The following is a 57,671-nucleotide window of genomic DNA, read 5'->3' as shown; positions in this document are numbered from 1 at the left end:
CAGCACACCGTCCCGGCTGGTCACAAACGTAAAGTTGCCCATGTTGTCATAGCGGTCCGCACTGACTGCCGTCATGTCCGGAAAGCCTTTTTGCTCCAGAAACTGCTCCGCCTTCGAAGTCGCCTGCTTCATTGACACTTGAGCCGGGCCGACTTCACGGTTGTCGTTGTAGGAGATGAGCAGACCGCCCTCTACCGTAAAGTCCATACTGACCGCCGGCTTGCCGCCGGAAGGGTTGACCACTGCCGTATATGAGGCCCACTCGGTATTTTTCCCGTTCTCGATGATTTCTACCTCCGCATCTCCGCCGGCATCGGCGAACTTCAATGCTTTGGCCCGGATTTCTTCCGCCGTCACCGGCTTGCCGCCGAGCTTCTTGACAGAACGTTTATCGTAGATGCTGGCGACCGAAGGGCCCCAATCCAGCTCGGGATAAGCCGCGACCCGTTTGTCCACCGTCTTGAACCCGTCGATAATGGTATTGTCCTCGGCCTTCTCTTCGGTGGCCAGCGCCGTTTCCACATCCATCCAGCGCAGCTTGTTGCTAATGACCTTGTTCTGCACATCCTGCAGGTCTTTGGAGATTTCTCCCGAGTCCTTATACAGCACCTTCAGGTTATTCATTTCGGCTTCTGTCAGCGGCTTCTTCGTGAAATCGCGCACGGCCGCCTTATACGAGAAGTTGGCGATTTTGGAGAGGAATTCCTCCGTATCACTGAAAGGCAGCAGAGTGAGCGGCAGCTGATTGATTTCGTTCTGGGCTTCGCTGGTCAGCCGCCATACATTAACAAGCCCTTTGCGGTGTACCCCCGTGGATGCGGAACTTACCGCAAGCGTGTTGCCGAGCTCCCCATGGAGCCGTTCCACATGATAGGACAAATCGTGAAAAGCCCGCTGATACTGGTTCTCCGCCTTAAGCAGAATCGAGTTTTTTTCCTGGTTCTCCTGATAACCCCATACCAACGCTCCGATCAGCAGCAGCGCGGTCAAGGGGAACATTATTGCGCTCAATCTTTTGTACATAGGGCTGCAAGACTCCTTCCATAGCTTATTGCCGTTAGTTTGACAATAACCTTGATGACTTATGCACCCGTTCCGCTGAAATCGTCAAGCCCTCGAAAGGAGGCTCGGGTCCTCTTCAACCCCGTTCCTCAATTAAGAATCCGCTGCTGCTGTTGCACAGACATTGTTTGAAGCCGGTCTGAATAACCCCTTGCTCCTTGTTGCCCCGTAATATGAAGCTTTCACCGCATTCTTTACAGACAATCCGTACTTTTACACGCAAAAAAGACACCTCGCTCCATTCAGGGATTCCCGCCTCGGCGGTATTGCCTTCAGGTACAAGTGTGTCCATTTGAGTTACAGGTTAACCTCTTCCTCACGCTTGAGCAGCTTGAACGGCGAGCGGTTGTTGGCCTGCGCCACCTTGCCCATGCCTCCGTACCACAGCAGAGCCATCAGCGGCACGATATACCAAATCCAGTAATTTGGTGAGGTGCTCAGGATAAAATCATAGATTCCGTGCCACAGCCACGGCAGAAGCAGGGATATGGCGAGACTCCCCTTCTTCCTGCCGGAGATGGAGAATTTGGCCCTGCCCATGTGGTAGCCCATAATGACGCCGAACATGGCATGCCCCGAGACCGGGAGCAAGGCCCGCATGATCATCGAGCCGATGGAAGCGTGGCTGTACCAGGCATACATGACGTTCTCCAGTGTTGCAAAACCGAGCGAAATCGCTACGGCGTATAGTATTCCATCATATGGCTCGTCAAATTCGGTATGATTGTAGATCATATGGTACAGCACAAACCATTTGAGCGCTTCCTCCACACCGGCGGAGACCAGAAAGGAATCGGTGAAGACGCCCCCGCCCAAGCCCAGAGTCAGGCCTCTCTGGATAATCACAACCGGAAACACGATTAAGAGGCCGAGTAAAAATACCTTGACCACCATATGCAGCGGCTCCTGATCGTACTTGTCTTTTAAATAGAAGAAGATCAGCAGCGCAAGTCCCGGTGCCACTGCCGATGTAATAACCGATAACAAAAGCACCGAATAACCTCCCTGACTGATGGTGAAGCGTGAACGACTAAGGCGGCCTTCCGTTTCAGGATGACCGCCCGTCAATTCCCTTCTTGAAGGAAGCGGAAATCACTTCCCTGCTCCCGGTATTATTGCTGGCGTTTAAAATGAGTGCATAATGTCTCTACCGCATCCGCCGGCATGACCGTCTTCCCGTATTCATCCAGCACAGCTTCCGTAACCGGCGAAGACTCCCCGTATTCGGCCAGGACTGCGACCAGACCGGCAAGTGCCGCGTCGTCATATTCCTTGGGATCGAAGTAGAGGTACCATTTATTATTATAAGAATACAGCTTCCCTTGGGAAGTAATGCTGCCGTTCAGAACATGGGCTGCTTCAACCAGAACCTCGAAATCGTGAAAAGCATACACGACAGAGTCACTTTGTTCCAGAGTAACTTCCATTTCGTAAATTTCTTCAGGCAGCTCTTCTTCCCCGGATGCACCGTACTGTTGGTGATCATATTTCCCCCGGGTCACAATTACGACCATACCTTGCGCGGGCAATGCGAACACTTCCACGGCAAGCGGACCAGTAGCGTCAAAACCGAGTTCACTGTATGCCTGGTCCATCATTTCCGTAAAGAGGTCATGCACCTTGGGAACTTCCTGCCACATGTCTTCCTTCTGGATGCCCCGCTCGCTCAGGTCGTCAAAAGTGAGGAAAATCCGTATCTTATCTTGACTTAATCGCTCTATTCTCATGACAGGATCCTCCTTTTGCAAGCTCATTTAATATTAATGTATGATGAGTCCCGAGTAATGAGCCAAAAATGGTTACTATGTATGTATGTTATCATTTTGGCGCTGCAATTGCACGTAAATAAATATAATTCGTCACCCATTTATTACACCCTTCAGATAAAAAAAGAATCATTTTGCGGACAGAACATCCACAAAATGATTCTGCGGCTGCATTTTGCGGTTACAAACCCGGTATCGTGGTATGGGTTTCTTTGAGAATTTTCTCCACCTCATGCTTTACATCGGGGTTGCTTCGGATGAAATCCTTCAGCATGCGGAGGTTGGATTCTTTGGACTGAAGCGTAGATTCAGACTTATGCTCGGTTTCCGCTGACGCTGTCGTGCTGTGTGACCCGGAGCTGCCTGTCGCCGTGCTGCCAAATCCGGTGCCGGCCATGCCGAGAATCTTGTCTTTCGCTTTCTCGCCGGCACCCTGGCCTGCTCCATTTGGTGAAAGCAGTGCCGACATCATCGAGCCGCGTTTTCTGGAAATCATCGTGCTTGCGACTGCGCCCAGCACTACGCCGCACAGAAATGACGAAGTGTTCATAACTCTAACCTCCTTGTATGGTAAAATCATGCTTAGTGTTGGCGGAAAGATTCCGGCTCATACCAAAAGACAACAAGAAAGCGGGATGAAAAAGTTGGGTAAAGTTGCAACATTACTGCTCCTGTCCGCTGTCATGCTAACGGCCTGCAGCGGGAACAATAACGGGCCGGCTGCACCGGCCGGGGCTTCTCAGCCGGCCGTACAATCAGCAAGTCCGGCGCCGGATACGCAGGCTGCCGCCTCCGCTCCGCCGGCCAGCCCGGCAGCCACTGCTGCAGCCGCAGCCGGGGACGCCGTTGTAACGGCTACGCCAGCTGCACAGGGCGAAGCTTCTTCCGCAGCGCCAAGCACGGAAGCCACTGTAAGCACAGCGCCAGATACGGCTGAAGTACCTGTGCTTTACCGCATGAACAAGAACTATGATATTGTACCGATTGCGGAAGGTACGAACAAGAAAGTAGTCCTTCTTACCTTCGACGATGGCCCGAAGGATGCGGCAATGATCAATTCCCTGTTCGATACGCTCGATAAACACCAGGCCAAGGCCATTTTCTTCGTCAACGGCTACCGGGTGAAGGAGAATCCGGATCTGCTCAAGCTGATTCATACCCGCGGCGGTATTATCGGCAACCACAGCTGGGATCACATCGTGCTGAAGGACAAGTCTTATGAAGAAGTGAAGCAGCAGATTGAGGATGTTCAGGCAATCGTTAAAGAAGTGACCGGCGAGACCGTAGCCTTCTTCCGTCCCCCGCACGGCACGGGCGGCGATGTCGGCAAGAAGGTATCGGCAGAGAACAAGCTGCTCTACATGACCTGGTCTGTGGGATCGCTGGACTGGGAAATGAAGGAGTCGGAAAGCGGCAAGACCGAGAAGCTGATCGCCAACGTCACCGATCAGCTCCATTCCGGCAGTAACATTCTGATGCACGAGCTTCCTTGGACTGTCGAGGCGCTCGATCAGCTGTTAACCACGCTGGAAGGCAAAGGATATTCCTTCGTCGATCCGCGCAGCATTGAGATTCCAGCACCTTGAGCTTGACCGGACAAAACATAAAGCAGCGATTCTCCTGTAGAGGCAGAATCGCTGCTTTTTACTTGCTTCTTCTGAACTTGTTCCGGCCGACTTCGTTCTAGCACTGCACTTCAGCAGGCCTGCGGAGGGTTAGCACATGCAGCTCCGGAGGGCTGCCCCAGCGCAGCGGGAGATGCGAGGTGCCGAAGCCGCGGCTGATCAGCAGCCGAACCTGCGGCTCCCCTCCTTCGGAGCGGGGAATAAAGTATGTACCCGCGCTGTATTCGCGGTAAAACGGCTCTACATGTCTTCGTCCAAGCAGCGGCAGAACGACCTGGCCGCCATGCGTATGGCCTGCAAGCACCAGATCGGCAGGAATGTCAGACCGCTGCGACAACCACAGCGGATCATGCACCAGAATGATCCGGAATATATCCGCAGGCAGCTCCGGCAAAGGAGCATACGCCTTGACTCCTCCTGTCCGGGGAAAGTCGACGCCGGTCAAGGCGAGCTGATCGCCGCCACGCTGCAATATCCGGTTCTCATCCAGCAGCAGATCGATTCCATGGCCGCGCAGTACATTATCGACCAGTGCAATACCGGCTTTATAATCATGGTTGCCGTGAACAGCGTAAACCGGCGCCAGCGAGGATACAAGGGCTACATTGCCGATGAGCCGTGTTACAGGATTGCCTCTTTCCGTCATGTCTCCGCCCAGAAAGACAGTATCAACACTGCCTTTCAAAGCCATGAGCTGCCCCTGCGGGAGCTTCCGGCTGTGGATATCGGTAATCAGCAGAATGCGAAATCCGTCAAAACCGGCCGGCAAGCCGGGCAAGGATATTTCCTCGGCAATAATGCGGGTCGAAAACGCTTGTTTCACCATCGCCAGCAGTATCACGGCAAGTATTAACACGACCAAAAGCATGGTATATAAAACCGGGCTCACCATAATGTATCCAGCGCCGGAGCGCCTTTCCAGCCCCACCAGAACAGCGAAGCGAGCAGCGCCACGAACATAACGATCAGTGTGTTAACGAAAATTTTGCTAAGCCGGACCCGCTCCATCCGGTGTATTTTGGTGCGCGAAGGCGTATCTGCCCCTTCCTCCGTGCCTTTCGTCATACGCTTGCCACCGGTGCCGGAATGTCGGTCTTTTCTGGACAAGGTGACCTGCGTCCGGTGACTGACTCCCTCCGTTCCTTCAGAGGCGGACATCTTAACTGCAGGCGCTCCGGCTTCGCGCTGCGCGGTGTCCGGCTTGCTTCTGCGCCGGGATTTGACCCGGCTTAGCTCCTCACTCATGTCTCCCTCCTGTAGCGGATCACCAGACCTGAGAACAGGTCGATGAAGAAATGGCATAATATCGGAGCCCAAAGCGTTCCGGAATGAATGTATATATACCCCAGCCCGTAGCTGCTCAGGAAAACCCAGCCTGTAGGAATCCAGTGCCGTAAGTAACGGACATGAATGACAGCGAAGAGGATGCTGGTCCAATAGGGGCCGATGGAGTGCTGAATCGCACCGCGGAACAGCAGTTCCTCGCAGACGGCAACCACAGCGGCAATCAGCAGGATATGCCAGAAAGGCCGGCGCTTAAACAGCATCTCATTAATTCCGCCGTCATCCATGCTTTCCTCAGGTATAATATGGGTCAGAATAAAATCAACGAGGAGCATTACAGCGGCTAATCCAAGGCCCCAGTACAAAAAATTTGTGTTGTGTGGAAATTTTAATACTTCGAATGGGTTTCTATTCTGAAATAATATCCATATCAAACCGATAATTAAAGTAAGGCCCTGCGTAATGTAGAGATTCAGCAGAAGCAGCTTGTCTGTCAACTGCTGCGGATCAGCCTTTTTTACTTTAATGTTGCCTAATTTGAATTTTTTCATCGCAACCTGCCTGTTCTATAATGTATTTACAACATTAATACATAGATTATTTCACTTGAAGAAGGAGCACGAATGATGAGCAGCCGCAACTCCCGCACACAAATGTTGTACACATTAGGTTTTCTGTTTTTTCTCATTTCGGCGTTTGCCGCATTCTTTACAGGCGTAAAGGTTGGGGCAGATAAGACGGAGGCCAAGTATGCTCATCTGACCGCCAAGGAGACCACCGAAGAATTCTCCGGTTCATATCAGCAGCAGGACCTCGTTACATTCTATCATAACGTATTTTTGCCGTATCGGGAATTCAAGCTCAGCTGGAACGAAGAGGTGGACAAGCTCTCCCGCAGCACCGATTCGCGCGAGAATGCGGCAACGCTGAAGAATCTGGGCATCCTGGCCGACAAGCAGTACGAGAAGGTCACACAGGACTCCGTCTTCAGCGGCTCGCCGCTGCTGCATGAAGCCCAGCTCAATATTCTCAAGAGCCTCACTCTATTCTCACAGGCTTCGGGCAAAGTTTCGTCAGGAGGGGCCGGATCGCAGATCGCTAAGCAGCTAAACGGTGACAAGTTCACGGTCAGTGCAGCGAAATTCGGCCTGCTCGCCCAGAAGAATTTCTATGATTCCATGCTGAAATGGGGATCAAAGGTCAACGGCAAAATTCCGGCACAGCTGGGTGAGCTGAAGACACTGAGCTTTGTGCAATGGAAGAAGATGCCTTTGCTGCAGAAGAATGCGGCAGTCTCAGACATTATGCTCAACCGCAGTATATTTGCCGGCTATGATCCCCAGGATATTACGGCCAAGATTGACGATATGATCTATTCGGGAACGGCGAGCTCGCTTTCGCTGAAGGATGTACAATCCTGCCTGAATTTGTTGACCTCGACCGATGCGGTCCAGGAGGCGGATTTCATGAAATGGCGCGAGCAATATTACGCCAAGGAAACCCTGCCGGAGCTGCCGTTCTTCAACGAGTAGAGCCGGTTATTCATCATAACGAATATTGCAGCCGACTTCAAGGCGGGACGGGATGAATAATCCTATTGACACATCTGGCACCGCCATGTTACATTATGAAAAATTAATCAAGCAAAACATTAAAAACCGATGATGGAACAAAGATACTGGAAGCCTTCAGAGAGCCGGTGGATGGTGCAAACCGGCGGTTGAAAGTTGTCTTTAGCGCTCCTGAGGTGTTGTATCGAACTTGTAGTAGATACATTCGGTTCACTCCGTTACCAGTGTGGCCCATTTGCTGGGTCAATGAGGCTGCATCTTTACAGATGCAGTGAATTAGGGTGGTACCACGACAACTCTCGTCCCTTACTACGGCAGTAGTATGGGGTTCGGGAGTTTTTTTGTTGCCCTGGTACAGCCGCCCGGCGGGCATGAACCCAGCGCAGGCGTATTTGCGTATCGTCTTTCTTTTATGCGACACCGCGTTGCAACGTTATTTCAGTCTAATGCAGGTACTGCGGACGCCCTTTCCAGGCATCCTTTCAATAATCAGCTTTCCAATCATAAGGAGGAATTGAAATCATGTTCAAAGTTTTAGTATCGGATCCAATCAGCGATATGGGCATTCAGCAGTTAGTGGACGCCAGCGACGTTACTGTGGACAAGAAAACCGGACTCAGCGAAGAAGAACTGATTGCCATCATTGGAGAATATGACGCCCTGCTCGTCCGCAGTCAGACTACGGTTACGGAGAAAATTATCGCGGCCGGCACCAACTTGAAGGTCATCGGCCGAGCAGGTGTCGGTGTCGACAATATCAAGCTGGAAGCCGCCACACAGCGCGGGGTCGTTGTCATCAATGCCCCGGACGGCAACACGATTACCACCTGTGAGCATGCTTTTGCCATGATGATGGCGCTTGCCCGTCATATCCCGCAGGCTTATGCCAAGACGATTGCAGGGGTTTGGGATAAGAAATCCTTCTTGGGTGTGGAATTGCGCGGCAAAACCCTCGGCGTACTGGGAATGGGCCGGATCGGCAGCGAGGTGGCCAAACGGGCCAAGGCCTTCGGTATGGATATCCTGGCCTATGACCCGTTCCTGACGGAGGATCGTGCCGGAAAGCTCGAAGTGAAGCTCGCTTCGGTAGACGATATTGTACGCGGCGCCGACTTCATTACCGTTCATACACCGCTCACGGCTGAGACGCGCCATATGATTTCCCGCCCGCAATTCGAAGTAATGAAAAAAGGCATGCGCATCGTCAACTGTGCACGCGGCGGCGTTATCGACGAAATGGCACTGGTTGAAGCGATTGACAGCGGCATTGTTGCCGGAGCAGCCTTCGACGTATTCGAGAAAGAGCCGCCGCAGGCGGATCACCCGTTCCTCTCCCATCCGAAAATTATCGTCACCCCGCATCTGGGTGCTTCTACTGTGGAAGCCCAGGAGAATGTCGCGATCGACGTATCGGAGCAGGTGCTGCATATCCTGCGCAACGAACCGTTCATCAATGCCGTCAACATCCCGCCGGTTGCAGCAAGTGTAATGAATAAGCTTCAGCCATACTTCACGCTCGGCGAGAAGCTGGGAAGCTTCGCAACGCAGCTGACGCATGGCGCGTTCACCGAGATTTTCGTGGAATATGCCGGCGATCTGTCCGATGTGGACACCCAGCCGCTCACCCGTTACATCGTTAAGGGTGTTCTCTCCCGCCATTTCGGCGGCGATGTCAACATTGTCAATTCGATGCATCTGGCCAAGACGCGCGACATCAATGTCGTGGTAACGAAATCGCCGAAGACCAAGGGCTTTACCAACCTGATTACAGTGACACTGAAGAGCGACAACCAGGAATACCTCGTGGCAGGAACCTTGCTGCAGGGCTATGGCGAACGGATTGTGCAGGTTAACAAATTCCCGGTTGATATTGCTCCGGAAGGCCACCAAATTCTGATTTCCCATAACGATAAACCGGGGATCATCGGGTTCGTGGGCACATTGTTCGGCGAGAACGGCGTCAATATCGCTTCGATGCAGGTAGGACGTAAGATTGTGGGCGGCGCCGCCATTATGCTGCTGACCGTCGACAAGGAAGTTCCGCAGGACGTCCTGGTGAAGCTGGCAGGACTGCCGGAAATCAACTCCGCCGAAGAGATTGTGCTTCTGTAAGTAACCGAAACAGCATTACTGCAAATCAAAAAAATGTATCCCAAACAACAAGCAACGCTCATTTGGAAGCCGGCCCGGGGCCGGCTTTCTGAATGAGCGTTCTTCTTGTACCTTGAATCATCAATGGTCCTGAACCTCGAAGACCGGCACTCTGCGCCCGTCTACATCGGTGAAGCCGTAATGTTCTGCCAGCCGGGCTACCTGCTGGGGAACACCGGTCATCTCCATGATTCCCGGATCAGCTGCCAGATGGACAACTGCCTTGCCGATATAGGCGGTCGATTCACTGTTCTTCAGCTCGGCCACCTCCTGCCAATGTTCCTCGTCAGTCTGCAGACTCTCCAGCACCAATTCGGTGCGCATCCAGCCGGGCGAGAGCGCAATGACGGCAATGCCGTCCGCGGCCAGCTCCACGGACAATCCGTAGGCCATTCGCACCAGAGCATTTTTGGACAGATCATAGAAGAAATTGCCGATATATTTGTAATGATCCCAGTAGGTGGTGTGAATAATGACACCTCCGGAGCCGCTCCTAAGCAGTAAGGGGATCGCGTAATAATTGGTCATGAGCTGCGCCCTGACTCCGCCCTGAAACATATAATCCCAATGCTGCGGCGGCTGTTCCCACATAGGCTTAAGGTCTATAGGCAGAGTATTGCCTCCCCAGGCATTGTTTACCAGAATGTCAAGCTGCCCATGCTCCGCTTCAATAATGGCTACTGCCTTCTGCGTATCCTCGTCGACGTTGTGGTCGCAGCGGATGGCTCGCCCCTTGCCGCCCAACTGGCGAATTACTTCCACTACGGTATCAACCGTCTCGGGACGCTGTCCCGCTTCCGGGATTCCGCTGCTTCTTCCGGTAATGTAGACGTACGCTCCGGCTTTGGCCAATTCAAGCGCAATTCCCCGCCCTGCCCCCCGGCTCCCGCCTGTAACCAGCGCAACTTTACCTTGCAGACTATTCATCAACACAGCTCCTCTCTACTGATAGATGGGTTTGTTTCTTTTCTCATTGTAAACATTAAATAAGACATCCATTGACATATATTTAAGGTAAACTGAAATAAACTGTCTATTCATCAGAAACCGGGAGGAATATTTGTGCGTGCAGACCGCTTGATCACGATAATGCTGCTACTGCAAAAGCGGGGCAGGATGACTACAAGAGAATTGGCTGTGTCCCTGGAGGTATCCGGGCGGACAGTTGTCCGCGATATGGAGGCGCTGAGCGCCGCCGGCATTCCGGTCTTCGCGGAAAGAGGCCGCGCCGGCGGCTGGAGCTTCAGCGAGGGGTACCGCAACTCCCTGACAGGCATGAAGCCGAAGGAACTGGGCTCCCTGCTGCTTTCGGCCGATCCGGCCATTTTAAAGGCACTAGGTATGGAAGAAGACTTCTCCGCTGCAGCACGGAAAGTGGAGGCGGCCGCTTCCAGACTCGGCGGGCATTCCATTGAAAATTTCAGCCAGCGCATCCACATTGACGGGGAAGGGTGGCATCCGACAGGCGAGGCTTTCCCCTGCCTCTCCCTGCTTCAACAGGCCATGTGGCAGAACCGCAAAGTTGAGATGATCTATAAGAGCGGTGAACAAAGCGAGCCCCGCCTGATTGCTCCCCTTGGCCTGATTGCCAAGCGGGGCGTCTGGTATGCCGCCGCTGAGCATGCCGGTACGGTTAAATCATTCCGTGTCTCGAGAATTTCGGAGGCTTGGCTGAGTGATGAATATTTCGAGCGCCCCGGGCATTTCGATCTTGCAGCCTATTGGCAGGAATCGAACCGGGCCTTTCGCGCCACCCTCCCGCGCTATTCTGCGGAACTGCTCGTTGCGGACAGTGCCTGGAAGCAGCTTCAGCAAGAACGCTATGTAAAACTGCTGGACCACAGCCCTTCCTCCCGGCAAGGATGGCAGCAGGTTCAGGCCGAGTTCAACACCCCGGAGTCCGCCCTCCGTATTATTCTCTCCCTGGGTTCCGGCATCCGTGCTACCGGGCCCCGGGAGCTTGTGGAGCAGGTCATATCAGCAGTCAGAGAAATGACGCTATTATATGAAGAAAAATGATACAAAACGTTCACTCTTAGAAGGCAAATAAGAATTATGTCAGTTCTTGCAATAGACCAAATTCCCTATATAACCTATAATATTACCAGATACAACCACATAATTTTTAGGGGGAACCTACCATGGACTGGATGAGCAAACTTCCGTTGAAGCAAAGAATTATTACGGGATGTTACCTGGTCGCCGCTTTATTCTTTATCCCTGCATTGATTGCCTTCATCATTATGGGCAAATTTATCGTCGGGGTTATTCTGATGGTGGTACTGGCGGCGCTGACTTACCCACTGGCGCGCTTTATTGAGAGAACGCTTACATCTTCATTTGACGACATCTCTAACGTTACCCACACGATTGCCAAAGGCGATTTCACTGCCCGCGCCGACGAATCCGGCTCCATGGGTGATATCAGCCGCTCCTTCAACACTATGATTGACAAATTGAAAAAGATTCTGACCGAGGCCTCGCAGATCACCCGCCAGGTCATGGACGCGAGCCGGGGCATTGAAGACAAGAATCAGAACCTGAAGATCGTGATGGCGCAGGTCTCTTCCTCCTCCAATGAGCTGGCACTGGGTGCCAACGAAATTTCGGTGGATATCGCCGGTATGACCGACTCCATTAAAGACATTGAAACCAAGGTGAGCAATTATACCAGCTCCACCAAAGAAATGGACAAGCGGTCCAAGCACATGCTGGAGCTGGTGGAGAAGGGCCGGCAATCAGTCGATACACAGGCCGAAGGCATGCGCAAGAACATTGAAGCCACACAGAAGGTAGCCGATACCATTGAGGCCTTATCGCAAAATGCGCGCGGCATTACAATGATCGCCAAGACGATCACGGAAATCGCCGAGCAGACAAATCTGCTCTCGCTGAATGCCTCCATTGAAGCGGCGCGTGCCGGAGAGCATGGCCGGGGGTTTGCAGTGGTAGCCCAGGAAGTGCGCAAGCTCGCCGAAGAATCTACCGCTTCAGTCAAAGAAGTGTTCACTCTCGTGCGCAGTATCGAAACCGACATCAAACAAGCCATTTCCAATATTGCAATCAATGAAGAAGTGGTTCAGCTGCAAAATCAGATGATCATTGAGAATGCCCATATTTTCTCGCAAATTGTGCACAGCGTTCAATACATAACCGAGCAAATCGCTTCCTTCTCTTCCGAAAGCGACCTGATGCTGGAAAGTGCCCTCAAGATCTCCAGCGCGATCGAGAACATCTCGGCGATTACGCAGGAGACGGCGGCCGGGACAGAACAGGTATCTGCAGCGATGAATGAGCAAATCCACGCGCTCCAATCGGTTGCTGAAGAGACGGAGAAGATGACCAGCGCTGTATTCCAGCTGCAAAAGACGATTCATATCTTCAAATTCTGATGTCACTGCTTACGCTACAGCTGCAGCCCCTTCCCGCTTTAGGTGACCACCTTGCGGAGAGGGGTTGTTTTGTGACAAATTCATACAGCTTTCGACCAGCCGATTGCCAACAAAAGGAGAAGCGGGTTATACTGGACTTGAATATACATCCTTTTTGTGTAATTATATGGTGAAATATGCTTTAAAAGGATAAATATAAGAGGCAGAGCCCTTGCTCTGTCCAGCGAAGCGTAAGGAGTGTGTTTTGAGCGTGGGAAATTTTATCTTGCACACCGATGATATACATAAGCAAATCCGTATTGAGCTTGTAGGAACATTCTCCGAAGAGGAAGGACTTCTATCCATGCAGAGCTATCAGCAGGTCATAAATCCGCTGGATCCCGCTGAATACGAGCTGCAAATCGATTGCACGAAGCTGAATGTGACGGCGCCTGATGTAGTGCATTTGCTGGAAAGCTGCTTTCTCATGTTCAAGAATGACGGCTTCACCAGGATCGTTCTTACCTTGGAGCATAACCCGATTCTGAAAATGCAGCTTTCCCGTCTCGGACGAAAGGCAGGATTGGAGAACTTGACTATCCAATCCACGGTACAAGCCTAGCCATAAATGCAGCGGCGGAAGCTATACCGATGAGGCTTCCGCCGTACAAGTTCACTCCTGCTGTCTCCCTATAGTTGTGTTCCCCGTTCATGCTTTTCCCAACCCATCGTGCGTTCCACCGCGTCTTTCCATACCCCGTAGCGCTGTTCCCGTTCAGCTTCGGCCATTTGCGGAAGGAAGCTTGTCTCAGCCTGATTGATATTCCGCAGCTCCGCTCTGCTCCACAGGCCTATATTAAGGCCGGCCAGCAGCGCAGCACCAAGCGCCGTGGTTTCGGCATAGGCTGTCCGCGTCACCTCACTGCCCAGAATATCCGCCTGAAATTGCATCAGCAGGTCGTTGCGCACAGCGCCCCCGTCTACGCGCAAATCCTTCAGCGGCATGCCGGCATCCTTCTCCATCGCTCCGATAACATCGCGGGACTGAAAAGCAAGGGACTCCAGCGTCGCCCGGGCCAGATGGCCGGCCGTCGTCCCCCGGGTCAGTCCGAACACCGCTCCACGGGCATACATATCCCAGTACGGCGCCCCAAGGCCGGTGAAGGCCGGAACGACAACAACGCCGTCGCTGTCCTCCACTTCGCGCGCCTTCAGTTCCGATTCCGCCGGGCTACCGATGAGCCCCAGGCCTTCCTCCAGCCACTGTACTGCGGCTCCGGCAACAAATACGCTGCCTTCCAGCGCATAGTAGAGCTCTTCGCCCATTCCCCAAGCGATTGTCGTCAGCAGCCCGTGGCTGGAAGCCACCGCTTCGGAACCGGTGTTCATCAGAATGAAGCAGCCTGTTCCATAGGTATTCTTCGCGCTGCCCGGTTCCAGGCAGGTATGGCCGAAGAGCGCAGCCTGCTGATCGCCGAGTACCGAGCGAATGGGGATTTCCGCGCCGAACCACTGTGCCTCGGCCACACCGAAATCGCTGCCGGACATCTGCACTTCCGGCAGAATACAGCGGGGAATGTTGAGCTCACGGATCAATTCCTCATCCCACCGGTGCTCATAGAGGTTATACAGCATCGTACGCGAAGCATTCGTTACGTCTGTGGCGTGTACCTTGCCTCCGGTCAGCTTCCAGATCAGCCAGCTGTCAACTGTTCCGGCCAGCAGCTCGCCCTGCTCCGCCCGTGTACGTGCGCCCGGCACATGATCCAGTATCCAGGCCAGCTTGGTAGCGGAGAAGTACGCATCCACAACCAGTCCCGTCCTTGCGGCTATCTCCTTGTCCCAGCCGCTACGCTTGAGTTCTTCGCAATGCTCCGCTGTACGGCGATCCTGCCATACGATGGCGGGGTAGATCGGCTCTCCGCTTACACGGTCCCAGATTAACGCCGTTTCCCGCTGGTTCGTAATTCCGATGGCCGCAATCGCCTCCGGCACGATGCAGCTCCTGCCGACTGCGTCCCGGGCAGCAGACAGCTGGGTCTGCCAGATCTGCTCCGGATCATGCTCCACCCAGCCCGGCCGGGGGAAGGATTGCCTGATCTCGTATTGCCCCTGTGCGATGATCCGGGCTTCGCTATCAAACAATATAGCCCGCGAACTGGTGGTGCCTTGGTCCAAAGATAAAATCATAGTGAGCTCCTCCCAGGTAGATGTTCCACGGTGAACAAGATTAATGTGGTCCTTTCAACAAAAAGCACCTCTGCTCTCAGAGGCGCTGTCAATCCTTGAAATCTGTTTTACTGTTTTTCGACAGGAAGCCGCAGAATGAAGGTTGTCCCCTCTCCAAGCTTGCTGGCCGCCGAAATCTGGCCGTGATGGGCCTCGACGATATTCTTGACGATGGCCAGGCCGAGTCCGGTTCCTCCGGACTCTCCCCGTACCCGGGCTTTATCCGCCTTGTAGAACCGTTCGAAGATAAACGGCAAATCCTCCGGCGCGATACCCGCCCCTTCATCGCGGATCTTAATCTCCAGATAACGCCGGCCTTCCAGCACGGTAAAGCCGGTAAGAATGGAGATATGCTTGTCCGCGGCGGTGTGACGGAAGGCGTTGTCCAGCAGATTGGTCAGCACCTGTTCAAGCTTGTCCTGGTCTGCAGCCTTCAGCACAAGCGGACCGCTGGACTTATCCAGCTCCAGCAGAATCCCCCGCTCCTTGGCCCGCACGGAGAATTTGCGGTACATCCGCTCCAGCAGCTCCTCCATGTCGACCTGCTCCTGCTTCATATCGGTATGTCCTGCTTCCATACGGGCCAGATCCAGGAGATCCTTGACCAGCCGGCCCATACGCAGCGACTCGTCATGAATGACCTGCACCAGTTCGGCACTTTCTTCCGGAGAAGAAGCCATCCCGTCCAGCAGCGCTTCGCTGTAGCCTTGCATCATGGACAGCGGTGTACGGATCTCATGCGAGACATTCGCCACGAAGTCGGTGCGCATCTTCTCCAGCCGTACCTCCTCTGTCACATCGCGCAGCACCGCCACGGCGCCGCGGATGCTGTCTTCGGCAAGTAGCGGTGCCATATGCACTGACCAGACACCCTGCCGTACATGGACGTTGGAGCGCTGGTCGCCGCCCTGGCTCAGGGTGCTGTAAAAGACCGGCCGCAGCGGCGGCGGCACCTCACTGGCGAGCTGCCCCTGCGGCAGAAGCTCCGCTTCGCTGGCCTCCTCAAGTGCAACATCGCTCCACGCCTTAAGCAAGGTCTGTCCGTGCGGATTCGTCAGAATGACACGCCCGGCGGTATCGAAGGTGATTACGGCGTCACTCATGCTGCGCAGAACACTGGAGAGATGGGCCTTCTCATGGTTCAGGCTGCGGATATTCTCCTCCAGCTCAGCAGCCATATGGTTGAAGGAGGTCGCCAATTGGCCAATTTCATCGCTGGTCTTCAGGTTCAGTCTTGTTCCATATTGACCCCTGCGGATATTGTTGGCCGCTTCAATAAGACGCTGCATAGGCTGGGTAATCTTGGTGATTAGGAACAACGCAAAGAACGTTGTCAAAGAGAAACCGATCATACAAGCATACAAGAACAATCGTTTGATTTCTGCGGAATTGGCGAAATTGCTGTCGATAAAGGGGAGCAGGAACAGCCCGACCGTCATGATCACAAAGCCAACGAGGCAAAAGATCGTAAGCCACAGCTTGCCGACAAGACTTCTCCAGAAGCTCACTTATTTAGGCACCTCTAGCTTATAGCCGACGCCCCAGACCGTAGTAATCATCGCCGCCGACTCCGGCGAGACCTTGTTCAGCTTCTCGCGCAGCCGTTTGACATGGGTATCGACCGTACGCAAATCGCCGAAGAATTCATAATTCCAGACATCCTTAAGCAGCTCTTCCCGCGAAAATACCTTGTCCGGTGAAATCGCCAGATAATGCAGCAGCTCATATTCCTTCGGAGTCAGGCTGACTTCCTGTCCGCCGGCGGTTACACGGTGGGCATCATGCTCAATCACCAGATGCGGGAACACAATATTGTTGCTGGAATTGCTCTCTTTGGACAAAAAGGCTGTCGCCGAAGAGCGGCGCAGGATCGCCTTAACCCGGTAGATCACCTCACGCGGGCTGAACGGTTTCACGACATAATCGTCCGCACCCATCTCAAAGCCCTGAACCCGGTTGATTTCCTCACCTTTGGCCGTCAGCATCAGCACCGGCGTGGACTTCACGCCCCGCAGCCGGGTAAGCACCTCAATGCCGTCGATTCCCGGCAGCATAACATCCAGCAGAATAAGACCATAATCATTGGCCGTTGCTTTGCGCAGAGCGATTTCGCCGTCTTCCGCTTCGTCGATTTCGTAGCCTTCTTTTTCAAGATACATTTTCAGCAGGCGGCGAATGCGCTCCTCGTCATCCACCACCAGAATTCTGTTCAAATGCTCTGCCATTTCACAACAACCCCTTCATCAAATACAGTAGAACGTTACCCATAATCCTTTGCCGCGTTAAAAAATATAGATTTGCTTAGTCCGTCACCGCATTCTAATGAAGCCCGGAGATAATCAACTTAAGGCGCGGGCCAAGGTGAATTTCACGCAAGAAAGCCGAGTACGGCGAGCCATGCAGTACCTGGCGCTCCCCTTCCGGGAATCGACGAAAACCGCCCTGATTCGCTATGGTAAGTTGCCTCATCCGGCCGTATTTTATAACTCACTTTCCCTATTGTACTATCTTCCCGCCCGGGGCTGTCAACGGTTACGTTACCGGAGGTGAGTCGGAACTCCTAATACCTATATACCCATTGGCGGCATACGTAAAAAAGGTATCACAGGCCCATCAGCTGCAGGCCTGCCCTCAGTCTCCAACCAGCTTCCTGATCTGCGTATCGAGTACATTTGCATCCAGCTGGCCGATATGGATGTTGGCTACTTTCCCATTTTTATTAATGAAGAAAGTCGTAGGCAGCGGCGAAACACCGTAACTCTGCACCGCATCGCGGTCTTTGTCCATAATAACCGGAAAATCGATGCCGACCTGTTTCACGAAGTTCTCGACTGTAGCCCGGTCTTCGGCAACATTTACACCGACAACCGCTACACCACGTTCACGGTATTTCTCCCAGCCAGCCTGCAGCACAGGCATTTCTTTGACACAGGGGGCACACCAGGAGCCCCAAAAGTTGAGCACGACAGCCTTGTCCTTGTAGTCTTCCAGCGTATGCAGCGTACCGTCCAGCCCGTACAGCTTGAAGCCGGGAGCCTTGACGCCTTCCCGGGCAGGACCAGCGCCTCCGAACGCCGAGGAAGCGATTGCATATCCTCCGAGCACCAGGAGCAGCACCAGAATAACAACCTGTAACGGCTTTTTCGCTGTGCCCAACAGAAATCCTCCTTCTGTGACGCAATTCATTACTTCAGTTTTTAGGTGTGAACATCCTATGAACATTATAACGAATATGGCCACAGATTTAGGAGGAGTAAATGTGAACATTATGTGTCTTTACGGGTTTGATTTGCTTTCAGCAGGCCTGCCTTGGCAGTTTGCTTCAGATGGTTAATCTCATCCTTGGTCAGATGGCGGAAGCTGCCGCGCTTCAGGTTCTGCAGCAGAATATCCCCGAAGGAAATCCGCTTGAGCCGGATCACCGGGTGGTTGATCGCTTCAAACATCCTGCGCACCTGACGGTTGCGTCCTTCATGAATGGTAATGCTGATGACGGATTCCTTACTGGCTTCATCGATATCCTTATATTCGACTTCCGCCGGAGCGGTCATCCCGTCCTCCAGCTTGATGCCGGCCTTCAGCTTGTCCAGCGAGGTGCCATGGGGCACCCCTTTGACCGTAGCCAGATACGTCTTCGGCACATGGTGCTTCGGATGCGTGAGCAGATTGGCGAACTCGCCGTCATTGGTCAACAGCAAAAGTCCCTCCGTATCATAATCCAGCCGGCCGATCGGGTAGACCCGCTCCGTGATTCCCTTCAGATAATCCGTCACCACTTTACGGCCCTTGGGGTCCGATGCGCTGGTGATCACACCTTTAGGCTTATTGAACATCAAGTAGATTTTATTCTCGCTGCGGATCGGTTTGCCTGATACTTTGATGACATCCTGTTCAGGATCCACCTTGGTACCGAGTTCGGTCACGGTCTCACCGTTGACCTCAACCTTCCCGGCCAAAATCAATTCTTCGCATTTGCGTCTGGACGCAATACCTGCCTGCGCCAAAACTTTCTGTAATCTTTCCATTTTCGACTAGTCACCTCAGACTAATGATAACCATCAGCGGGATAAATCACAAGCTCCTTCCATGGAAAATACGCTCCGGGACATGAATCGTCATGCCCTTCCACCAAGAGCGGCGAAATCCGGTAACGCGCTGCCAGCTCCAGGATCAGCTTGCCTGCCGCAAACAGCTGCTGACCTCGCCCTGCAGGCTCCGGCACCGTGTCTGGTGAACTGTAATCTCCTTCCAGGCAAATGTGGATATATTCGGGATCCGTCAGCAACGGGGCGGCATAAATCCCCCCTTCCTTCGCGATCCAGAAGTCAAAGCCTTTGCCGTTGATCGATGAGCAGCGGGAATGATGCAGAATAAAGCCCTTGTAGTCCAACCCTATCGGCCTCCTCCGTTATGCTGCAATAGCATATGACGGATAGAAGTTCAGGGTGCCAGGAAGGATTTGTCTGCGGGAGCCCGGATTGAATGACCTGTTCATAGCAAAAATCCCCGCCAAATCACGGACAGCCCCCGGAGGCTGAAGCGCGTTGACGGGGATTCGGACAGCAGGCGGGCATTCAGCCGCCTTAAATGCTAACCGCTTCGTGCAATTACAGTTCTTCGCTGCTGATCAGGTAGGTTGGCCCGAGTTGCCAGGAACCGTCTTCGCCCTTGACCAGCATCATTACGGAAGCGGCGCGGTTATTCTTGAATTCCGGACCCTTCAGCTTCTTCGTTGTCTGAATGACGTATACGGCAGCCTGGCTGTCCGTGTAATCGATGATCTTGGCCGATTCCAGCGTATAGGAAAGATCATAGGTCTGGAATATCTGGCTGTACAACTGCTTGGCCTGTTCATATTCCGCTGTTCCCGCCGTGAGATCAGCCAGCAGGCCGTCTATATTTTCCTCATTGGAATATTTATAGTTCAACTCCAGCTCAGCCAGAATCGCGCTCTCGGCCTCCTTCGGTACAGCAGGTGTGGCACTAAGCACATTCTGGGGCACGCTATACTGCGCTGCATTGATCTGGACACCGCTGATCTTCCAACCGGCATCCGTGTTAACCAGTGAGTAGATATACTCGGATGTACTATCCGGCATGAACAGTCCGCCCACCCGGCGGGAAGTCTCCACAGTCCGGACTACAGCTTCCTTCTGATCTGCACTTACAATGTCCAGCTGGTCGACGGATACACTGAGATCATACAGCTCCATTTGGGCCTTAATGCTCTCTTCTGCGGCGGCCAGCGGCGAGGAAGGATCAAGCAAGGCCATGAATCCGGCGGCATCCTCCTGATTGGAGACAGTGACATACCGTTCGAATAATTCGGCAATCCCGGCCGTATCCGCTGCAGGCTTGGAAGTCACCGAGATGAGCGATGCCTTGGGGTTCCAGCCTACCTCAACGCCGGCCGCTTCGCTGACAAAACGGAGCGGCACATAAACCGCGCCGCGGATCAGCTGCGGAGCCACAATCAGCTTCTTCGTCTGACCGTTGACCACGGCTGTATTCTTGCCGATCTGCAGCTGAATGCTGAACCCTTCCTTTGTACCGGTAATTTGGCCGGTTTTGGGATTCCAGCCGATCTTCAGGCCAAGGCCTTCAAATAATGGACGAAGCGGGACGAGAATTGTATTATTTTGCTGGACCGGATGGTTCCCTTTGAGGTCGATTTTCTTCTGGTCAATCTGCACGGTGATCGGTTTGTCGGCTGCGGAAGCAGGGGCCACCAGCGTGACGGACAGGATCAGGCTTGCAATAAAAGCAGGCAATATTCTCATGGATGCAGTCTCCTTTGGACGGTTATGTACAATCCTACCCATTCTAGCGGGTATACCGGGCAAAGGCGATATCCAGCAGTGCCTATTTACCTATAGCTGCAATTCCGGTATAATATAACACCGAAATTCGCTATTTCAGATGCGCAATGGATTCTCAGCCAAAAACAAGCATACACACAGCAATCGCCGCGATGAAGCCGATCAGATCAGAGAAGAGACCGACCTTCAGCGCATATCGGCCATTGCGTATCCCTACTGCGCCGAAATAGACGGTCAATACATATAAAGTTGTATCCGTACTGCCCTGGATGGTGGAAGCGATCATTCCGATCAGGGAGTCCGGGCCGTGGACACGGATCAGGTCGGTCGTGTAGGCCAGTGAACCGGTGCCGGTGAGCGGACGGAGCAAGCCGAGCGGCAACACTTCCGCCGGTACGCCGAGCCGGCCCAGCAGCGGAGCGATAAAGCCCATCAGGAAGTCGAGCGCCCCGGAAGCGCGGAAGACGCTGATGGCGACCAGCATGCCGACCAGATGCGGGATTACGGCAATCGCCGTGCCGAAGCCTTCCTTGGCTCCGCCGACAAAGGAATCGTATACCGGCACCTTCCGGTAATAGGCATACAGCGGAATAAAGGTTATCATCACCGGGATCGCCCAGGCCGAGATCAGGCTAATGAGCTGTAGCACGGAAGACTCACCCTTTCATGGAGGAATGCGGTACGGCCGGACCGCCGCCGGCGCTGCCTGTCCGCACTGCGGGCGGCCTCGGCGGCCTGCGCAGCAGCGTTAGCCTGCGGTAGAAACGGTCGGCCGCGATGGCGGCGATGGTTGCCACCGCCGTTGCCGCCAGTGTCGTGCCGACAATGCCGGCAGGCTCCGCCGAGCCGTAGTTCAGCCTCACAGCAATCAAGGTTGCCGGAATGAGCGTAATGCTCGCGGTATTGAGCGCAAGCAGTGTGCACATGGCCGGAGTCGCCGTCTCCTTATCGGGGTTCAGCGTCTGCAGCTCCTGCATCGCCTTGATGCCCATAGGCGTTGCGGCGTTGCCCAGCCCCAGCAGATTCGCGCTCATGTTGGAGAGGATGTAACCGATAGCCGGATGGCCTTTCGGCACATCGGGGAACAGAAAAGACACTACAGGGCCCAGCACTCTGGCGATGATCTTCATCAGTCCCCCGTCCTCCGCTACCCGCATCATTCCCATCCAGAAGACCAGCACACTGATCAGCCCGAAGCTGACCGTCACCCCGTTCTTGGCTCCGTCAAATATCGCCGCCGTAAATTCATCCATCCGCCCGTTGACCGCAGCGAATACAAAGCCGATCAGAATCATGCCCAGCCAGATTCCGTTAATCATTGCCGAACCTCCCCCTTTGCCGCCCTGCTATGTCCGGAGTCACGTGTGGCCACCTGCCTCCTTACCCTAACCGGAACAGTGCCCGCAGTGCGCTGCCCAGCGCCTGCAGCCAGTTATCCGCCGGGTACGGCGCGGCTCCGGCGTCGCTGTATTTCTTCATATATGCCGACTGCTCCGGCGGCAGCCGCTGCGGGTCATACACCGGAATCCGTCCGATGACCCTGCCGCCAAGCTCCACAATCAATGCCCCTTTAAGCCCAAAGCTGGTTGGCGCCTCCGCACGGACCTGATCGTCGAGCACAAGCCTGGTGTTCAGCCGGGCCTCCTCCCCCTGCCCCAGCGGATAGGCGAAGCTCTTGCCGGTAACCAGCGGGTAACCTTCGATGCTTTCTCCGCGCTGCACCAGATTCTTGAGCGGATAATGGTTGAAGCCGTAGTCCAGCAGGGCGGCATGATCATTCCAGTCATTGCCGTCGTTCAGCGTTACTGCCACCAGCTGCTGCCCGCCCCGGGTCGCCGAGCTGACCAGACAGCGCAGCGCTTTTTTGGTGTAACCGGTCTTCACACCGTCCGCACCCTCATACAGGCGCAGCATTTTATTTTTATTGGCCCATTTATAGTCCCATTTCTCATAGGGGTTATCCGCTGTCTTCACCGGAGTGCCGACAATCTCCTTGAAGACCGGATTATGCATTGCGTAAGCGGTCAGCACCGCCAGATCATTCGCAGTGGAGTAATGCCCGTCGGCATCCAGACCATGCGGGTTGGCAAAATGCGTATGGGTGAGGCCAAGCTCCTCCGCTTTAGCGTTCATCAGGTACACGAAGCCCTGCTCCGTGCCGCCGACATGCTCGGCAATCGCCGTAGCCGCATCGTTCCCCGAACGCAGCATCAGCCCGTACAGCATATCCTCCAGGGACATTTCTTCGCCCAGCTTCAGATAGAGCGAGGAGCCTTCCTTGGCGAAGGCGTTCTTGCCCACCTTGACCTTGGAGGTCAGATCGCCGTTCTCGATGGCGACCAGCGCAGTCATGATTTTGGTCAGACTGGCGATCAGCATCGGCTCGTCTCCGCGGCTGCTGTATAGCATTCTCCCTGACTCTACATCAATCAGCGCAGCGGCCCTGGCATGGGTACTGACCGTGCTGTTCTCGGCCCGTACCGCAGCCAGCGGTATGCACAGCGTCAACAGCAGGGCAAATGGCAATATCAACGCGCGTCTCATCGTTAATGTGTTCATGTTCATCCTCCGGCTCTTTATCGGTTCTCGAACTGGCTCAGGTCGCTCCGAAACATCCTTGTGTTGTACAAGTGTATGCGGCCGAGCCTGCAGGTATGTCCGGCACGCCCAAACACAAAAAAGGGACACCGCCTGTATCAGGGCGATCTCCCTCTTATCCCCACATATTCACCTGCCCAGTCTACGCCGTGTACAGCGCAATACCGTTGTCTTAATGTGTTGACGGATTGCTGGTGACAGCCGGCTCGGACTTCACTGAAGGCTTGGGCGGCGTGTTGACCACTTCTGCGCCTACAGGCGTACCGTTTGGAAACATCCCCTGGATTTTGTCGATCAGATTGGGTGCGGCGTCGATCATTTTCTCGAACAGATGTGTCTGATTGTCCAGCGGCACAATATGCACCCCTTCTTTGCCTACAACGAGAAAAGCAATCGGACGAATGGATACCCCGCCGCCGCTGCCGCCGCCGAAGGGCAGCATTTTGACGCCGCCGTTTGCAGAGCCGTTGACACCCGGCGCATCATCCTCCACCCGGTAATCGCTCCCGCCGGCCGCAAAGCCGAAGGCCACCTTGCTGATCGGCAGAATGACGCTGCCATCCGGTGTCTCAACAGGATCACCGACAATCGTATTTACATCTACCATGCCTTTAATATTTTCCATCGCCGTCTGCATCAGACCTTGAATCGGATGATCGCTCATGATTATTCTCCTCCTGTGATGTGCTAAATGTTCCTAACGCTTTCTGTATTATGCACAGCAGGAGAAAGGAGTATGTATGAAGGAAGCGCAGAGCAGGGGCATGATCATTTATCCGGCATCGCGCTTTATTTGGCGGAGTAAACCAATCCACCGGGCCAGCCCGCCCTTAACCTTAAACACCCGTCTGATGAGCAGAAATACAGCATACAGCATATAAGACAGCGACAGCTTTCCGGTTCCTTCCATCAGAGTTGAAAAGAGCAGTTCATCCTGGAATACTGGTACAACAAACAGCCGCGGCTTACGCTGCAGGCGCACCCTCCCGGACAGCCAGCCGGCAGCGCTCCACTTCAGCCCCCACAAAGCCCCCGCCGCTGTCGCCGTATATGCCGCATCTCCGAGCGAGAAGTCGGTTGACCAGTCCAGCTTCGATATCCGGACATGGGATAAGAGATCGTTGATCCATTTCCGCAGACCCTTGGTTGCCTGAAGGGCCAGCTTGAACTCATCCATCCATTTCACAACGGCGTCTTTATCAATGTTCCCTTCTTTATCGGGCGTCTGCTTAAGCGGCCCCGCTCCGGTTTCCTCCAGCTTGACCTTTATCCCTTCCTGAAGTCCCTTGAACACCAGCTTGGGAACCTCATAATGGATTTTGACCAGTCCAAACAAAGCCCGGATATCGAATTCGATCCGGTCGTCTTTACCCTGACGGCGCAAGCGGAAATGAAAATGTATGGAAGAGCTTAGAATCAGTACCAGGACGATCAGCAGCAAGGCCAAAGGTATAACAAGCCATAAACTCACGGGATAACCTCCACGCAGCTAGGGAATGGGACATCTCTTGGATTAGTATGGCATTTAGGGCTGGAAAAAATTCGGCATATCGCATTATACGACAAAAAACCGCTGTTCCCGGTGGAACAGCGGTTTATAGCAGTATACTAGCTGAGGATAACAAATGATTACTGTTAAAGTTGCAATTTACTGCGGATCGACATCATCGAAGGTCATCTGGTTATCCAGCTTGCTGAACAGCAGCTGGGTTTCTTCTTCCAGATTATCGGTGATATCGGAAGCGGAAGGCTCCGGCAGCTCTTTCAGATTGGCCAGTCCGAAGCTGTCCAGAAAGGTCTTGGTCGTGCCATAGAGAATAGGGCGCCCGATAGCCTCGGCCCGGCCGACCTCCACAATCAAATCCTTGTTCACCAGCGTGTGCAGCGCCCGTTCGGATTTTACACCGCGGATCTCCTCAATCTCGACACGGGTAATCGGCTGGCGGTAGGCGATAATGGCCAGGGTCTCCAGCGCAGCCTGCGACAAGGAAGCGCGGGCCGGAGAATAAGCAAGCCGCTCGAAATACGGCGCGTGCTCGGGAAGTGTCGCCAGCCGGTAATTCCCGGCAATCTGCACCACCTGCAGCCCGCGTCCCTGGGATACGAACTCTTCCTTCAATTCTTCCAGAGCCCGTTCGGCAAGCTCCGCCCGCTGTTCAGTAATCTCCGCAATCTGGCGGGCGGAGAGGCCTTCATCTCCCGACAGGAACAGCAGCCCCTCAATAATCGATTTCAACATTTTGTAATCCACTGAAGTCTTCTCCCCCTCTCCATTCCATCACGATGTCTTCAAACAATTTCTCCTGGTAGCATACAATCGCCTTCATCTTCATCAATTCCAGAATGGCGAGAAAGGTCGTCACGATTTCATGGCGGGCCATTTCTTCATGCAGCAGTGCCGAGAAGCGGAGCCTGCCGCCCCTGCCCTTCTTCATCAGCGCATCGGAGACTTCGCGGATACGGTCCTTGACGGAGATCTCATCACGCGTAATCCGCTGGTAGGAGGTCCTTCTGGCCGCCTTGCTAAGCGCCTTGCGGAAAGCGGCAATCAGGTCGGAGGTATGCAGGCCCTTCAGCGTATTATCCAGCTGCACCGGCACAAAGGGGCCCAGATCCTCCGGCTCCTTCGTGAAGATCAGGCTGCGTTCACCCTCCATATCCAGCAGCTGCACGGCGATGCTCTTGATCTTGCGGTATTCGATCAGCCTCTGCACGAGTTCGGCCCGCGGATCGTAATCTTCGTCGTCATAATACTCGAAATCCTCAAACTCGATGACCGGCGGCTTTGGCAGCAGCATCTTGCTCTTGATTGACAACAGCGTCGCCGCCATGACCAGGAACTCGCTGGTCACTTCCAGCTCAAGCTCCTGCATATTCTGCAGATACTCCATGTACTGTTCGGTAATCTCGCTGACCGGAATGTCCTGGATGTCAATTTCCGCTTTATCTATCAAGTGCAAGAGCAGATCGAGCGGTCCTTCGAACGTCTCCAGCTTGTACAATACAGTCACGAGGGTGCCTCCCAATAAAAAAATGAAAGTGCAGCGCCGCAAAGAAATGGGACGCTACACAAGCAGAAAGAGTGCTTATAATCCATGCTTTCTTCTAATACCTTAGTTTAATTCTTTCGGACTCTTCCCGTCAACCTCATTGCACCTTCACCTCTGTATTGACACAGTTGCAATTTATAGCTTTTAGCCAGGCTACAAGCCTGATTTTAATATTCGAAATTAAGTAGACCCAGAAATGTTGTTAGTTATTTAACATCCAGAATTCTCCATTTGCGCTAACCTATTTTCTATCGGAACTTTTAGTGATAAAAATATCTTTCTTAATTAAGATTTTATGGAGATGATGGTATGAAGTCTAAGAAAGTTTTTATTCCGGATATACTTGTTGTTATTTCGTTAGTTTTATGGTTTTGGGGTTCTGAACTGGTAAAAAAGTTTTCAGAGGAGACATGGTTTAACCCTGTTACCCGATGGATGACGGAGCATTTGCAATTCCCTGTCCCTTTTTGGGCTGCTTTATTTATTGGTGGCACCATTATTTCTATTATGGTACGTATCTATAATGGAAGCATTGCAAACTTACAGGAGCAGGTTGAAGATGAAAAAAGATTGCTGGCAATTTTAAACGAGGAGCAGAAGCCGTTACAATTAAGATATTTATTGAGCAGAACTGCCCAAACCTTTGTTGAAACAAACCCATATGCTATAGCAGTTCAACTATTTCACTATGAAATTATAATTAGAAAAAATGAAACACGCATAATGGTTAAAAATATTGGTGAATACTCTAGAGAGGGTGAGAACGTCAATATTTTTTCCCAGCATTATTATTATGTTCCTACCAAGCTATATCGAATGTTGCTTACCGCCCAAAACGCGTTAAAAAATGGTAACACTATACCCACTATACAACTTGCTAACCGGATGAAAACATCATTACAGGACAAGTCAGTAAGTAGATATAAAGAATCAGATGCTATAAACTTTGCATTTTATAAAATCGCCCTTGCGATGTGGGGAATTCATCTTGGTGTCGAAATTGATTTGGATTTACCGGATAACAAAGTGCAGAGACTTGAAAGTTTGTTGCGTTCAGGAATCTTGATTGCCATACTTATTAATTTCACCTACTATGTTTTTTCTAATCATGGGTTTGATGAAAAGAAAGACCGAGTGTATTATGCTACTGATATTGAAACACCTCGTGACAAGCTTTTAGCGCTTATAATCTTTAGCCCTAGCCTAAATGATGAATTAAATGAATTAATAAGTTCCACCATGAGTGATGCAGACCAAGTTCTTCGTGCCCTATTAAAAAAAATATATTATAATATTAATGCTCAGCAGAATTAGCGTTATTAAGGAGGAGATAAAATGAAAATCACTGTACTCAGGGGAGAAGAAAAGCAAGAAGCGCTTCGTGAACTTCAAGCTTACGGTTATAAAACTAAACCTGCAAATACAATGAATAAATCAAAAACTAAAGCCTCCAATCCCTTATCCTTTTTCGGAAACCGCACAGAACGGATGAATGTACAAAATTAAATAGTTTGTTTATAATCCCTCTCCTCGCCACATACTATTTAGATAGGAGGGGAGGGATAACAATTAAACAAATCGATCATAATGAGCTGAAACTCCTCAAACAATATGGCTTTAAAATATCCACTTCGAGTCTGACACGAAAAAATGAATTGTACACTAAAATCTGTCCATCAGTGGAACACCCTATGAAGAAAAAAGAGAATGCTTCAGCTGTGCTTTGAGGGTATCCCGTTTGCGCGATATAGATTAAAACACCATACGAGTTATGCAGCCAGTCTTCTGAATTCAATCAGGGACTGGCTTTTTAATATCGTTTGAACGCAACCTGCGTTTTAATTATCTTCAACAGCATTCATTTTAAAGCAAAAACACCTCCAAGAGAAGTTCCTTTTCTTCCGAAAAAAGCTCCATTCTCTTGAAGGTATATGATTCGTTAAGAATTTCCTTATTTGAACAGCTTGTTCAGGTTCGCCATTTCGATGGCGGCGGTGGCGGCATCCCAGCCCTTGTTGCCGGCTTTGGTTCCGGAGCGCTCAATGGCCTGTTCAATGTTCTCGGTCGTCACTACACCGAAGATTGTCGGCACACCAGTCTTGAGGTTAATCTGGGCCACGCCTTTGGCTACCTCATTGCATACATAGTCATAATGCGTCGTCGATCCGCGGATGACAGTGCCCAAAGCGATAACAGCGTCATATTTGCCGCTTTCGGCCATCTTCTGGCAGATCAGCGGAATTTCGAATACGCCGGGAACCCAGGCCACATCCACTTCATCGTCAGCTACGCCGTGCCGTTTGAATGCATCCAAGGCGCCGGAGAGCAGCTTGCTCGTAATAAACTCATTGAAACGCCCAACCACAACACCGTATTTCAGTCCTTCGGAAACTAAATGTCCTTCATAGTAATTCGGCATATTCATTCATCAACCCTTCATTTATATAGTAAAAAATGTTGTTAAAGCTTGGAATTCTCGTTCTGCTCGATATTGTCGAACTTCAGCAGGTGGCCCAGCTTGGCCTGCTTGGTATGCAGATAATTCGTGTTGTCCTTGTTCTCCGGCATCTGGATCGGCACCCGTTCCACCACTTCCAGACCGTAGCCTTCCAGGCCTTTGATCTTACGCGGATTGTTGGTGAGCAGGCGGATCTGGCGTACACCGAGGTCCTTGAGAATCTGGGCGCCGATGCCGTAATCGCGCAGGTCTGCCGGGAAGCCCAGCTTCAGGTTGGCATCCACCGTGTCCAGCCCTTCCTCCTGCAGCTTATAGGCGCGCAGCTTGTTGATCAGGCCAATCCCCCGGCCCTCCTGGCGCATATAGAGCAGCACACCGCGACCGGCTTCTTCGATCTGGCGCAGCGCCGCTTCGAACTGCGGGCCGCAGTCGCAGCGGTGGGAGTGAAACACATCACCGGTCAGGCATTCGGAATGGACGCGGACCAGCACCGGTTCGTCGCCGGAGATGTCGCCCTTCACCAGTGCGACATGTTCCTTGTCGTCCACTTCGTTGGTGTAGGCCACCGTCTGGAATACGCCGAAATCGGTCGGCAGGTTAACCGCCACTTCCCGGTGCACCAGATGCTCCTTCTCGTTGCGGTAATGGATCAGATCCTTGATGCTGATCAGCTTAAGGTCATGCTTCTGCGCAATCTCAATCAGATCCGGCAGGCGGGCCATCGTGCCGTCGGTCTTGACAACCTCGCAGATGACGCCGGCCGGATAGGCGCCGCACATGCGGGCCAGGTCTACTGCGGCCTCCGTATGGCCGGAGCGGCGCAGCACGCCGCCTTTCTTGGCGATCAGAGGGAACATGTGGCCCGGCCGGCGGAAATCGGACGGCTTGGCGTTCGGGTCCATAATCGCTTTAATGGTCATGGAGCGCTCACCGGCGGAAATGCCGGTGGTGGTGTCTTTATGGTCGATGGATACGGTAAATGCGGTGCCGTGGTTATCGGTGTTCTGGACCACCATAGGCTGCAGGTCCAGCTCCTCCGCCCGTTCGGGCGTAATCGGCAGACAGACCAGACCGCGGCCTTCTGTAATCATAAAATTAATAACTTCCGGTGTCGCGCGTTCAGCCAGTGCGACGAAGTCGCCTTCATTCTCGCGGTCCTCATCGTCGACTACGATAATGACCTTGCCGCGCATCAAATCATAAATCGCATCCTCGATCCGGTCGAGAACGCTGTCTTGCCCTTGCTGCTCACTCATGGTACTTCCTCCTGTCGGCCCGGCGCAGCCTGCTTAGACTGGCGCAGAAGCCTGATCTTAATTATACGAACCCGTTGGCCGCCAGAAACTCATGGCTGATCCTGGAACTGCGCGCTTCCTCTTCTTCGCCCGTCCCCCTGCTGTAGTGGAGAAGATGATCCACATATTTGCCAAGGACATCGCATTCAATATTGACGCTGTCACCCGTGCGTTTATGAGCCAGTACCGTCTCCCCGAGCGTGTGCGGAATGATCGAGACGGTAAAAGCAGAAGCCGTCGTATTTACGACGGTGAGGCTGATGCCGTCAATGGTAATGGAGCCCTTGGGAATAATATATTTGAACAGCGAGCTGCGGTCCGGCGCAATTTCGAACACGATGGCGTTCTGGTCGCGCTTCAGGGAGCGGATCTCGGCAGTGCCGTCAACATGCCCCTGCACAATATGGCCGCCGAACCGCCCGCCGGCGGCCATAGCCCGTTCCAGATTCATACGGCTGCCGGTCCGCAGGTCCTTCAAGGTGCTGTTCCGGTAGGTTTGCGGCATCACATCGACTGTAAATGAATGCTCGCTGACCGAAGTCGCCGTCAGGCAGACCCCATTGACAGCTACGCTGTCACCAATCTTGAGATCGCTCATGATGACGGCAGCGCCGATATTCAGCACCATCATCTCGCCGCTGCCGCTTACGCCCCGCAGGACGCCTACCTCCTCAACCAATCCGGTGAACATGCAATCCCTCCTAACGATACAAAATCCGCACTCAGAAAATGTTAACCTGCTGATCGCCTAAACTACAGATCACATAAACCTACAGATCGCGTTAACACTCATGGGACTGTTATCCCAATACTACCGGCTTCCCGGTCATATAGACATTATCTCCGAGCACCTCTGCTTCCAGTCCCTCCAGCGTAATCGCCTCACGCATCAGCTCTACGCCCGGGAAATCGAAGGTACCCGGGGCAGCAGCGCCGCCGCCGACAATCTTCGGGGCAAAGAATAACGCTACCCGGTCCACATGTCCGCCTTGCAGCATTGCTCCGTTCAGCGTCCCGCCGCCCTCAAGCAATATGGAGCCGATCTCCAGCTCGCCCAGGCGGGCCATTGCAGCATCGAGGTCCACACGCGGACCTGCGCCGCAGGTCTCAACCTGAACGCCGGCAGCGGTCAGCGCCTCCTTCTTGACAGGATCGGATGCCTCGGTGGTAACGACCAGCGTCTTGGCCAGGCCGTCCGTAACGACAGCCGACTCCAGCGGAATCCGCAGAGAAGAGTCGATGACAATCCGGATCGGGCTGAGCGCCGGAACCTCCAGCCGGGTCGTCAGTGAAGGATTGTCGGCCAGGACCGTATTCACGCCAACCATAATTCCCTGATGCCGGTGCCGCAGCGTATGGACCAGCTCGCGTGACTGCGCATTCGAGATCCATTTGCTGTCGCCGGTGCGCGTTGCGATCTTCCCGTCCAGCGTACTGGCGCTCTTCAGGGTCACAAACGGCCGCTTCGTCAGGATGTACTTGATGAACTTCTCGTTCAGGCGGAGCGCCCGCTCCCGAAGCAGCCCGACCTCAACCTCTACGCCGTGCTCACGCAGCAGCGCAACGCCTCTTCCGGCCACCTGCGGATTGGGGTCCTCGCAGGCAACCACCACCCGCGCCACGCCTTCGTCGATCAGCCGCTGGCTGCAGGGCGGCGTCTTGCCGTAATGGCTGCACGGCTCCAGCGTCACATATGCGGTGCTGCCCTGCGCTTGACCGGCCGCCATGTTAAGCGCATGTACCTCGGCATGTCCACCCCCGCGCTGCAGATGCGTGCCCAGCCCGATCATTACACCATCCTTGACGACCACACAGCCGACGACGGGATTGATGCCGGTCTGGCCTTGCGCCCGTTCCGCCATATCCAGCGCCAGTGACATGTAGAATTCATCATTCATTTTATCCACGTAGCCTGCCTCCATTCTTGCCGGAATTTCTGTTGTATACCTGTGTGCAAATCAAAAACCCGCCATTGTCTCCGGGCTGGAGCCTTAGGGCGGGTTATACGAGAGGATTAGGGCAGTCCAAAAAAGATTCTGGGCAATCAGCCACAATGAACAACATTGTGAAAGTTAGCACAAATATTCCGGACGTACCGTTATTTCGGCGCTTCAGTCGAAAGTATACCTGAGGCTGCCGTTCTCTCCTTCTTCCATCCAGACTATACTGTCGGTCCCGGATTTGCACCAGGTCCACCGCTGACGGCTTCGCGCCGTAAGACGGGTCGCGGACTGATCGTAATCTCTGACGTGCCAGCAAAATAGCAGTCTGAGTTATGAATCACCGCCGGTAGGGAATTGCACCCTGCCCCGAAGGATTGCATCATGCAGTTGTAGTCATACCAAGTGTTGCCTACAACAAAATTATCACTTCACTGCCTGAAATGCAAGTGCAATTCCAAAAGTTACTTTATTTTTGTAACTTAAGAACCATTAACAACCTGCATCAGCCGCTCAGCGGTCGCAGGTCACACAAAACAGAAAGAAGCACCCGGACTCTAAAGTCCGGGTGCTTCCAGCCGAGAGGCTACTCTTGTTTGCGGCTGCGTCTATATACTCTGCTGAGGATGACACCGGCCAGAATCAGGCCGAGTCCGGTCAGATAGATTGGCAGCGGGCTGTTCTCACCGGTCTGCGGCAGTTGGCCGCCGGAATCGGTGACGGTGCCTTGCGGTACCTCATCATCGATCACAACTTCATCCGGTGTGGCGCCGCCTTGCGGTACCTCGTCGTCGATGATGATCTCATCGGGTGTACCGCCGCCTGTCACAGGCGGTGTCGGCGACACTGCCGGCGTCGTTACGCCGCCAGCCGGCACCTCTTCGTCATCGATGGTTACCCCTGGTACCGTCGTGCCGCCTGGTGTCGGCGCCGCTGTCGGCACCGGCGAGGCCGTTGCACTCGCCGTCGGTACCGGCGAGGTCGTTGCACTCGCCGTAGGTACCGGCGAGGCCGTTGCGCTCGCCGTCGGTACCGGCGAGGCCGTTGCACTCGCCGTCGGCACCGGCGAGGCCGTTGCGCTCGCCGTCGGCACCGGCGAGGTCGTTGCACTCGCCGTTGGTACCGGCGAGGTCGTTGCACTCGCCGTCGGCTCCGGCGAGGTCGATGCCGTTGGCACCGGCGTAGCCGTTGCTGTCGGCGCGACAGCGGTATTGTAGACCGCCAGATTCACGGCGGCAGAAGAACCGATGGTTACCGGGTATTCGGCGGAATCCCGGATGTATCCGGCAGGGGCTGCTGTCTCAATCAGGACATAGCTGCCCAGCCACAGGTTCCGGAAGACAGCGCCGCCTGCGGCATCCGTCGTCAGAGTATTCACCAGCACCCGGTCCGTCCCGTTCAGGCGGTATAGCTCGAAGGTCGCTCCGGCGAGCGGCGTGGTCCGGTCCGCGCCGTCCAGCTTGGCGACGATGAGGCTGCCTCTGACACCGCTGCCGGTGCCGGAGCCGCTCGAAACGCCGACAATGACTTCCTTGGTCGTGTCCTTCTCGACCAGAACTTCATTGCTTCCGCTGAAGGCGGCGGTATTGACCAGTTTGTCGCCTGTATTGGCATTGATCAGAGATTCATATTCCAGGATATACGCCGTATCAATGTCATGCAGGAAGCTCAATTCAAAGCTTTGCTTGCCTTCGCTGTCTGTCAGCACCTGCAAGGCATAATCGGTGCCCTTGGCCAGCTCCGGTCCGCTCTTGGTAACCTTGCCGTCAGGAGCTACAACCGTCGGATACAGGTGGAATGAATCCGGCAGCAGAAGCTGGTTATTGCTCGGCGTGTCGATGATTTTGGCATCCTTGACATGGGACTGTGAACGGTTGATCATCACGCTCCAGCCCACTTTATCGCCGCTTTGCACCCCATCCTTGACGATGTATTCCCCGCCGTATGGAATGGTCACCGAAGCGCGCAGCTCTTTGGACACACGCTTCGTCCCGTCCAGCAGTCTGGCGGCGTTGTCTACCTTCCCGGCGATCAGTTTGCCGTCCAGGCTGGTCTTGAACTCGATCACGTAAGGAGAATGGATCTCCGAGGCAAATTCAATCTTCAGTTCACCTCCGGCTACGGAATAGCTGTAGGCTGTTTCGCCCAGCACGGTGCCCCGTGAATAGTTGCCGTTCGCCTCAACGTTCAGGTTGTAAACCTTCAGGGAACCGGGAACCAGACTCTGTCCGGCAGTCAGCGTGTCGGAAACCACCGGGTCGGCTACGGTTTTGGCGTTATAGTTAACGCCGATGTTCCAGGTGATTTCTTTGGCAGCGGCGTTATAGCTGCCGTTCTTGAAGCCGTTGTTCTTGGATTCCGCACGCGGGATGAACAAGCCCTCAGCTGATGCCTCCCGCTTTCCTTCAATGTCCTTCCACTCCACTCTGGCCAAATTCTTGAAATCCTCCGTGCTGGCTACAATCCAGTCACTGTTGAAATAAGTCGTATAGGAGATGACATAAGGCCCGGATATCGGCGATTTGAATTTGACCTTGAAGCTGGCATTCGGCTGAACCGGAGAGGCATACTCCAGCGTATAGGCCGAGCCCGGCAGTACCGCTCCGCTAAGGCTCTTGACCGCTACAGATTCCGGAATAAGCTTCTGGCCGCCCTGCGGGAAGCCGTCGGTAACGACCACTTCCTTCATTGGCTGGCTGTCACCGTTAATGGTGACCTTCCACTCCGTCGTCTGATTCTTATAATTCACTCCGGACAAGGTCTTGTAAATGATCGCCGGCCGGATGACCTGCCGGGCCTCGTCGGTATACACGCTGTCCGTAACTGTGTTCGTAATGGTAGTGTCCTTGTAGACACGTCCGTCCGCCTTCGTCTTGTACTCGATAAGGTACGGGGAAGTGACATCGTGTTTGAAGGACAGCTCAAAGCCTTTCCGGTCCTCTTTGGTAACTACTTTGACGGTATAATCCGTATCCGGTACCAGCGGAGTCCCCTTCGTTACCTTTCCTGCCGCATCCAGTGTGACCGGGTACACGAGCAGCGAGTCCGGCACCAGGCTCACCAGATCATCGAAGAGATCGGTCAGCACGGCGTACTGCTGTGGAACCGTTCCGTTATTGTAGTTGTATTCGATGTTCCAGACGATGATCTGACTGCCCCACTGATAGTCGAAGACTTTCTTGTGCAGGCTGGGGCCGCGTTCGATGGTCACCGTCGCCGAAGCACTTGCCGGATCGCGGCCGTCTCCCGTCAGCGTTGCCGTATTGGTATAGCTGCTGTCATTACCGGTTACGTCTGTAGTATAGGCTATCCGGTATGCGCCCGTAATGACCGGTTCCGTGAAACGTACTACCAGCGCTCCGCCGGAGATTTCAGCCGTATATTTACCCGGGTCTACCAGCCCTCCTTGCACCGCAGTTCCATCCAGGCTTACATTCAGGCTGTATACGGCAACTGTAGCCGTACTAGGCAAAGCCAAGCCCGCAGGAACGGGATCGGTCACGATGGCGCCTGCGATGCTTTGGAGCCGCTTGTTGACATCAACCGTCCAATGGATCTCCCTGGCGTTGAAGCCGCTGGAAACCCCGGATTTCTCAATCACCGAGCCGGTCTGCGGCTGGAAGAGCACGACTATGGTTTCCGTTCCGCCATTGATCGGAAACAGGATCGGCACAGTGATGCTGCCGCCAATGACCGCCTTATCAAATTGCGTGTTGATACGCAGCGTGCCATGGACATTGTCGTGACTTTCTATGTAGCTGTTGAAGGTCAATGTCACCTGGTGGGTCGAATGACTTACGCTGAAGACACCCACATCGCCGTCATCCGAGGCGAGTGATCCGTTAATATCATTGAACAACTGGAATTGCTCAGGGAGCTGGAAGGTGAAAGTGTCGCCTGCGCTGTAGCCGTGTTCGTTCGGCAGCGCCCAGGTATAATCCAGCGTTACTGTGGAGTCGACATCATACACCGCTCCGGTAACCGTCTGTCCGTCCGGACCGTATACGGCCATGGATACACTGGTAATAATGTCTCGCTCTCCCTCGATCCCCGCCGCCGTTGCCTGCGGAGCCAGGCCTATGCCGGTTACAGTTTGCACAAACAGCATGAAGAGCACTACCGCCAAACTTATTCTTTTCTTCGCCATTCCCCGGAATCCCCCATTTCTGATTTGATTGTCAAGCCGTTTCATCCTCTCTTTGCAGCATATTCCCGGAACTGGCTTTCATGCTGTCTTTCTGCAAGTTACGGTTGAACATGGAAAAATGGTCATGCGGTCTTTCATTTAGCGCACACACGAAACGCACACACGGTGACTACACCGCCACAAGCTGCCTATATGTATGTATTCGAGGTTCCCGTGCCCTGTTATATGTAAGAAGCCGCAATTCTTCCTTTCCCGGTCAGCTTGAGCATTATATACTTATATCACCTATCCATAAGACTTTAGAATCAGAGAAACCGAGAATTTCATATTTTATTTTTGAAATGTTTCCGCTCCATCCCCGATCAGAAAGGCTGTGAGTCCTATCCGTCTGTTCGACCGTCACCGTGAAGCTGATTTTGTCATGTTCTCCCCGTCCCACTGGATCCTATTGGCGGTCATCGCCGGCCTGTGCCTGCTGCTGTATAAATCACGGTTTGCGCTACAGGCTTCACCTTCCCGCCGGCGCTTTTTTCGCATCCTGCTTGCCGCTTCTCTGCTCCTTTGTGAAGCAGGCCTGCATATTTGGTATGTCTCCCAGGGCATATGGAGAACATCGTCCTCCCTGCCCCTGGAGCTATGCGGGATCACGCTGCTGCTGTCAGCCGTCATGCTGCTGACCCGCAGCCGTCTGCTGTACTCCTTTCTGTTTTTTGCCGGTATCGGGGGAGCACTTATTGCGCTGCTGACGCCGAATCTGCTCTACCCTTTCCCGCATTTCCGCTTTCTGCTGTTCTTTATGGCCCACGGCGCGATTATCTGGGCCTCGCTGTACATGACCTGGGTGGAAGGCTTCCGCCCTTCCTGGAAGGGGATCGCTTTTACCATGCTGGTACTGAACCTTGTGGCTGCGCTGGTATACGGCTCCAATTCGCTGCTGGGCTCCAACTATATGTTCCTGATGCATAAACCCAGTACCGCGTCCGTCCTGGACTTCTTCGGGCCGTATCCCTATTATCTGCTGGTGGAGGAAGGGTTCGCGCTGCTGATCTTTGTGCTGATGTATGCCTGCTTTTTTGCGCTGCCTGAGCTTGCCGGCAGAAGACGGCGCAAGGATTCAATCAGGCGGAGGTGACCGGGATATGGACAAAACTACATTTAGAACAAGTGATTTGTTGGGCATTCTCGGGGTGTCCAGAGATACACTGCGGTATTATGAGGAACAAGGAATTGTCAAGCCGTACCAGAATGAATCCAATCTCTACAGGCAATACGACGATTATGATATTTACACCCTGATGGTCGCGGATTTCTACAGAAAAAGAAATTTATCGCTGAAAGAGGTCAGAACGCTGCAGAGTGGCGCCGGAATCGCCGAGCTCGGCAATGTATTGGACAGCAAAGCCCGACAGTTGGAGGAAAGCATCCGCAATCATCAATACATGCTCCGAATCATCAGAGAAACCAAGGCCTTCTGCAAGCAATTGGACAAGCATCTTAACAGATACAGCATCCGCAAGCTTCCCGCCCATCGGGTATTAGGCGAGTTTTCTGACTTCAATGCCTTTCTGGAGTATCCTAATATTTTGCAAAATATAGATTTAACCAAGCGGGATATTCTGAGCAGTATCATGAGAAGCTACACGTTTGACCACAACGGGTTTACAGATTCAAAAATGTTAATTGTGCAGAAGCACAAGGCCATCCCGGCGGAAACAGACGAGGCGTACATCTCCTATCCAAAATGCATGTATACCGTCGTTGAAGACGGCAGACACCGTAGTGGAAACAGTGATATTAAACACACGGTTTTCGAAGCCGCGATAAATTGGGGGCAGGAACGAGGGTACAAGCCTTTGGGAGTTGCCTTTATCAATACCCGGCTCGTTGCATATCACGAGCATCAGGAGCGCGTATTCTTGGAAATTTTTATTCCGGTCGAAGAAGCATAGCTACTATCCGGGCCTTGACCCGGGGGTAAGCCCATAGTTTATATTTGAAAGCCAATGGACCATCCCGGATGGATGCATTGGTTTTTTATTTTTTTGGGGAGGCGACCGAAATGGCTGGAATGATCAAAAGGTTTGTTGTATTTAGCTATGTTTTGTTTTATGTTCTTCTTCTGCTCATCGGCGGGAGCATGATTATCTTCGATTCCCCCGTTGTCAAGACCCCTTTAATAGTGCTGTCCTCATGGACATCCACATGTATCTTCATCCTCATGTTCCGTAAAATCTATCCCGGAAAGAGTCTCTGGCAGTTTATCAAAAGCCGCTTCACCGAAAGGATCAGCATTCCCGTTATCCTATATGCTCTTCTTCTTCAATCCGCCATACTGGCCGGAACCCTGATTATAACAAGCTTGTTGCCCAATGTGCCCATACATAAGCAAGTCACGTCTTCGTGGACTACTCTGATTCTGCTGTTCGGCTATCATCTCATTCAGGGTCCGTTGGGCGAAGAGTTAGGCTGGAGAGGGTTTGTGTTAAACGAATTGCAAATGAGGTTCAGTCCGTTAAAATCAGCCATCCTTGTGGGTCTGGCGTGGGGATTGTGGCATGCGCCTTTGTGGTTAATGTCAGGTTATTCAGGTTTGCCATTGTTGCAATATGTCATCTGCTTCCTGAGTTGTATTGTTGCCTTATCCATCATTATCACTGCATGCTATAACCTGAATCATAATCTGGTGATTCCGATACTTATACATCAGCTCTTTAATTATTTCATAGCCATTCAGGCAGGCGACCTGCTTCAAATACTCACCGTTACCGCCGTATTATACATATTTGCTGCTGGAATTGTAGTATGGATGAATCCTGATGTTCTCTCCAAACAAAACCCCCGAACGGAATTCTCCGCCGGGGGCAATGGAACTTAAGCTTCGTATACTTTAACTTCCTTCATCTTGTCGCGTCCCTGGAACGCATCGACATATTCCATGCCACTGGTGATCTTGCCGAATACGGTATGCACACCGTCCAGATGCGGCTGTGGAGCGTAAGTAATGTAGAACTGGCTGCCGCCGGTGTTCTTGCCTGCATGGGCCATGGCGAGCACGCCGCGTTCATGCTTGTTCGGGTTGATTTCGCAGTTGATGGTATATCCGGGACCGCCTGTGCCAGTTCCGTTCGGGCAACCGCCTTGAGCGACGAAGCCCGGGATGACGCGGTGGAATACCAGTCCGTTATAAAAGCCTTCATTGGCCAGCTTCTCAAAGTTGGCTACGGTGTTGGGAGCATCCTGGTCGAAAAATTCAATTTCAATAACTCCGCCGTTTTCCAGCTCGATGGTTCCTTTTTTCATTGTGCACATTCCTTTCCCGATTCCATAATCATGTATTCTTACACACTTGTCTTAGTTTACTAGAAAATGGCGCACAAAGCAAAGCAGGAGGCTGATGCCCCCTGCTTTACCTGTGCTCCGGCCGTAAGCTATTTCGTCACCGGCTGCTTCGCGATCCGCTGTGGCACCACATCGTTGGCAATGATGTCCTGATGGGATTCACGGCGCACCACCAGGTCGCTCTGGCCGTTCTGAACAAACACGACGGCCGGACGGCGGATCCGGTTATAGTTGCTGGCCATGGAATAGTTGTAGGCGCCGGTGCAGGCTACGGCAAGCAGATCGCCGCTGTTCACCTTCGGCAGCTCTACATCCCAGATCAGCATATCGCCGCTTTCACAGCATTTGCCGGCGATGGATACCGTCTCTTCCCCGGCTTCATTCGCTCTGTTGGCCAGGATGGCTTCATACTTCGATTCGTACAGCGCAGGACGCGGGTTGTCGGTCATGCCGCCGTCTACGGCGACATATTTGCGCACGCCCGGAATTTCTTTGCTGGTGCCTACCGTGTACAGCGTCGTGCCGGCATCGCCGACAATGCTGCGGCCCGGCTCTACCCAGATTTCCGGCAGGTGATCGCTGATTCCCGCGAAATGCGTCTTCACAGCGTCGGTAATCGCCGCCACATAGTCGGATACGGCCAGCGGCGTATCGCCTTCCACATACCGGATGCCGAAGCCGCCGCCCAGGTTAACGACCGGGAAGTCAATGCCCAGCTCTTCCTTCACCTTGCGGGTGAATTCGGCAATCCGCTCCACCGCAAGCTGGAAGCCCTCCGTCTCGAAAATCTGGGAGCCGATATGCGAATGCACGCCAAGCAGCTGCAGATTGGCTTGATCAGAAGCAAGTCGTACGGCTTCCAATGCAGACCCGTTCCCGATATCAAAGCCGAACTTCGAATCGGTCTGGCCGGTGGAGGCATAGGCATGATGAGCATGCGCTTCAACACCCGGAGTCACGCGCAGCAGGATCTTGACGTTCGCTCCCTTGCTGGCGGCAATGGCCTGCAGCAGACGCAGCTCGACGAGATTGTCGACGACGAAGCAGCCGATTCCTGCCTCAATGGCCATTTCAATCTCATCCGGCGTCTTGTTGTTGCCGTGGAAATGAATGCGCTCGGCGGGGAACCCGGCCTGCAGCGCGGTGTACAGCTCGCCGTCAGACACAACGTCCAGCGACAGCCCTTCTTCGTCGGCAATGCGGCACATCGCCATTACCGAGAAGGCTTTGCTGGCGTAAGCTACCTGAAACCCGAGTCCCGATGCCGTGAAGGCATCTACATATTCGCGGGCGCGGCGGCGCACCAGTTGCTCGTCCATTATATACAGCGGAGTTCCATATTCCGCTTTAAGCTCAGTCACATCACATCCGCCAATCTCCAAATGCCCGGCTTCGTTGATCCGGCTCGTCCCGTGTAAAAACATTGCTTTAGCCTCCAATTTCCGTGGAAGTCCAAGTTCCACCCTGTCTATTATAAGTTATGGGCCTCTCAGGTCCATCAAACCAGGCTTAGCGGAGCCAGAACTCCTGCCGCTTGAGGTGAGGGCTATTTAGTGTATTCAGTATAACAGACAGAGGGAACGGCGTAGAATGGATTAATTTGCAGTTGATTTGTACTATTCTACGACTGCTTTTTGTTCTTCCGGACAGGCGGCATGCGCGTGTTATCCCTGGTTTTGTTGAAGGACGGCCGGGTTCGCTCACTGAGCACCGGCTGGCGCAGCAGAATAGAGCCCATTGCTTTTGCATTAAAAGGTATAAACGGCCACAAATACGGCGAGTTATAGGACCGGTGTGTCGCCAGCAGCAGCACCAAGAGCGTGGTGCCGATCATAAATCCCTGCACCTGGAAGGCTGCAACGGCGAGCAGCAGTGCAAGCCTGACAGTACGGTTGGCCAGTCCCAGCTCATAGCTAGGTGTGGCGAACATGCCTATAGATGCAACAGCCATGTACAGCACGACTTCATTGACGAACAAGCCGGTCTGTACGGCAATGTCGCCGACCAGGATCGCTGCGATCAGACCCATGGCCGAGCCGAGCGGCGTCGGCGTATGCACGGCGGCCATACGCAGCAGATCAACCCCCAGCTCGACGATCAGGAACTGGCCGAGGATCGGAATTTTCGCCGATTTCTGCGGACCGATGAATTCCAGCATCGGCGGCTTCAGCTCCGGATGAATGACCATCAGCATCCAGAGCGGCAGCAGGAACATGGAAGCGAAAATCCCGATAAACCGCACCCAGCGCAGATAGGTCCCCATAAACGGCGTCTGGCGGTTCTCTTCGGCATGCTGACAAAGGTCAAAGAACGTCGTTGGCAGCACCATCACGCTGGGTGAGGTGTCTACAAAAATGACGACCCGGCCCTCAAGCAAATGGGAGGCCACAATATCGGGACGTTCCGAATAACGGACCAGCGGATACGGATTCCAGCCGGAGCCGACGATAGCTTCCTCAAGCTGCTTGTCGGCAAGCGGAATGCCGTCGAGATTGACATTTTTTATTTTGTCCGTGACCGCTTTGACCTGCGTCTTGTCCACGATATCGTCGATGTAGGCGACACTCACATCCGTCCGGGTCCGCCGGCCGACCTGGTGCATCTCAAATTTCAGTCCGGGGTCACGGACACGTCTCCGCACCAGGGCAATGTTGCTGAGCAGCGTTTCGGTGAAGCCGTCGCGGGCCCCCCGCACGACCCGTTCAATGGAGGGCTCATCCGGACCGCGGGCGGGATAGGCGCGGGTATCCATGATGATGACCTGCGACTCGCCTTCGATGAAGAGGACGCTCATGCCGGTCAGTACCTTATTGATGCTCTCACTGAGCAGATCGCCCTTCTCTACCTGTATATGCGGGATATATTCGCGCATAAAGCTGGTGAACACATCGGAGTCGACATTCTCCGGCGTCAGATAAGTAAGCCGTTTGAGGATTTCATCCAGAATCGTATCCTTGGCGAAGCCGCTGATGCACAGCAGCGCAGCCCTGCGGCCGGCAAAGGTCATTTCCCGGAACACAATATCGAAGGATGATCCCAGGCCCATCACCTCAGTCAATGTCCGTTTGTTCTCCGCCAGCCTGGGCGAAATTTTATCCGAGCCCTGCCAATAAATAATCGACTCCTCCAGGGAATTGGAGACCTCCTTGTCCCGTTTCTCCTGCAGCGGATCAGGCTTGGCCTCCTGCTCCGCCTGCTTGCCCTCGGATGAATTGCCCTTGGCCTGGTTCCCCCGCTCTGGCTTAGCCTCTTTGCCTTTCCCTCCTGCCGCTTGTTCAGTCCCTCCCTGATCCGGTCCACCTTCCTGGCCGGCTTCCGCAGCATTCTGCCTTTCGGAAGACATGTCATCCTTGCGCTTCTGCTGCCCCCCGGGCCCTCCAGAAGCGCCGTGGCCGTTATCCTCCGTCCCCTCATCGTCCTCGTCATCCCCGAACAGCCGGGCGAAGAAGCCTTTCTTGGCCGGCTCCGGCTCCTCCGCCCCCAGCTCGCCGGAGGCTTCCATCTCCCCTTGGCCGGTGGCTGCAGGACCACCCTGGCCCGAAGCTCCTGGCTCTCCAGTCTGCAAGCTGGAGTCCGATCCACCCTCTGCTCCATTGTCTTCTCCGTCTATGGCGCCGCTGCCGGAGCTGTTTCCCGAATAAGCCGGCTCATTGCCGCTGTCGTCGCCAGCACCGCCAGAATGGTCCTGGCCGGAACTGGCCACAGCTCCCGCATCATCCTCGCCCGTATCGGTGTCATCGTCGAACAGGCGGGACCAGAACCCTTTGCCGCTGCTGCTTCCGTCCTGTGCATCATCGTTCTGCGCACCGTCGTCCTGTCCGCTGTCGTTCTTTCCACTGTCGTCTTGCCCACCATCGTCGTTCTGTCCGGCGGTTCTGTCTTGGGCAGTGCTGTCTTGGACAGCGCCGCTTTCCGCGGTATCCGCCGCGTCCTTGCCGCTCCTATTACCACCGCCATTATCTGCGGCATCAAACTGCTGGGAGCTTACCGGGTTAGCGCTGCTTCCCTCAGCTCCCGCCTGCCCGGAGCTAAGCTCATCCCTTCTCTTGCCGGTGATTTCCACTTCATTCGGGCTGCTTAAGCCCAGCTCGCTGGCACTTTCCATCTCAGCGGAGGAGCCTCCTGCCAGGCCTGCGCCGTTAGCACCGGCGGCTTCCGGGTCCTGTGCATCCGTGCTGCCGGCAACTGGAGCAGGCTCCTGCCGGCTCTCCGGACTCACTGCCGGCAGAAGGCTGTGCTGCACGACCGGGTGCAGCTCCCGGGAGCTGTCTTCATTCTCCTGGTCCCCGCTGTGTATATACCTCACCATGTCTGAACCCCTTTCTACTGTTGGTAGACAAACCAGTCAAATAACGATCCCGCCACTTTACCGCATACCATTGCCATCAGCAGGCCGAACAGATAGCGGGTCATCCGCAGACGTTTGGCCAGAATCGGCAGTACATTGAGTACCTCGGTCAAGGCCGCGGCAAGCATCCCGATAAATATTCCGTTCAGCAGACCCACTACCAGCTCGGCGACCGGGCCTGCAGCAATCTTCCACCCCCAGAAGTCGCTGACCGTACCGATCAGCGAGCCCCCGACCATCGCCCCTTCGTACCAATGTACCTTGTCGTAGGACGAGGTCAGCTGGGCCAGCCGCGGTACCATATCCAGCACGATGAACAAGGCAATGACCCCGCCGCCGACGGCAATGCCTCCGGCAATCCCGAGCAGCAAATGAAGCCCCAGCATAATTGGCGCAGTCATGGTTTGTCCTCCCTGCCGCTTTGCGCCGTGCTGCCGGAGCTTAATTTGCTGTATTCCTCGTGCACCACATAGTGGTCAATATTTTTCTGATACAGGAACATCTCCACCTCCAGCGGCGTCGGCTCTTCATTCCACTTCTTCTTGAACAGATGGTTAAAAAAGATGACCATGCCAAATCCGATACCGGCGGAGTAAGCCACCTGGAACAAATAGGGATGCTCGTCCCGGCGTCCGGTAAGCATCTCCACGATACGGACATGCACTTCCTGCATGCTGACATCCGCATGAAAATTCATAATCGTCAGCGCCGACCCGAAGAACAGCAGCAGCCACACCAGCACAAACAGTGCGATGGACGGCTTCTTGCCCTCGGCCGGACCCACAATCTGCACAATTGTCCGCCCTTCTCCGATCGGCTGGATTTCCGCATCCGGCACCAGCCCGTGAATCCGCGGAATGACCGTCAGCAGGTCGATCAGCAGCAGGTTGCCGTCGCTTGTCTCCGGGGTTTGCACCGGGATGGAGTAAAGACGTTCCCTCCATGCATCGTCGGCTATCAGATAAGCCACATCGCGCAGCAGCACCGTCTTGCCTTTGGGCACCGCCACGCGGTTCTTGAACTGGATATAAATAACGGGAGCCTTGGAAGCCGTCATTCGCGGGTACACCTCCTGCCGGAACTAGCAGCTTTTTATGAAAACAATCCGGCGTCCAGAATAACGGTAGTATGGGAGGAAAGGCTTATTTTTACTCCATAAACGGGTGATTTCCTATTTCCGGCAGGCACAACCATGCTCAAGCTTCCCGCAAACACAAACAGCGATCCTCCTACAAAGGAGAATCGCTGCGCTGCATACTTATGACTATCCGATTAAATGTGTTCTACATCAGTTGCATGCTGGCAATGCATGTGTCATCCTGCTCGAACGTAGACAGCTCGGACACCGCCTGCTTGCCGCCCTGCTCAATAGTGACAGTAAAGGTCTGATCACGCGGCAGCCACAGGTCTATGAATCCGTTCGACTGCGACGTCACCTGCTGATCCACGACTGCTTTTCCGTCCGCGTCCTCAATGCGCACCTGGAAGTCCTGGTTCTTCAATTCGCCCTGGCAGCCGGTCAGGCTGTGGGTTGCGCAAGGATGCGTATTTTCGATATAAGGCGCTATCGACACAAAGAATTCATCGCTGGGCAGAGCATAGCTTTGTTCGCCGCCGGTTCCGGCGTTAATAATCAGCTCGCGCGAATTGATCGAGGCGGAACCCGCCGCCAGCTTATGTGAGCTGTAATCCGCAACAAGCTGCTTGATATTCTGCACGCTTCCTCCGTTATTGGCCCCTTCCCGTGAAGAGGAATCTCCCATATTCCCGGCAATCCAGAAAGCTCCCAGGAGAAGCACAGCTAATCCTGCGGCTAAAGGTATTTTTCTCAAAACATCCAGCTCTCCTTGTTCGGTAAATTTAAAGCGTAAGTTTTATCATATATAAATTCGTACTATCACGCTGTAATCAATTTAACGTTGGCCTTAGAATCTGGCCTCTGCCGCTGATGCGACTTGGACCGCCGGAAGATTTGCTTTACAATTTAATATAAGACTTATTTCTTCAGGAAGGGGGACAAGTATGGATCAAGCCAAGAAGGAGCTGCTGCTGAACCTCTGCGTCACCTCCTTTATTCTGAGTGCTTTCTATGGAGGTGTGGCCGTCTACATGGATCATTCGGTAGCTTCCGACACTTCTTATATCAGCGGACCGGGCGATGCGGCAGTATTTGTGCTAATCTTCCTGCTGGCGTATGCTCTTCATGTCCTGATCAGCTTTGCCGGTTATGCAACTGCTGCCATCAGCGGACCATCGCTTCCCCTGCGGCTGATCGCTTTTAATGGGCCGGGGCTGCTGCTGATCGGGATTACTGCCTTCGCTGTCAAAAGCGCCGCCTTGCTGCTTCTGGTCCTTACCCTCATTATTTTTTCCATAATTATGGTTATAAATACCACCAGGTCTGCTTAATTCACTCCACCTCAGGGCGCACACAGCAAATCAGCGGCTGCCTGAAGATGTCTCCACCTCCCGGAACAGCCGCTGCTATAGTCGTGCACAATTATACTTTTATTTTATAGGGCCGACCGTAATGCCTTCAGTTGTTAGTAACCCATTAGTCGGCTGCAAGTGCCTGACGGCTCTGCTGGTTCGAGATCATGAACAAGGCGAACCAGATCAGAGCGAAGCCGGTGAGCTGAGGAACTGTTACAACAGTATCGAAGAACATCCAGTTGATGACAATACCCGTCATCGGAAAGCTAAGCTCTGCCAAGGTGGCAAAGGACGCCTTCGTCGTATTCAGCCCTTTATAATAAAGCAGCATACTGAGCAGTCCCGGCAGCAAAGCCTGCAGCAGGAGGTTAATACCGACAGCCCAGGCGGTGCCGGCATCCCCGCCGATCTGCCAAGGCGCCCGTTCGACTGCAGTTACTACAAACAGCAGCGGCAGAGCCAGGATAAAGCGCAGGGAGGTAACCGTTTCGTATTTCATCGAACCGAGCAGATAGCGTCCCATCACGGTCGAACCGCCCCACAACGCTGCAGCGCCCAGCGCGAGCAGACTGCCGACGCTGATGAAGCTGTTCACATGGCCGAACGGTACGGTCCAGCCGAAGGTAAGCAAATAGGTGCCCAGCAATGCTACAACGATCAAGATGCCGAAATTGCGCGGCAGCCGTTCCTTCAGTATGATAGCCGCAAGTCCGATGGCAAAGAGCGGCTGCAGCTTCTGCAGCAGCAGCACTGCATTCAGGTCACCGCTGGCCAAGGCCTTGGTGAAGAGGATTGTGGCGACGGCCGAGCCGCCCCAGGAAACAACCAGCAGCGCTCCGGCCTGGCGCAGCCGGATGCCCTTCAGCTCCGCGCGGTGCTTCCATAGCACCGGGGCAGCAGCCAGGAACAGGACGACATGTTCCAGCAGCACAATTTGCGAAGAGGTAAGGGATTTCAGCAGAATGATCCGGAACACCGGATCGACGCCCCAGAGCGCCGCTCCCAGCACTACGAGCCAGAAGCCGCTTTTCACCCGGGCCTGGCGCAATCCTGAAGATGAAGCTGTAATGTTGCTCATAATTCCATTCTCCTTGTTGATACAAAACCTCGTTTAAGACCAAAAGCCCCCGCGTCACCTGATTCCAGGATGACAAGACGGGGGCAAGACCAAGCAAAGCCAGCACGGGAGAACTCCCGTTGACCTCTGCCTGATTGATCCTCTCCCATCCGGACTTTACCGTCGGCTCTGGATTCTCACCAGATCAGTCGTCTCTGCCGCTTGGCAGCCGAGAACGAGTCGCGGGCTTAGTTCGCTTTGAACATCACCGCCGGTCAGGAATTTCACCTTACCCCGAGAATCTTGTATTCCGTTATTTTTTTCACAATCTCAGAATACTCCCGTTTTGCGGTTTCGTCCAGTAATTTATGAAAAATTACATCAGTTTTCACATTCTAATTCCGGGATTATGTATAAAACCGGATAGATATCCTTCACCTGCTGCGGTATAATTTACAGGATTATCTGCATTTTACCATTAAGCTTATCTCAGATTCACAGGAGGCTGAACGTGAAAAGATCATTTGAAGTCAATCTGCTGCTTTCATTTCTTGCCGTGGCAGGCATTGCCTTTGTCGGCTTTATTGCCACCTTCATCACCGCGCTGATGGGCGGGCTTATATTTTATACTCCGCTTGTGATCGTCGCCGCATCCGGATTAGCGGTGTACGCCGTCATCGGGATATTCCAGCTCTGGACCCTGCGGACACGGAATATTCTGCTTGCTTCCTTCACCGGACTGTGTCTGCTCGCTACTGCTGGCCATGAAATCAGACAGGGCTACATCAATAGCGTCCCCGTCGTGGACGACCGGGAGGTTAACCTTAGCGAATACAAGCCTTATGCTTACGGGACCAAAGCGGTAGCGCTGCAAAAGAAGCCTGAATACCAGATCACGGACGACCTTCCCCGCCTGGACGGAGCAACGGCGCTGTATCCGGTGTATTCGGCCTTTGTTCAATCCGTCTATCCGGAGGGCGATTATGAGCCGTATGATTTCAAGGGGGGAACGGTGGTATGCTCTTCTACTCCGGTTGCATACAAGAATCTGATTGCAGGCAATGCGGACATCATCTTTGCCGCCGCCCCTTCCTATGCCCAGCAAAAAGAGGCCAAGCTCGCCGGTAACGAGCTGAAGCTGACGCCCATCGGCCGCGAAGCCTTCGTCTTCTTCGTGAACAAGCGCAATCCGGTGGACGGGCTCACCAGCGATCAGATTAAGGATATCTATTCCGGCAAGATGACAAGCTGGGAAAGTGCTGGCGGCAGCGGCAAAATCCGCGCCTTCCAGCGGGACGAGGGCAGCGGCAGCCAAAGCATGCTGCAAAAAATTATGGGCAGCACTCCGCTCATGACCCCGCCGAGCGAGGATGTCGCCAATATTATGAGCGGCATCATCAGGGAGACGGCCAGCTACCGCAATTTCAAGAATGCGCTCGGCTTCAGCTTCCTGTTCTACGCTTCGGAGATGAACGGCAACGGCGACATCAAGCTGCTCGCCATCGACGGCGTCGCTCCGTCCAAAGAGAGCATCCGCAGCGGCGCCTATCCGTTCAGCACCGAATTGTATGCCGTCACTGCGGGTAGCACGAATCCCCATGTCGAGGAGTTTATCGACTGGATGCTGTCTCCCGAGGGGCAGGAGCTGGTGGAGAAAGCGGGCTATACGGCGGTGAAGTAGCACGCAGTTACGACAATAACACTGCTGTTGGCTCCGGCAACCGGCCGGGGCCTTTCAGGTTAAACGCTTAACACCTTGCGCCGGCTGGTATTTATCGCTCGATACCTGCTGCGTATATGAAAGTGTACGGCAATCCTCCTTCCATCCTTCACTCACCGTCCATCACTCCCTCCACCACCGTGCACTTTTCACACACCCAACCCCAGGCTCTTCCTCACGCCTCGAATTCTTCCGAACTCCAAACATAACAAAGCAGCAGCTTTGCGGTCCGGGCCGTTTCTACACCGGTATCGGCAAAGCTGCTGCTGCCTGCATTCTATGCTTCCTGCTTGTTCAGGACATTCAGTATCCGTTCCCGCTTCGCGCGGTCCGGATCGTTCTCTACACGGACATCCACATCGATGATCTGTGTGGCGCGCTCCTTAAGCGAATATGGCGGCCATTCCGCCTCCGGCACAGCCGGATTCCCGCTGTGGGCGAACGCCGTCCAGGTCTTCTGCATCAGTCCGGCGACCCGCTCCATCTCCGGTGTCAAAGCAACGCCGTACTGATGGAGCAGAGCGATCGTATTAAATACATAATAGATTTCCGCACCATGGACAGCCATGCCCAGGAGTGGATGGCCTGGAATCGTCCAGTCGTAGCGGTACATCCATACCGGCGCATGCGCCAGCTGCCGCTCCGCCAGCTGCACGGAGCTGCCCCAGAACATCAGGTCCGTCAGAAGCTCAGCCTGGCCTTCCCAGTTGTGCGGGTAGCCATCCGCAAGTCCGCTTAAATCGCCGGTGCCAAGCATCAGCTCCAGCGACTTGAGTCCCTGGGCGAAATCCCCGGCAGACTGGCCTTCGCGGAAGAAGAGATGGCCCTCATGCCTGTTGGTTCCGATCAGCAGCGGAATTCCCGCAGCCGCGCCGGCGGCAATGGCCGCCGCAGGATGCTCGGGTAGTGTAGCCGGCTCCAGCACCGGCTGGAACAGCATCGTCAGCGCATTCCCGGACAGCTTGTACGCCATCCGCGCCGCCGCTTGCAGAATCTCCTCCACCGGCAGCCGGCGCAGCGGCGACAAGTCACCGCCGGCGGCAAGGCCCAGCTCTGCGAGGAAGGCCTCTGCGATGGCCGCCGCCGGCTCCGGCGGCAGGCACTGGGCGGCGCCGCTCTGCAGGATCGCCCGCGCGAACAGGCCCTTCGCGGCCGGCATCGCCAGCAGGGCGGCAATGCTCATGCTGCCCGCCGACTCGCCGAAGAGCGTCACCTGCGCCGGATCGCCGCCGAAGGCGGCAATGTTGTCCTGCACCCACCGGAGTGCGGCAATCTGATCCAGCAGGCCCAGGTTAGAGGCGAGCCCCTCCCCGAATGGCGCCAAATGCATAAAGCCGAGCGGACCCAGCCGGTAGTTGATTGTAACCACAACCACTCTGCCGTTCCGAGCCAGCTCGGAGCCTTCAAACATCGGCTGGCTGCCGGCCCCAGTCAGGAAGGTTCCTCCGTGAATCCAGACCATCACCGGCAGCTTCTCGCCCTCTTCGGCGGGCGACCAGACGTTGAGATACAGGCAGTCTTCCGAATACACCGGTGTAGTCCCCGCAAACCGGATTCCGTTCGAGCTGACGGGCTGATGGCTTACCGGCCCGAACGCATCTGCGGGACGCACTCCGTCCCAGGCTTCCGGCGCGGCCGGGGGCGCGAACCGCCGCTCGAAGGCAGGCGGTGCGGCAAAGGGAATTCCGCGCCAGACGCAGACTCCTTCACCCGGAACTCCCTGCAGCTGTCCGTATATCGTACGGGCAATGGAATCAATCATTTCGTTTCTCCCTTTCTGTAACCGGAACGGCCGGGGCCTCCGGAAGAGTCGCGGTAACCGGAGGATTCTCGTATAGCCCCGAACGGAACCGGAACCACTGATAGGCATGGGTAACGACCACTTTCAGCACCGCATAGCCCGGAACCGCCAGAATGATGCCGAGCACGCCGAACATTTTACCGGCAAAAATAATGACAAAAATAATCGTAATCGGATGTACTCTGAGCGACTTGCCCATAATCTGCGGGGAGATGAATTTGCCTTCGATCAGCTGGACGGCAGTCCATACGAACACCATCTTCAGCAGCATGAACGGCGAGGTTACCATCGCCACGATCAAGGCAGGCGTGATAGCAATGGCCGGGCCCAGATAGGGCACGACGGCTGTACAGGCGGCGACAATTGCCAGCACCAGCGCATAATCCAGCCCGATGATCAGGTACCCGATGTATAGCAGTGCCCCGATGCAGCAGCTGACAATAATCTGTCCGCGTATGTAGGAAGCAATCTTGTGGTTCATTTCCTTCATCACACCGCGAGTCTGCGGCTGCAGGTTGTTCGGAATAAAGTGCAGCAGGTAATCCGGCAGCTTCTTGCCGTCGCGGAGCAGGTAGAACAGAATAAACGGAGTGGTGACGAGCGCCAGTACCGCTTCAGTGACCGCACCTACGAAGCTGCCTACACCGGTCACGGCATCGTTAAGGAAAGAGGTCCCCCAATCCGTCACTTTGCTCGTAAGATCACTGAAATCAGTACCGACATTCTCCTGAATCCGGTCATACAAATCACTGCCGGTCCAATGGAAGAATTCCTGCTGAATTTGTTCGCTGTATTTCGGAAAATTATCAATCAGGCCAAGCACCTGGGTGCGGATAATCGGAATGACCGTCAGCAGTATCAGCGTGATAATCCCGGCAATGAGCAAGAAGAGGATAACAATGCCATAGGTACGCCCAATCTTGCTGCGTTTCTCCATCCGGTCCACCAGCGGGTTCAGCAGATAATAAGCGATGCCCGACAGCAGCAGCGGCGCAGCCACCGTGTGCAGCAGCACCGAAATCGGCTTGAAAATAAACGGCACCTTGGAGAATACCAGAATATTCACGCCAACCAGCAGCACAATCAGCAGTGAAACGACAAACTTGTTATTCAGAAAAAATCTCTTGAATTTATCCGGCCAGACTTGCAGCCTCTCCATCAGTAATGGTTCCCCCTTCATTCCTCTGCGGCTCTTGTATTGCAAACACATCTGTTAATAGCATAGTGAAGCGGGAGTTTCAAGTCAAATGTCCGCTCATGCTAACGCAAATACACACCGCCGTTAATATTGCGGGTAATGAACAGACACACCGGCACAGCAAAACCGCCGATGCATCGGCGGTAGGCGCAGCCACTACTTTACTTCTTCTTCCCCTTGGTTCCCCGCTCATCCACAGCGGAAAGCCCTCCTTCATAGGTATAGAGCACCTGCTCGTCCAGACGTTCACCCTTCAGCAGCTTCCGGACAAGCGCTTTGCCGCTCTTCGGGGTCATCTCCTTGTACCAGACGCCTTCCGGATAAGAGATAACCACACAGGCATCCGAACACCGGCCGTTGCAGCGGGTCACCGTTGTATGGATCAGACCTTCGGCGCCCTGTTTTTCAATCTCATGCTCGATCGCCTCCGCAACCTCTTCTCCCTTGCGCTTCCGGCAGCTGCTTCCGCCGCAGATCAGCAAATGGTTAAGCGTGCCCTGTAAATTCCAGGTCGTCATGGCCTCTCCCCCTTCATCCTCTGCTCCCATAATACCCGGTTAGACAGGCTGGGTAAACGCTCTTTTGCTGCAAAGGCGGGCAGCGGCCGGCACAGCCGATTGGAGCGGCGTGTAGCAGACCATGCGTCCGGGAATACTAGGGTAACCGCCGGCGGATGGCAGACGGCATATAACCATCTATTTTGCCCAAAGGAGCATGCACTGTGAAAATCCTTCTGATCTACGTGTTGTTAGCCGCTTTAACCCTATCAATGATTGTTACCGTGGATATTCTTGGAGGAGAGAGCCTGGTTGGCTCGCTGCGCTCTTTGGATCATGTATTCGCCACGACGACCTTGCAGGAAGGGATTTGTATCGCTATTTTTGTATCGTTGCCCCTGATTAACGTACTGACCGGAGCATACAAGCGCAGCAGACGCTAGCAGCCTGTAAGCTACCGGTACAGCTTGAACCTCAGACGCAGCCGGTGCACCACATACAGAAGTATGGGAATGACCGCGCACGGAATCGGCAGGATCTTCTCCAGGAACACGATACCGTCGGCCATATGGGCCGGATAATCCTCAGCGCTGACAAAAGAACTGAGCAGCACCACCACGCCTACGGGAAGCACCAGCCGGTGCGTATCCTTAATCCGGAACAGATCCGCCGTTATCGAGACAGCGGCATAGCAGTAAATCGACATTTTGAAGAAGACACCGAAGATCAGCGTCAGAATGACAAAGGCGTCGAGGCGCTGGATAAAATTCGCCACATTCACCAGCGTAATTGTCGTAAACATGGGAAAGGTCGTCCGGCTGTAAATATCCGGTCCCAGCACTGACATCTCCAGTGCATGTGTGAAGCCGAGCATGAGCGAGCTTAGCACCAGCGCAGCAACCGCCACCCCGTTCACCTTCCGTTTGGCCGTGAAATGGGGCAGAATCGTGGTGAAGCATACCAGCTCTCCGTATGGAAAAATCAAGATGTTCGGATAGGCCGACTGCAGCGCCTCCAGCCATTGTCCCGGAAGAACCGGGAACAGGTTATCCAGCTTTACCAAACCGGCGGCAATCACCACGAAAGCGCAAATCAGCCCCATAATAACCACAACGATAAAATAAATCTCCGCCGTGCGTGCAAACACCTCAATTCCCATATAGAGGATGTACATGACCGCAATCACCATGATGGAGTTGATGATGATGACGGGTGTCTTGTCATAGGAGGCGGAGATCAGCAGATCGCCCGCTTCGCGCAGGTTGCGCGAGCCGTTGTACAGAAAGACCGGTACGATCAGCAGTGCAAGCGGCCATCCGGCTGCCCTGCCGAGAATACGCCGCATATAGCCGCTGATCGTCAGATCCGGGAATTGCTTGTACAGATACCCGTAAATCAGCACAAGTATAATTCCGCCGGGAAGGGCAAGCAGAATGGCCAGCCAGACGGCATGCCCGCTTTCCAGACCGATGGGCACCACCAGTGCCGTTCCCAGCTCGAACAGAACAATCATGGCGAATAGTTGAAATGGTCCTATGGCTTCCTTTCTCATATCACGGTTCTCCCTGCTGCCCTTAAGACATCTACTGCTCCGGATTGGTATACGTTTTGGTTCGCATGCCCGTACTCCGGATGTAAGACTCCACATGGAGGTCAAGCTTGCCCTTTGCAAAAACGCTGTCCCAGCGGTCCTTTACTTTCTCCCAATCCTGCGGGTGTGTGCGCTTCAGCTCATTGCCGAAATTGAAAATGTCGCTCTTCATCCCCTGGGCGCGCTCCACGGCCTGCCGCACTTCTTCGATCGTCCTCGCCTTCAATTCTTCTTCCAGCTGGTCCCTTGTTTCTTTAATGCTGAAATCAATAAATCCGCCCGCCTCATTGACAATTCCCTCCTCATGGATGCTGACATGAAAGACAGGCACCTCTTCAATCAGCTTCACCTTGACATTAGTTCTGGAATGAAAAATATTGACGGCCGCCTTCGCGGAGGAGCCGGGTACATCTACGTTGACGCTAGTTTCGTTGATGCGATTCAGCACCCACTGCGTCCCTCTTGCCTCCGAACCGTCCATCCAGCCAATCAGCTTGCCGTCCTTCAGTACAGCCAGTCCGCTCATGATGTTGCCCCCTTTAAATCCGGACTGTTCCAGACTGGACTTCTTGCTGCCTTCCTCGGGATCTCCGGGTATCCGCAAGCCGTTGACCGTAATTTCGCCCACTCCGGCAATTTCGCTGATAATCTCGAACACATCGATTGTCCGGTTCTCCCCCCATACATTTGAAGTATTCCGCACTTTGTTCACGATGCCGAGCGTAGAGATGCTTTCAATGGGCGACAACAATTTCAGCAGCGCTTCGGCGCTGGTGTCTCTGGCCACCAGCACGGCGGAATTGAGACGCAGCTCATGCGAGCGTTCAAAGATATCAAAGACATGGTTGATGCCCTGCCGGGCCAGCGGCTCACCGATGGCCACCATCTGGGCATGGGCAAAGAAGAGCTGTCTGGTGGCACGCTTGGACGCTTTGCGCAGCGCACCGAATACCGTATCGTCCGTCGCCGAGATGACGATAATGGCAGGCAGCCCGCTTCCGGGACTGACCGTTGTCGGTGTAGAGTTGGGATTTACGATCTGAAAGGAAACTTTGTATTCCTGCTTGCCGGGAACCAGATCAATTCCGATCCCGCTGACAATCGCCAGCTCATTGAGCTCACGGCTGTTGTAACAACCTGTCAGTGCGGTAGACATTGCAAGTAGTGCTGCAAGCAAGCGAATCCATCTACTGCTCATGACGCATCCGGTCCCGGCTGCCGTTTGCCCTGCTTGTTGCGGGTCAGGCGCGGCCGCGTCTTCATGAAATGCAGCGGGATCCGCACCAGCACATCCTTCTGGTCTCCGGGCGCAAACGGCGCAATCGGTGACATATAAGGCACACCAAGCGAGCGCAGGCTGCACATATGGGCTACCAGCATCAAACCGACGATGGCAATGCCGTAGAGTCCCATAAACGCCCCGGCGAACATAATGCCAAATCGCAGGACCCGGATGGAAAGCGCCATATTAAAAGCGGGGGTGGTAAAGCTGCAAATCCCCGTCAGCGAGACTACGATAACCATTGCCGGCGAGACAATACCCGCCTGCACCGCAGCCTGCCCGAGCACGAGGCCGCCGATGATCGACACCGTCTGGCCGATTGGCGAGGGCATGCGGATTCCGGCCTCACGGATAATTTCAAAGGTGAATTCCATCATCAGCGCCTCGATGAACGTCGGAAACGGGACCCCTTCCCGCTGCGAGGCCAGATTGATGAGCAGCGGCGTCGGAATCATCTCCTGATGGAAATTAAGCGCCGCGACGAAGATGGCCGGACCAAACAGGGAGATCACCAGACAGATCAGCCGCAGCACCCGGATCATGGTGGAAATATCATAGCGCTGATAGTAATCTTCAACGGTGTGCATAAATACAAAGAAGGTTGCAGGCAAAATCAACGCAAACGGTGTCCCGTCAATCAGCAGGGCGATCCGTCCCTCCAGCAGGTTGCCTGCCACACTGTCGGGCCGCTCGGTATTGTACAGCGTCGGAAAAGGCGAGAAGCGGTTCTCTTCCAGCAGCTGCTCAATATAGCCCGATTCCAGAATCGAATCAGCGTCGATCGCCTTCAGCTTATCCCGCAGGTTCTGCACGGCCCCTTCGTCCGCCAAGCCGTGCATATACATCATCGTCATGTCCGTACGGGTAACACGGCCGACTGTCATCGTCTCCAGCCACAAATCGGGGCTCTTGATTCTGCGGCGCACCAGCGCTATATTGGTGCCCAGCCCCTCTGTAAATGCTTCCTTGGAGCCCCGGATCGACACCTGCGTAGCCGCCTCGGAGATGGCCCGGGATTCCCCGCCGCTGGTCATGCCGCTGAGCGCTTCGGCAATGCCGTCGACGAGCAGCACCGTATCTCCGGAAAGCAGCGCCTCCAGGAGGCTATTCAGATCCTCGATCACCTTTTCCTTGCCGGTGCTGACTGCTTTATCTTTCATATAGCTGTATATGTCCTCCGGAGCTGACGGAATAGCTACGCCTTCTCCCGGGAACTCGAACGCCATCGCTTGCTCGACAAAAGCATCGACCAGATTCTTATCGGTTATGGCATTGATGTACAGAGCCGCAATCGGCACTTCATTTATGATAGATTTGTAATTGCGGATAACCAGATCGGGGCTGTTGCCGAGTCTCGAACGGACCTGCTCCACCGTGTCTTCCAGAGCTGCGGAAAGCGGGGACTGCTTGCCGCGGTCACCGTTTCCTTCCGGCTTGTTAGCTGCTTTGCGAATAGGCATTTCCGGCACCTCCTGCCATTACTATTCGCCTCTAAGCCCCGTTTTATGCAATTCATGGAATCGGCGCGGATACCGTGAGGCTTCCCATTCCATGGCAAAAAGACCGCACCGCCGCTGTTTATATGCGGCAGTGCGGTCTTAAGTTCATGGTGATGTAATACGTTATTCTGCGGTAAGTCCAAGCGCTTTGTTCTTCTCCTTGAAACGGTCGTTATGCGAAGAGACATAAGCCGCATGGGGGGCGTCCGGGTCCATGTAGAGCTTGGCGCTGTTCAGCGCCAGCACAGCGTCGGTGAAGGTACCGGCGATGAGACGGACCTTGCTGCTGTAATCGACGAAATCTCCCGCCGCAAAGATGCCCGGCAGATTCGTCTCCAGACGGCCGCTGACGCTTACGCACCAGTCGCCCATGTCGAGACCCCATTCCCGCAGCGGCCCGAAGTCGCTCTTCAGACCGTGATTGACAACCACGGCGTCTACCTGCAGAAGCTCAGTTTCCCCTGTCTCCGTGTGCTTGATTGTGACGGTGTCAATGGTCTCACCGCTCGTGCTGTGCAGCTGGCTCACTGCGTACGGCAC

At 54.1% G+C, this 57,671-nt stretch carries 55 protein-coding genes, 2 riboswitches and 1 other annotated feature (2 of these 58 running past the window's edge); of the genes, 14 read left to right on the top strand and 41 right to left on the bottom strand.

The window, feature by feature from the left end; genetic code table 11:
• From ypeB to F1379_RS30315, 4 genes are all read right to left on the bottom strand, one after another.
• Nucleotides 1-1,023 carry the 5' portion of a germination protein YpeB gene (ypeB, locus tag F1379_RS14860; protein WP_150271018.1) on the bottom strand. Its footprint begins 336 nt before the window's first position, so only the first 1,023 of its 1,359 coding nucleotides appear in the window; it begins with the start codon at nucleotides 1,021-1,023; its stop codon lies off the left edge, out of view.
• A gap of 336 nt (nucleotides 1,024-1,359) precedes the next feature.
• Entirely contained in the window at nucleotides 1,360-2,055 is a 696-nt protein-coding gene (gene prsW / locus F1379_RS14850) for a glutamic-type intramembrane protease PrsW (RefSeq protein ID WP_150271014.1), read from the bottom strand.
• A gap of 119 nt (nucleotides 2,056-2,174) precedes the next feature.
• Complete coding sequence (locus tag F1379_RS14845) at nucleotides 2,175-2,789, bottom strand: genetic competence negative regulator (protein WP_150271012.1); 615 nt, start codon at nucleotides 2,787-2,789, stop codon at nucleotides 2,175-2,177.
• A gap of 220 nt (nucleotides 2,790-3,009) precedes the next feature.
• Nucleotides 3,010-3,378, bottom strand: a complete 369-nt coding sequence (locus tag F1379_RS30315; protein ID WP_150271010.1) for a hypothetical protein — start codon at nucleotides 3,376-3,378, stop codon at nucleotides 3,010-3,012.
• Between the two features lie 85 nt (nucleotides 3,379-3,463).
• Here F1379_RS30315 and F1379_RS14835 point away from each other — a divergent pair, with 85 nt between their 5' ends.
• Entirely contained in the window at nucleotides 3,464-4,414 is a 951-nt protein-coding gene (locus tag F1379_RS14835) for a polysaccharide deacetylase family protein (protein ID WP_420850504.1), read from the top strand.
• 97 nt (nucleotides 4,415-4,511) lie between these two features.
• On the opposite strand, the gene F1379_RS14830 is transcribed toward F1379_RS14835, so the two are convergent.
• From F1379_RS14830 to F1379_RS14820, 3 genes are all read right to left on the bottom strand, one after another.
• A complete protein-coding gene (locus tag F1379_RS14830; protein ID WP_162551172.1) occupies nucleotides 4,512-5,276 on the bottom strand; it encodes a metallophosphoesterase in 765 nt (254 codons plus the stop codon).
• Between the two features lie 62 nt (nucleotides 5,277-5,338).
• Nucleotides 5,339-5,698, bottom strand: a complete 360-nt coding sequence (locus tag F1379_RS14825) for a hypothetical protein (RefSeq protein ID WP_150271004.1) — start codon at nucleotides 5,696-5,698, stop codon at nucleotides 5,339-5,341.
• Nucleotides 5,695-6,288 (bottom strand): CPBP family glutamic-type intramembrane protease, encoded by a 594-nt coding sequence (locus F1379_RS14820; RefSeq protein WP_150271002.1) that lies wholly within the window; start codon nucleotides 6,286-6,288, stop codon nucleotides 5,695-5,697. Before F1379_RS14820 ends, F1379_RS14825 begins: the two co-directional genes overlap by 4 nt.
• A 75-nt stretch (nucleotides 6,289-6,363) precedes the next feature.
• On the opposite strand from F1379_RS14820, the gene F1379_RS14815 reads away from it, so the two are divergent.
• Nucleotides 6,364-7,269, top strand: coding sequence for a hypothetical protein (locus F1379_RS14815; protein ID WP_150271000.1), 906 nt, complete (start codon nucleotides 6,364-6,366; stop codon nucleotides 7,267-7,269).
• 120 nt (nucleotides 7,270-7,389) lie between these two features.
• Nucleotides 7,390-7,618 (top strand) — a binding site (T-box leader).
• 212 nt (nucleotides 7,619-7,830) lie between these two features.
• On the top strand, nucleotides 7,831-9,420 hold the full coding sequence (gene serA, locus F1379_RS14810) for a phosphoglycerate dehydrogenase (RefSeq protein WP_150270998.1): 1,590 nt from the start codon (nucleotides 7,831-7,833) through the stop codon (nucleotides 9,418-9,420).
• 120 nt (nucleotides 9,421-9,540) lie between these two features.
• On the opposite strand, the gene F1379_RS14805 is transcribed toward serA, so the two are convergent.
• Nucleotides 9,541-10,386 carry an SDR family NAD(P)-dependent oxidoreductase gene (locus tag F1379_RS14805; protein ID WP_150270996.1) on the bottom strand — a complete coding sequence of 282 codons (846 nt, stop codon included), beginning with the start codon at nucleotides 10,384-10,386 and terminating at the stop codon, nucleotides 9,541-9,543.
• Nucleotides 10,387-10,521: 135 nt separating this feature from the next.
• Between F1379_RS14805 and F1379_RS14800 the strand changes: the two genes are divergently transcribed.
• The 3 genes from F1379_RS14800 (at nucleotide 10,522) to F1379_RS14790 (ending at nucleotide 13,452) form a co-directional block, all read left to right on the top strand.
• Entirely contained in the window at nucleotides 10,522-11,478 is a 957-nt protein-coding gene (locus F1379_RS14800; protein WP_150270994.1) for a helix-turn-helix transcriptional regulator, read from the top strand.
• A gap of 122 nt (nucleotides 11,479-11,600) precedes the next feature.
• Nucleotides 11,601-12,851: a methyl-accepting chemotaxis protein gene (locus F1379_RS14795; RefSeq protein WP_150270991.1), complete on the top strand. Its 1,251-nt coding sequence runs from the start codon at nucleotides 11,601-11,603 to the stop codon at nucleotides 12,849-12,851.
• 250 nt (nucleotides 12,852-13,101) lie between these two features.
• On the top strand, nucleotides 13,102-13,452 hold the full coding sequence (locus F1379_RS14790) for a hypothetical protein (RefSeq protein WP_150270989.1): 351 nt from the start codon (nucleotides 13,102-13,104) through the stop codon (nucleotides 13,450-13,452).
• Between the two features lie 68 nt (nucleotides 13,453-13,520).
• On the opposite strand, the gene glpK is transcribed toward F1379_RS14790, so the two are convergent.
• From glpK to F1379_RS14720, 14 genes are all read right to left on the bottom strand, one after another.
• Nucleotides 13,521-15,020, bottom strand: coding sequence for a glycerol kinase GlpK (glpK, locus tag F1379_RS14785; RefSeq protein ID WP_150270987.1), 1,500 nt, complete (start codon nucleotides 15,018-15,020; stop codon nucleotides 13,521-13,523).
• Between the two features lie 107 nt (nucleotides 15,021-15,127).
• On the bottom strand, nucleotides 15,128-16,567 hold the full coding sequence (locus tag F1379_RS14780) for an ATP-binding protein (RefSeq protein WP_150270985.1): 1,440 nt from the start codon (nucleotides 16,565-16,567) through the stop codon (nucleotides 15,128-15,130).
• Complete coding sequence (locus tag F1379_RS14775; protein WP_150270982.1) at nucleotides 16,568-17,284, bottom strand: response regulator transcription factor; 717 nt, start codon at nucleotides 17,282-17,284, stop codon at nucleotides 16,568-16,570.
• A gap of 406 nt (nucleotides 17,285-17,690) precedes the next feature.
• Complete coding sequence (locus F1379_RS14770) at nucleotides 17,691-18,215, bottom strand: redoxin domain-containing protein (protein ID WP_150270980.1); 525 nt, start codon at nucleotides 18,213-18,215, stop codon at nucleotides 17,691-17,693.
• A 110-nt stretch (nucleotides 18,216-18,325) separates the two neighbouring features.
• The gene (locus F1379_RS14765; protein ID WP_150270978.1) at nucleotides 18,326-19,084 is read right to left on the bottom strand and encodes a pseudouridine synthase; all 759 of its coding nucleotides are present in this window, start codon (nucleotides 19,082-19,084) and stop codon (nucleotides 18,326-18,328) included.
• Nucleotides 19,085-19,104: 20 nt separating this feature from the next.
• Nucleotides 19,105-19,449, bottom strand: coding sequence for an N-acetylmuramoyl-L-alanine amidase (locus F1379_RS14760; protein ID WP_150270976.1), 345 nt, complete (start codon nucleotides 19,447-19,449; stop codon nucleotides 19,105-19,107).
• 217 nt (nucleotides 19,450-19,666) lie between these two features.
• A complete protein-coding gene (locus F1379_RS14755; RefSeq protein ID WP_162551171.1) occupies nucleotides 19,667-20,839 on the bottom strand; it encodes a copper amine oxidase N-terminal domain-containing protein in 1,173 nt (390 codons plus the stop codon).
• A 154-nt stretch (nucleotides 20,840-20,993) separates the two neighbouring features.
• The gene (locus tag F1379_RS14750) at nucleotides 20,994-21,527 is read right to left on the bottom strand and encodes a spore maturation protein (protein ID WP_150270972.1); all 534 of its coding nucleotides are present in this window, start codon (nucleotides 21,525-21,527) and stop codon (nucleotides 20,994-20,996) included.
• A gap of 7 nt (nucleotides 21,528-21,534) precedes the next feature.
• Complete coding sequence (locus F1379_RS14745) at nucleotides 21,535-22,197, bottom strand: nucleoside recognition domain-containing protein (RefSeq protein ID WP_150270970.1); 663 nt, start codon at nucleotides 22,195-22,197, stop codon at nucleotides 21,535-21,537.
• Nucleotides 22,198-22,258: 61 nt separating this feature from the next.
• A complete protein-coding gene (locus tag F1379_RS14740; protein WP_203457099.1) occupies nucleotides 22,259-23,437 on the bottom strand; it encodes a D-alanyl-D-alanine carboxypeptidase family protein in 1,179 nt (392 codons plus the stop codon).
• A 211-nt stretch (nucleotides 23,438-23,648) separates the two neighbouring features.
• Nucleotides 23,649-24,140: a GerW family sporulation protein gene (gene ytfJ, locus F1379_RS14735; RefSeq protein WP_150270966.1), complete on the bottom strand. Its 492-nt coding sequence runs from the start codon at nucleotides 24,138-24,140 to the stop codon at nucleotides 23,649-23,651.
• 108 nt (nucleotides 24,141-24,248) lie between these two features.
• Nucleotides 24,249-24,947: a DUF2953 domain-containing protein gene (locus tag F1379_RS14730; protein ID WP_150270964.1), complete on the bottom strand. Its 699-nt coding sequence runs from the start codon at nucleotides 24,945-24,947 to the stop codon at nucleotides 24,249-24,251.
• A gap of 177 nt (nucleotides 24,948-25,124) precedes the next feature.
• Nucleotides 25,125-25,727 (bottom strand): SMC-Scp complex subunit ScpB, encoded by a 603-nt coding sequence (scpB, locus tag F1379_RS14725; RefSeq protein WP_150270962.1) that lies wholly within the window; start codon nucleotides 25,725-25,727, stop codon nucleotides 25,125-25,127.
• Nucleotides 25,696-26,487 (bottom strand): segregation and condensation protein A, encoded by a 792-nt coding sequence (locus F1379_RS14720; RefSeq protein ID WP_150270960.1) that lies wholly within the window; start codon nucleotides 26,485-26,487, stop codon nucleotides 25,696-25,698. Before F1379_RS14720 ends, scpB begins: the two co-directional genes overlap by 32 nt.
• A 348-nt stretch (nucleotides 26,488-26,835) precedes the next feature.
• Between F1379_RS14720 and F1379_RS14715 the strand changes: the two genes are divergently transcribed.
• Both F1379_RS14715 and F1379_RS29770 read left to right on the top strand, forming a co-directional pair.
• On the top strand, nucleotides 26,836-27,840 hold the full coding sequence (locus F1379_RS14715) for a hypothetical protein (RefSeq protein WP_150270958.1): 1,005 nt from the start codon (nucleotides 26,836-26,838) through the stop codon (nucleotides 27,838-27,840).
• 21 nt (nucleotides 27,841-27,861) lie between these two features.
• Nucleotides 27,862-28,032, top strand: coding sequence for a hypothetical protein (locus tag F1379_RS29770; protein ID WP_162551170.1), 171 nt, complete (start codon nucleotides 27,862-27,864; stop codon nucleotides 28,030-28,032).
• Nucleotides 28,033-28,477: 445 nt separating this feature from the next.
• On the opposite strand, the gene ribH is transcribed toward F1379_RS29770, so the two are convergent.
• The 5 genes from ribH to F1379_RS14690 all read right to left on the bottom strand — a co-directional run bounded on the left by ribH (nucleotide 28,478) and on the right by F1379_RS14690 (nucleotide 36,366).
• Nucleotides 28,478-28,945 (bottom strand): 6,7-dimethyl-8-ribityllumazine synthase, encoded by a 468-nt coding sequence (gene ribH / locus F1379_RS14710; protein WP_150271130.1) that lies wholly within the window; start codon nucleotides 28,943-28,945, stop codon nucleotides 28,478-28,480.
• Between the two features lie 41 nt (nucleotides 28,946-28,986).
• Nucleotides 28,987-30,240: a bifunctional 3,4-dihydroxy-2-butanone-4-phosphate synthase/GTP cyclohydrolase II gene (locus tag F1379_RS14705; protein ID WP_150270956.1), complete on the bottom strand. Its 1,254-nt coding sequence runs from the start codon at nucleotides 30,238-30,240 to the stop codon at nucleotides 28,987-28,989.
• Nucleotides 30,241-30,301: 61 nt separating this feature from the next.
• Nucleotides 30,302-30,970 carry a riboflavin synthase gene (ribE, locus tag F1379_RS14700; protein ID WP_150270954.1) on the bottom strand — a complete coding sequence of 223 codons (669 nt, stop codon included), beginning with the start codon at nucleotides 30,968-30,970 and terminating at the stop codon, nucleotides 30,302-30,304.
• Nucleotides 30,971-31,079: 109 nt separating this feature from the next.
• On the bottom strand, nucleotides 31,080-32,186 hold the full coding sequence (gene ribD / locus F1379_RS14695; protein ID WP_150270952.1) for a bifunctional diaminohydroxyphosphoribosylaminopyrimidine deaminase/5-amino-6-(5-phosphoribosylamino)uracil reductase RibD: 1,107 nt from the start codon (nucleotides 32,184-32,186) through the stop codon (nucleotides 31,080-31,082).
• A 233-nt stretch (nucleotides 32,187-32,419) separates the two neighbouring features.
• A riboswitch (FMN riboswitch) is annotated at nucleotides 32,420-32,600 on the bottom strand.
• A 205-nt stretch (nucleotides 32,601-32,805) separates the two neighbouring features.
• The gene (locus F1379_RS14690) at nucleotides 32,806-36,366 is read right to left on the bottom strand and encodes an LPXTG cell wall anchor domain-containing protein (protein ID WP_162551169.1); all 3,561 of its coding nucleotides are present in this window, start codon (nucleotides 36,364-36,366) and stop codon (nucleotides 32,806-32,808) included.
• Nucleotides 36,367-36,739: 373 nt separating this feature from the next.
• On the opposite strand from F1379_RS14690, the gene F1379_RS14685 reads away from it, so the two are divergent.
• From F1379_RS14685 to F1379_RS14675, 3 genes are all read left to right on the top strand, one after another.
• Entirely contained in the window at nucleotides 36,740-37,498 is a 759-nt protein-coding gene (locus tag F1379_RS14685; protein WP_239004678.1) for a YwaF family protein, read from the top strand.
• Between the two features lie 7 nt (nucleotides 37,499-37,505).
• Nucleotides 37,506-38,315, top strand: coding sequence for a MerR family transcriptional regulator (locus F1379_RS14680; protein ID WP_162551168.1), 810 nt, complete (start codon nucleotides 37,506-37,508; stop codon nucleotides 38,313-38,315).
• Nucleotides 38,316-38,425: 110 nt separating this feature from the next.
• The gene (locus tag F1379_RS14675; protein ID WP_162551167.1) at nucleotides 38,426-39,241 is read left to right on the top strand and encodes a CPBP family intramembrane glutamic endopeptidase; all 816 of its coding nucleotides are present in this window, start codon (nucleotides 38,426-38,428) and stop codon (nucleotides 39,239-39,241) included.
• Here the strand turns inward: F1379_RS14675 and F1379_RS14670 are convergent.
• The 6 genes from F1379_RS14670 to F1379_RS14645 form a co-directional block, all read right to left on the bottom strand.
• Nucleotides 39,238-39,666, bottom strand: coding sequence for a peptidylprolyl isomerase (locus F1379_RS14670; RefSeq protein WP_150270943.1), 429 nt, complete (start codon nucleotides 39,664-39,666; stop codon nucleotides 39,238-39,240). The genes F1379_RS14675 and F1379_RS14670 overlap by 4 nt on opposite strands.
• 128 nt (nucleotides 39,667-39,794) lie before the next feature.
• The gene (gene lysA / locus F1379_RS14665) at nucleotides 39,795-41,129 is read right to left on the bottom strand and encodes a diaminopimelate decarboxylase (protein ID WP_150270941.1); all 1,335 of its coding nucleotides are present in this window, start codon (nucleotides 41,127-41,129) and stop codon (nucleotides 39,795-39,797) included.
• A 197-nt stretch (nucleotides 41,130-41,326) separates the two neighbouring features.
• Nucleotides 41,327-43,048 carry a spore germination protein gene (locus tag F1379_RS14660; RefSeq protein WP_150271124.1) on the bottom strand — a complete coding sequence of 574 codons (1,722 nt, stop codon included), beginning with the start codon at nucleotides 43,046-43,048 and terminating at the stop codon, nucleotides 41,327-41,329.
• A gap of 980 nt (nucleotides 43,049-44,028) precedes the next feature.
• A complete protein-coding gene (locus F1379_RS14655; RefSeq protein ID WP_150270939.1) occupies nucleotides 44,029-44,454 on the bottom strand; it encodes a stage V sporulation protein AB in 426 nt (141 codons plus the stop codon).
• Nucleotides 44,451-45,110 (bottom strand): stage V sporulation protein AA, encoded by a 660-nt coding sequence (locus F1379_RS14650; protein ID WP_150270937.1) that lies wholly within the window; start codon nucleotides 45,108-45,110, stop codon nucleotides 44,451-44,453. Before F1379_RS14650 ends, F1379_RS14655 begins: the two co-directional genes overlap by 4 nt.
• A 226-nt stretch (nucleotides 45,111-45,336) precedes the next feature.
• Nucleotides 45,337-45,816: a CueP family metal-binding protein gene (locus F1379_RS14645; protein ID WP_203457105.1), complete on the bottom strand. Its 480-nt coding sequence runs from the start codon at nucleotides 45,814-45,816 to the stop codon at nucleotides 45,337-45,339.
• A gap of 259 nt (nucleotides 45,817-46,075) precedes the next feature.
• Between F1379_RS14645 and F1379_RS14640 the strand changes: the two genes are divergently transcribed.
• Entirely contained in the window at nucleotides 46,076-46,462 is a 387-nt protein-coding gene (locus tag F1379_RS14640) for a hypothetical protein (protein WP_150270933.1), read from the top strand.
• A gap of 145 nt (nucleotides 46,463-46,607) precedes the next feature.
• On the opposite strand, the gene F1379_RS14635 is transcribed toward F1379_RS14640, so the two are convergent.
• Nucleotides 46,608-47,564, bottom strand: coding sequence for a DMT family transporter (locus F1379_RS14635; protein ID WP_150270931.1), 957 nt, complete (start codon nucleotides 47,562-47,564; stop codon nucleotides 46,608-46,610).
• 133 nt (nucleotides 47,565-47,697) lie between these two features.
• Nucleotides 47,698-47,849, bottom strand: a riboswitch (FMN riboswitch).
• A gap of 205 nt (nucleotides 47,850-48,054) precedes the next feature.
• On the opposite strand from F1379_RS14635, the gene F1379_RS14630 reads away from it, so the two are divergent.
• The gene (locus tag F1379_RS14630) at nucleotides 48,055-49,224 is read left to right on the top strand and encodes a PstS family phosphate ABC transporter substrate-binding protein (protein ID WP_150270929.1); all 1,170 of its coding nucleotides are present in this window, start codon (nucleotides 48,055-48,057) and stop codon (nucleotides 49,222-49,224) included.
• Between the two features lie 316 nt (nucleotides 49,225-49,540).
• Here F1379_RS14630 and F1379_RS14625 read toward each other — a convergent pair whose 3' ends face one another.
• The 3 genes from F1379_RS14625 to F1379_RS14615 form a co-directional block, all read right to left on the bottom strand.
• Nucleotides 49,541-51,025, bottom strand: coding sequence for a carboxylesterase/lipase family protein (locus F1379_RS14625; protein ID WP_150270927.1), 1,485 nt, complete (start codon nucleotides 51,023-51,025; stop codon nucleotides 49,541-49,543).
• Nucleotides 51,018-52,223, bottom strand: a complete 1,206-nt coding sequence (locus F1379_RS14620; protein WP_150270925.1) for an AI-2E family transporter — start codon at nucleotides 52,221-52,223, stop codon at nucleotides 51,018-51,020. The genes F1379_RS14625 and F1379_RS14620 overlap by 8 nt, the downstream gene beginning before the upstream one ends.
• A gap of 200 nt (nucleotides 52,224-52,423) precedes the next feature.
• A complete protein-coding gene (locus F1379_RS14615) occupies nucleotides 52,424-52,780 on the bottom strand; it encodes a (2Fe-2S) ferredoxin domain-containing protein (RefSeq protein ID WP_150270923.1) in 357 nt (118 codons plus the stop codon).
• Between the two features lie 203 nt (nucleotides 52,781-52,983).
• On the opposite strand from F1379_RS14615, the gene F1379_RS14610 reads away from it, so the two are divergent.
• Nucleotides 52,984-53,202 (top strand): YczF family membrane protein, encoded by a 219-nt coding sequence (locus tag F1379_RS14610; protein WP_150270921.1) that lies wholly within the window; start codon nucleotides 52,984-52,986, stop codon nucleotides 53,200-53,202.
• An 11-nt stretch (nucleotides 53,203-53,213) separates the two neighbouring features.
• Here F1379_RS14610 and F1379_RS14605 read toward each other — a convergent pair whose 3' ends face one another.
• The 4 genes from F1379_RS14605 to F1379_RS14590 form a co-directional block, all read right to left on the bottom strand.
• Nucleotides 53,214-54,311 (bottom strand): GerAB/ArcD/ProY family transporter, encoded by a 1,098-nt coding sequence (locus F1379_RS14605; protein WP_150270919.1) that lies wholly within the window; start codon nucleotides 54,309-54,311, stop codon nucleotides 53,214-53,216.
• A 31-nt stretch (nucleotides 54,312-54,342) separates the two neighbouring features.
• Complete coding sequence (locus F1379_RS14600; RefSeq protein ID WP_150270917.1) at nucleotides 54,343-55,548, bottom strand: Ger(x)C family spore germination protein; 1,206 nt, start codon at nucleotides 55,546-55,548, stop codon at nucleotides 54,343-54,345.
• Complete coding sequence (locus tag F1379_RS14595; RefSeq protein WP_150270912.1) at nucleotides 55,545-57,092, bottom strand: spore germination protein; 1,548 nt, start codon at nucleotides 57,090-57,092, stop codon at nucleotides 55,545-55,547. The genes F1379_RS14600 and F1379_RS14595 overlap by 4 nt, the downstream gene beginning before the upstream one ends.
• Nucleotides 57,093-57,254: 162 nt before the next feature.
• Nucleotides 57,255-57,671: the 3' end of an NAD(P)/FAD-dependent oxidoreductase gene (locus F1379_RS14590; protein WP_150270909.1), read on the bottom strand. The gene runs 621 nt beyond the window's last position; the window shows 417 of its 1,038 coding nt (coding positions 622-1,038); its start codon lies off the right edge, out of view; its stop codon occupies nucleotides 57,255-57,257.

Origin of the sequence: Paenibacillus tepidiphilus (genome assembly GCF_008635795.1) — a bacterium.
GTDB lineage: Bacteria > Bacillota > Bacilli > Paenibacillales > Paenibacillaceae > Paenibacillus_AQ > Paenibacillus_AQ tepidiphilus.
Note: the sequence above shows the minus strand (reverse complement) of the source record. Positions and strands in the feature narration are given on the sequence as shown.

Coding starts and splice junctions, on each gene's coding strand:
- F1379_RS14845 (WP_150271012.1), bottom strand. CDS start 2,789: ATGAGAATAGAGCGATTAAGTCAAGATAAGATACGGATTTTCCTCACT.
- F1379_RS30315 (WP_150271010.1), bottom strand. CDS start 3,378: ATGAACACTTCGTCATTTCTGTGCGGCGTAGTGCTGGGCGCAGTCGCA.
- F1379_RS14835 (WP_420850504.1), top strand. CDS start 3,464: ATGAAAAAGTTGGGTAAAGTTGCAACATTACTGCTCCTGTCCGCTGTC.
- F1379_RS14825 (WP_150271004.1), bottom strand. CDS start 5,698: ATGAGTGAGGAGCTAAGCCGGGTCAAATCCCGGCGCAGAAGCAAGCCG.
- F1379_RS14820 (WP_150271002.1), bottom strand. CDS start 6,288: ATGAAAAAATTCAAATTAGGCAACATTAAAGTAAAAAAGGCTGATCCG.
- F1379_RS14815 (WP_150271000.1), top strand. CDS start 6,364: ATGAGCAGCCGCAACTCCCGCACACAAATGTTGTACACATTAGGTTTT.
- serA (WP_150270998.1), top strand. CDS start 7,831: ATGTTCAAAGTTTTAGTATCGGATCCAATCAGCGATATGGGCATTCAG.
- F1379_RS14805 (WP_150270996.1), bottom strand. CDS start 10,386: ATGAATAGTCTGCAAGGTAAAGTTGCGCTGGTTACAGGCGGGAGCCGG.
- F1379_RS14795 (WP_150270991.1), top strand. CDS start 11,601: ATGGACTGGATGAGCAAACTTCCGTTGAAGCAAAGAATTATTACGGGA.
- glpK (WP_150270987.1), bottom strand. CDS start 15,020: ATGATTTTATCTTTGGACCAAGGCACCACCAGTTCGCGGGCTATATTG.
- F1379_RS14775 (WP_150270982.1), bottom strand. CDS start 17,284: ATGGCAGAGCATTTGAACAGAATTCTGGTGGTGGATGACGAGGAGCGC.
- F1379_RS14765 (WP_150270978.1), bottom strand. CDS start 19,084: ATGGAAAGATTACAGAAAGTTTTGGCGCAGGCAGGTATTGCGTCCAGA.
- F1379_RS14755 (WP_162551171.1), bottom strand. CDS start 20,839: ATGAGAATATTGCCTGCTTTTATTGCAAGCCTGATCCTGTCCGTCACG.
- F1379_RS14745 (WP_150270970.1), bottom strand. CDS start 22,197: ATGATTAACGGAATCTGGCTGGGCATGATTCTGATCGGCTTTGTATTC.
- F1379_RS14740 (WP_203457099.1), bottom strand. CDS start 23,437: ATGAACACATTAACGATGAGACGCGCGTTGATATTGCCATTTGCCCTG.
- ytfJ (WP_150270966.1), bottom strand. CDS start 24,140: ATGAGCGATCATCCGATTCAAGGTCTGATGCAGACGGCGATGGAAAAT.
- F1379_RS14715 (WP_150270958.1), top strand. CDS start 26,836: ATGAAGTCTAAGAAAGTTTTTATTCCGGATATACTTGTTGTTATTTCG.
- F1379_RS29770 (WP_162551170.1), top strand. CDS start 27,862: ATGAAAATCACTGTACTCAGGGGAGAAGAAAAGCAAGAAGCGCTTCGT.
- ribH (WP_150271130.1), bottom strand. CDS start 28,945: ATGCCGAATTACTATGAAGGACATTTAGTTTCCGAAGGACTGAAATAC.
- F1379_RS14705 (WP_150270956.1), bottom strand. CDS start 30,240: ATGAGTGAGCAGCAAGGGCAAGACAGCGTTCTCGACCGGATCGAGGAT.
- ribE (WP_150270954.1), bottom strand. CDS start 30,970: ATGTTCACCGGATTGGTTGAGGAGGTAGGCGTCCTGCGGGGCGTAAGC.
- F1379_RS14690 (WP_162551169.1), bottom strand. CDS start 36,366: ATGGCGAAGAAAAGAATAAGTTTGGCGGTAGTGCTCTTCATGCTGTTT.
- F1379_RS14680 (WP_162551168.1), top strand. CDS start 37,506: ATGGACAAAACTACATTTAGAACAAGTGATTTGTTGGGCATTCTCGGG.
- F1379_RS14675 (WP_162551167.1), top strand. CDS start 38,426: ATGGCTGGAATGATCAAAAGGTTTGTTGTATTTAGCTATGTTTTGTTT.
- F1379_RS14670 (WP_150270943.1), bottom strand. CDS start 39,666: ATGAAAAAAGGAACCATCGAGCTGGAAAACGGCGGAGTTATTGAAATT.
- lysA (WP_150270941.1), bottom strand. CDS start 41,129: ATGTTTTTACACGGGACGAGCCGGATCAACGAAGCCGGGCATTTGGAG.
- F1379_RS14660 (WP_150271124.1), bottom strand. CDS start 43,048: ATGTCTTCCGAAAGGCAGAATGCTGCGGAAGCCGGCCAGGAAGGTGGA.
- F1379_RS14655 (WP_150270939.1), bottom strand. CDS start 44,454: ATGACTGCGCCAATTATGCTGGGGCTTCATTTGCTGCTCGGGATTGCC.
- F1379_RS14650 (WP_150270937.1), bottom strand. CDS start 45,110: ATGACGGCTTCCAAGGCTCCCGTTATTTATATCCAGTTCAAGAACCGC.
- F1379_RS14645 (WP_203457105.1), bottom strand. CDS start 45,816: ATGGGAGATTCCTCTTCACGGGAAGGGGCCAATAACGGAGGAAGCGTG.
- F1379_RS14640 (WP_150270933.1), top strand. CDS start 46,076: ATGGATCAAGCCAAGAAGGAGCTGCTGCTGAACCTCTGCGTCACCTCC.
- F1379_RS14635 (WP_150270931.1), bottom strand. CDS start 47,564: ATGAGCAACATTACAGCTTCATCTTCAGGATTGCGCCAGGCCCGGGTG.
- F1379_RS14625 (WP_150270927.1), bottom strand. CDS start 51,025: ATGATTGATTCCATTGCCCGTACGATATACGGACAGCTGCAGGGAGTT.
- F1379_RS14620 (WP_150270925.1), bottom strand. CDS start 52,223: ATGGAGAGGCTGCAAGTCTGGCCGGATAAATTCAAGAGATTTTTTCTG.
- F1379_RS14615 (WP_150270923.1), bottom strand. CDS start 52,780: ATGACGACCTGGAATTTACAGGGCACGCTTAACCATTTGCTGATCTGC.
- F1379_RS14605 (WP_150270919.1), bottom strand. CDS start 54,311: ATGAGAAAGGAAGCCATAGGACCATTTCAACTATTCGCCATGATTGTT.
- F1379_RS14600 (WP_150270917.1), bottom strand. CDS start 55,548: ATGAGCAGTAGATGGATTCGCTTGCTTGCAGCACTACTTGCAATGTCT.
- F1379_RS14595 (WP_150270912.1), bottom strand. CDS start 57,092: ATGCCTATTCGCAAAGCAGCTAACAAGCCGGAAGGAAACGGTGACCGC.